Raw genomic sequence first — 41,362 nt, 5'->3', positions numbered from 1 at the left:
CGCCCTCCACGGCCGCCCGGTGGAGCCGGGCAAGCTGATCCATCACAGCGACCACGGGTGTCGGTACACGTCCATCAAGCTCACAACCCGCCTGCCCAAGGCCGGGATCGAGGCGAGCATGGGCACGGTCGGTGACTCGTTCGACAATGCTCTGGCGGAGAATTTCTGGAGCGTGCTGAAGACCGAGTGTGTGCGCCGCACGACCTTCGCGACCCGCACGGACGCCGACCTGGCGCTGTTCGCCTACGTCGACGGCTGGTACAACACCCGGCGCATCCAGAAACGTCTCGGCTGGCTCAGCCCGGACGAGTACGAGGCGAAGCACTACGCCGACCAGGCGACGGCCGAACCAGTGATCGTCGAACCACCCACACCCGCCCTGACCAGTTAATCAGCACCTCCCGCACACCAGGGGAAGCCCAGTGGGAGTAGATGATCCCAATGACCCCACCAGGCATGTAGGCACCGCAGATCTCAAACACGGCCTCAGTGGGCGTCCGATGTTGATTTCGGCGGGTAATTTTCAGGCGGTTTGCACCGTTTTATGGCCCACGGACATGACCTGAAACACCCGGGCACTCCTGGCTAATCGGATGCTTCTATCCCGTTGCTGGACCAGACGGAATCCGAGCGACACATGCGAACCAAACGGGCGACCCGCTTACCCCTTTAGAGCGCGCAAATGATCCCTAAGGCGCGAATCGTCCCAGAAGTCGTTAACCTCAATAGCGGTACATCGCCACTGAACATCCCTAGATGCCTGCTCAATCGGCGTTTCCGTAGGCATTGTTGGGTTCGCGAGTGCGGCCCTTCTGGTCATTCTACCGCGTTGGTTGCGTTGCACCTGGGCATCGCCGCTGGATTGTGATTGCCGTAGCACAGGTCGACCAAGCCCCTAACCTGGGAAGTACCGTGAATCGCATGGTGTGTGGAGCTTCATCGGCCGCTCCGGCGAGGAGATCACCCAGGCCCGCGAGGACTGGATGTCCACCGCCCGCTTCGGTGACGTCCACGGCTACGCCGGCGACCGGCTGCGGGCGCCGGAGCTCCCCGCCCTTCCGCTGAAGGCGCGGGGGCGCGTGCGCTGAGGCGGGGAGACGGGGTTCGCGGTCGCTAGCGTTCGTCGGTGAGGTCGCGTACGAGGGTGCTGCTCATCTGGGGGAGTTCGCCGTACTCGGGGTCGTCGCCGGCGACGGGGAGTTGGTGGATCACGGCCGCGAGGCGGGGGGGCAGCTTCACGTCGAGGCCGTAGTGGCACCGGGCGAGGATGTCGGTGAGCACCTGGGCCGGCAGCAGGGCGTGAGGAGTGCTCAGGACGCGCTGTGGCGGGCGGGGTTTGGTGGCCAGTGCCTCGGCCTGTTGGCGCCAGACTTCCGCGTCCAGGAACTCCCCGAGGCTGCGGTGCAGCAGGCTCAGGAACGACGCGGAGGTGTAGGAACCGCCGCCGGCCGCGAACTGCCACCAGAACTGGGCGCCGTCGCGATGGCCCGCGACGTACAGCAGCGCGCCGAGGACGAGGGCGCCCTCGGGGTGGATCTGCTCGCCGTTGACGAGGAGGCCCAGGGAGGCCGCGGCGGACGGCATCGAGAGGACCAGGGACGCGGCGAGGTCGAGTTCGTGGGCCGCCTGCTTGTGCTCGGAGGACAGCGGACTCGGGGCGGTCAGCAGCCGCTCCCAGGAGACGCCCGTGCCCCCTGGCTGCGGCCGCGGGGCCCGGGTGGGCAGGTGGATGCCGGCCATGTTCGGGTGCAGGGCCCGGTCGTGCTCGGTGCTCACCGGTTCTCCCCGCGTCGGCCGCCGAGCGCCGCGGCCAGACGGTCGAGAGCCTGGCTCGCGGTCGAACGGACGTTGGCCTCGGTCGTCCCCAGGCAGTCGGCGATCTGCTCGTCCGGCAGGTCGAGCAGGTACCGCAGCACGATCACGTCGTGCCGCCGCTCGGACAACCGCCGCAGCGCGACGTACAGTTGCTCGTGGGTGCCGCCGGTCTCCATCAGGTGCTGCGCCCGTTCGGCGGCGATCCGCACGGCGTAGACCCACCCGGGGACGCACGGCTGGGTGGGCAGCGGCTCGCCGTTCATCATCAGTTCCGCCAGGGCGGCACCGATCTCCTCCTTGAGGATCGTCCAGGCGTGGAACGGCGGGATCTTCTCGCGCAGGATGCGCGGCCACTCCTTCCACACGCGGACCTTCGCGATCTCCACCGCTCTGTGTGCGGCGTCGTCGTCGCGAAGGCGCGCGCGGGCGAACCCGCTCCACGCCCCCTCGTGCGTGTCGCAGAAGGCGTCGAACGTCAGGCGGTCCCGGTCTCCGACCACCCAGTCGCTCTCGGTCACGTCCCATTCCTCCCCTGCGGCACGCCTGTCGGCTGCCGTCCGGCGCGGGCCGCCGACCGTGGCTGAACCCCACGGCCGTACGGCGGTCACGGCGGGAACTCGCTTCCCTGGTAGGAACATTAAGGCGGATTGGATGCCGAGATGTTAAACCGCGACAAGGTGTTTCGAGATCAGACATAAGGTGCGACGGTGATGGAGATACCGTGTCGGAACATGGTCAGAGTGAGTCACTACATGCTCTGATTCGGTCGTCCTGCTGCACGGTCGCGTCGTCACCGGCGGCGGCCCTTGATTGGCCGTTCGGGCGTGTGGGCATAGTGGAAGGGGCCGCGCCAGGGTTCGCCACCGCTCGCCACGGTGGCGCGGGCGCGGATCGGTCCTGTCCTGCGCAGGGCGAGTCGATGACGTATCAGGGGGAACGCATGACGGACGGCACCGCCAGGACCGACGACGTAGAGGTCAACCTCGACATACACCTGGCCCACTCGGCACGGATGTACGACTACTACCTGGGCGGCACGACGAACTTCCCCGCCGACCGTGAGGCCGCCGGCCGGGCCCTGGCGGTCTTCCCCTACGCCCGCTCCGCCGCGCGCGCCAACCGTGCCTTCATGCGCCGGTCGACGCAGCTGCTCGCCGAGGCCGGGATCCGGCAGTTCCTCGACATCGGCACCGGGATCCCCACCTCGCCGAACCTGCACGAGGTCGCGCAGTCGGTCGCACCGGACGCCAAGGTCGTCTACGCCGACAACGACCCGATCGTGCTCCTCCACGCCCAGGCGCTCCTGCGCGGCACCGAGCAGGGCGTCACCGCCTACGTGCAGGCCGATGTGCGCGAGCCCGGAGACCTGTTGGACTCGGCCCGGTCCATCCTGGACTTCACCCAGCCGATAGCGCTCAGCATGAACGCCCTGCTGCACTTCGTGCCGTTCGACGCCCAGCGGATCACCGAAGGCCTCAAGACCCAACTGCCCAGCGGTTCCGCGCTGGTGGTCAGCCACTTCACGCAGGACTTCGCCGCCGAGGAGACCGCTCGGCTCATCCAGGTCTACACCGCCGCGGGAACCCCCGTCGCCGCCTGCACCCGCGACGAGTTCGCGCAGTTCTTCACCGGCTGGAACCTCCTGGAGCCGGGCGTCGCGGCCACTCCGCGCTGGCACCCGGCGCCCGCGGACGACACCGAGCACATCACCGACGCAGCGGCCTCCTGTTACGGGGCCGTCGCCATCCGCCCCTGAGTCGTTCTCCCAGTCTGGCAGCTCCGAAGTCCGGATGTTCAAGCCCGTACATCGGCATTCCGGGACCGGGCGGCTCACTCGCGCCCGCCGATCGCGTCGACCGGCGCCGGCCGCAGGGCGGCCCGGGTGGCCACCGCGATCGAATCCCAGGAGAGCGCGACGGTGACCGCCACGATCGCGAGGAGGCCGACGGGGGAGACGGACGGAACGGGTGACTCCGTCAGTCCGAGGCTGGAGCGCCCAGTCACCCGAACGGCCGCCCCCGCGCGGCCTTGAACGCCTCCTGGCCGCCGACCTGGACCGTCAGGTGGCGTCCGACGGCGCCGCGCAGCGCGTCGGCGAGCGCCTTCGGGCCGGTCCCGTCCGCGGACCTGACCAGCACGGCGGTCTGGTCATCGGGTTGCACACCCGGGAAAGGCACTCCCGCCGGAATCAGACGGTCCCACTCCGGGAGTGCGGACGCCACAGTCCAGTCCGATGCGTACGACATCCAGCCCCGGTGTCAGGCTCCTTGACGTGCCGTAACCCCTCGACGCCGTGGCCCAGCGGACCGACCAGCCGTCGGATGCGGCACCCCACGCAGGTTGAGACAGGCTCGGGGAGCCTGCCCGAGACCCGCCGCACCCCATCGTCGTGGCCGAGGAGCGCACGGGGTCGGCCGCCTGAAATCCCCATGAGAGAGATTGTGGCGTCGCAGCAATCACTGACAAGATTTCAGCACGGCATCCTGTTGCGGGAGATGCCGCCGGACCGACCGTGGCTCGACGCACGCCAGGAGGCCGCATGGCACGGGTGAACCTGAGGGCTGCATTCATGAGCGGCCTTTCGTCCACCGTCACGGCTCAGCAGGTCTTCACCAACCGGGTCGACGAAGTGGCCGCATTCGCCCGGTCGGTCGACGAGCTTCACCGGATGCTGGACGAGGCCGAGGTCTCGCCGGTCGTGGACCGCGGGCAGGGCCGCCGCAATGTGCTGACCTTCTACGGCGTGGGTGGCATAGGCAAGACGACGCTCTCCCACGAGTTGGAGCGCCGCCTCCTCGCCGAAGCGCGGGAGAAGGAGCGCGACGACGTGGTGACCGTGCGGATCGATCTCTCGGAGGAGGGCGCCGGCGACATCGAGAGACTGTTGCTGTGTCTGAGGGCCGCTCTGGGCCGGTTGGGGAGCCGTTGGCCGGCCTTCGACCTGGCACTGGCCGCCTACTGGGCTCGCGCCCACCCCGGCGAGGCCTTGCAGGAGTTCCTGGACGCCTCGCCGGCGCTGCGGCGCGCCTCGCGGAGCATCGCGCTGGGCGACCAGATCGCGGAGGCCGTGAAGCAGGTCGACCCGGGTGGTCTGGGAGGTCTGACCGGACTGGCCCACCGGGCCGCGCTGGTCACGTACCGCGCTGTCCGGGACCGGGTGCGGGAGGGCCGGCTGCTGGCCGACTGCGATCTGTTCGCCGAACTGGTCGAGGCGGACGCCGACTACGAGACGCTCTCGTACTTCCCGTACCTGCTGGCCTGGGACTTGGAACGGCAACCCCGGGGCGGTCGGCCGGGCCGGCGGCCCCGGGTGTGCGTCTTCCTCGATACCTTCGAGGTGGTCAACGGTCAGGCCGATCGGGCAGTGGAACGGTTCGTCCAGCGCTGCGCCTATCTGATGCCGAACGTGCTGTTCGTCATCACCGGCCGGAACCGGATCGACTGGGCCGACCCGGGTGCGGGCGGCGAGCTGGACTTCACCGGCCCGGAGTGCTGGCCCCATCTGCACTTCAGCAACGACACGGCCGAACCGCGGCAGCACCTCGTGGGGTACCTGTCGGACTCCGATGCGGACAGCTATCTCCGTGAGGCCCTCGTCCGGGACGGCGAGCCCGCGATGTCGGCGGAGATCCGGGAACGCGTCATCTCCGGCGGCCAGGGGCTTCCCCTGTACCTGGACCTGTCGGTCTCCCACTACGCCGCCCTGCTGGCACGCGGTCGGCAACCTTCCGTGGCGGACTTCGGCGGCTCGTTCACAGCCGTCGCGACCCGGTCGATCAGGGACCTCCCCCGGGAGGAACGCGACCTGGTCCGAACAGCCGCGCTCACCGACCGGGTGGGCGCAGAGCTGCTGCGCGCCGGTCAACCCGGAGTCTCCGACGGGAGCGTGGCACGGTTCCTTCGCCGACCGTTCCTGACACACGACGACGCCTATGCGTTCCCGTACGCGTTGCACATGGCGCTGCGCCAGGCCATCGGCGAGGCGGACCGGACGCTTCCGGACGGTTGGTCGGATCGTGACCGCAGTGAGGTCGCCGCCCGTCTGCTGAGCTGGCTGGGCGAACGGCTGGGCCCCTCCGGCGGGCGGGTGGCGACGGCGCAAGCCCTCGAAACCGGGCTCAAGCTCTCTGCCGAGCACGGTGTCTTCGACGACTGGATGGCGCTGGCCACGCAGCGACTCGTCGAGGCCGGCCAGTGGTCGGAGCTCGGAGCCGGTCTTACCGGCGCCCCGGTGGGCCTCCCCGAGTACCGGGCGATCCGGGCCGCCATCCGAGGAGTCCAGCTCCGCCGGACCGGCCGCGTCGAGGAGGCGATCGAGTTGCTCGGCGGCGCGGCCGGAGGCGTGCGGCACGGTGGTCGAACGGCACAGCTGGTCCGCATCCACCTCGCCCACGCCCTGCGCAACCACGGCGACTACACGCAGGCCGCGGAGATCTACCGGGGCTTGGTGGGGGGCGAGTTCGACGCGGCCGCCCGCTACTGGCTCAGCGACTTCGACTACCTCAACGGGCGGTTCGCGGCCGCTCTCGCCTCCCTGCACGAACAACCGGTCCGTGGCCCGGAGGACGAAGGCGAACGGCTCCGGCTGACCGGGCACATCTGGCGGGTCAACGCCCGCTTCGAGGAGGCGACTTCCGTCTACCACGAGGCGATCGGCCTGGCGAGGCGCGAGGGGCTGGCCGCCGCAGAGGCGAAGGCACTCGCCAACCTGGCGCAGACCGCCTGCTGGTCCGGGGACACGGCAGCCGTCGCCGACGCGGCGGGCCGGGCCCGGGAACTGCTCGACCTGGTGCCCAACCCCGTCGAACTGGTCAAGCTCCGGTCCGCCGAGGCGGTGGCCCACGCCATGGCCGGTGACGTCGGCGCCGCCCGGTCCGCAGTAGGAGACACCCGGCACCTTGCGGACGGGATCGCTTACCGGGGCGGCCACAACCTGGCGGACGTGGCCGAGATCCTCCTCGGCGTCCTCGCCGGTGACCACGAGTGTGCTCGTCGCACGCGATCCGAGCTCGATGCGCGCACCCGTACGTCCGGAGGCAACACCTACTGGGTTCCCATCGCGACCTCCTGGATCGACGGCTCCCTCGCCGCCGCGGAGCACCTGCCTGCCGTCGGCTGGGTGGACGGCCCCGTCGCGTCGTTGGGTCGCTGGGCAGCGGTGGTGACACGTCGATGACTCTCCCCGGCCCCCGCACCTCGGCCGAGTCGTCCGGAGAAAGCAGAGTTCGATGACTGACCTCGTAAGCGTCGGCCTCGTCGGCGTCGGTACCATCGCGCAGACCCATCTCGCAGTCCTGGCCGAACGGGCCGATGTGCTGGTCGAGTTCACGGTCGATCCGAACCGGCCGGAACCGCCCTCGTTCCGTGGAACCACCCCGCGTCACTACGCCGGTCTGGACGACGCGCTCGCGGAGCACCGACCCGATCTGCTCGTGCTCGCCACTCCCACGCACACGCACGCGGAGCTGGCGGCCCAGGCTCTCCGGCTCTCCACGGCCAAGGTGCTGGTCGAGAAACCCCTTGTCCACGACCTCGCCTCGCTCGGGCGGCTCCGCGCGCTGGACGAAGCGGTCGACGTGCGGGGCCGGTTGTTCACCGCGCACCACTTCGCCTTCTCGCCGGAGGTCGGCTGGGCGGCGGAACTGCTTGCCGAGCACCCCGAGTGGGGGCCCGTCACGACCGTCACCTCCGCGTTCTACGACCCCTACGTCCTCAAGGGCACCGATGCCTACGAGTCCTACGGCTCCAGCTGGATGGACTCCGGGGTGAACCAGCTCAGCATGCTCACCCGCCTGGTCGACCTCACGGCGCTCACCTCCGTCCGGCAGCTGGACGGCGGCGCCAGCGCGTGGTGCACCGCCGAGTACCTGTCCCGGGGCGAGTCTGGCACCGCACGTCTGCGCAGCAGTTGGCTCACGGGCTCCAGCAGCAAGGAGAGCAGTCTGGTCCTCGGCCGGGCGGGTGTGGAGGTGTGGATCGACCACACCTCCATGACCGGCTTCGCGGCCCGGGACGGCGACCTGCTCGCCGCCTTCGGGACGGACGGTCGGACGGCCCGGAAGGTCGCCCACTACCGGCCGCTGTACGAGAGCCTGCTCTCCGACCGCCCCGACCCGGTCCTCGGGTTCGACGCGGCCGCGAGGATCACCGAGATCCATCACGCGGCGCCCGGCGCGGAGTAGTCCCGGGGCGGGCGGGACGCTGCGACGAGCACCCGCGGGCGCTACCAGGGGGGCAACTCGCCAGCCTGGTCGGCGGCCGCCTTCCCCGGGCCGGTCGTAGCGGTTGAGGAGCCGCAAGGCCCGGCGGTTCGCCTGCAGCCACCGGACGGTCTGCGCGTGGGAGCCTGCGGGGCGCGCACGCGAGCGCACCCGCGTACGGGGGCACGGGGTGTCACGGTTCCTGAAGGTGTGCTCAGGCTTCTTCAGCGGATCTTCAGCGGGTTGGTCGGAGGCTTCTGGGGTCACTCCCCGTCCGCCCCGTCGCAAGTGAGCCCCCGTTGCCCCTGAGCCCGATCCGTGCAGCCCGCGCCACGGCCGAGACCCGGCCCGTGCCCGAACGGCGGCGGCCCGCCGCCGAGGGGGCGGGGGCGGCCCTGCTGCCCTGGGTGCTCGCCGCCGTGCTGTTCGCCGCCTACACCGCGCTGTCCGTCTCCCGTCACCTGCACCTGCGGACGAACGGCTTCGACCTGGGGATCTTCGAGCAGGCCGTGCGCGGCTACGCCGAGGGCCGCGCGCCGGTCTCCGAGTTGAAGGGGCCGGGCTTCCACCTGCTCGGGGACCACTTCCACCCGATCCTGGTCACCCTCGCACCGTTCTACCGGGTCTTCCCCTCCGCGCTCACCCTGCTCGTCGCCCAGGCGGCGCTGGTCGCCGTGTCCGCCGTCCCCGTGACCAGGGCCGCGGTGCGGGCGGTCGGCCGGTGGGCGGGCGGGGGCATCGGGGTGGCGTACGGGCTGTCGGTCGGCCTGCAACAGGCCGTCGGCTTCGACTTCCACGAAATCGCCTTCGCCGTACCACTGTTGGCGTTCTCGCTGGAGCGGCTGATACTCCGGCAGTGGCGGGCGGCGGTGGGCTTCGCCCTGCCGCTGCTGCTGGTCAAGGAGGATCTCGCGGCGACGGTCGCCGTCATCGGCTGCCACCTGTTCTGGCACGGCCGCCGCCGACTGGGCGCGAGCGTCGTCGCGCTCTCCGCCGCCACCCTGCTCCTGGTGCTGCTGGTCGTCATCCCGGCCCTCAACCCGGACGGCGCCTACACCTACCTCTCCAGCGTCGACGGCCCGGCCGGCGACCCCGTGACCAGGCTGCTCCTGCCCGGCGAGAAGTGGCACACCGTTGTCACGATCCTGGCCCCCACCGCGTTCCTGGCGCTGCGCTCCCCGCTGATCCTGCTCGCCCTGCCGACGCTGGGCTGGCGCTTCTGGTCCACCAACCCGTTCTACTGGGGGACGGGCTTCCACTACGGCGCCGTCCTGATGCCGATCGTCTTCCTCGCCTTCGTCGACGCTCTGGTCCGGCTCCGGCTCCGGTTCCGGGCCCGGCACGGACTGCGGCGGTGGACGGTCCGCGGTTCCGTGGCCGTCGGGCTCGCCGTGACGGCCGCCGCCCTGCCCGCCCAGCCCCTCGCGGAACTGGCCCGCCCCGCCACCTGGCAGCGTGACGCGACCGTCGACGCGGTGAGCGCGCTGCTGCGCCGGATCCCGGACGGTGCCGAGGTGGCCGCCGCCAACGGCTTCGCGGCCCAACTCACCGGTCGTACCCGGGTCTACCTCTTCCCCCGCTACCCGGGCGGCCCCGGCGCGCGGCCCGACTGGGTGGTGGCGGCCGACCAGCCGCGGGACGGGCTCCTCCCCGCCCGCGACGAGGTCGAAGCCCTCCGTGCTCTCCCCGCCGCCGGCTACCGCCCCGTCGCGAGCGCCGCCGGCATCACGGTCTACCGGCTCACCGACCCTGCGGGCTGACCAGGGGCGGTGGTGGGACGACGGGGGGCATGGTGACAACTCGGCGCCAACGTGCGGTGGTTGCGCCGACGCGCGCGGGGCCCGCCACGTGCGGGGTGGCCCTGCGCGCGTCGGAGGGGCGACAGGACAGCGCGTCGGAGGGACGGCAGGGCAGCGGGGCGGAGGGGCGGCAGGTCGGCCTGGTGTCAGCTGAAGGTGGCGTCGGCGGTCAGCGTCGAGTGGGCGATGTCCTGGCCGGTTCCGAGCAGGACGTCGACGCAGTTGTCCACGATCGGCTGGTCGCTGGTGACGTCCACGAGCGCGGACAGCTTCTCCCCGGCCAGGCGGGTGGAGGAGCCGGTGACGGTGCCGGTGAGGGTCCCGGCCCCGTCGACCTCGACGATGGCGATGTCGGTGATGGTGCTGCTCGCCTGCGTGCCGTTCTTCAGATTCCAGGTGAAGGTCGCCGAGGAGCCCGGCGCCAGTGCCGGGGGCGTCGCCGGGCTGCAACTGATCGCGTCGAACCTGAGCGTCGCGGTGACGGTGCCGCCCGTCACGGCCGTCGGGCCGTCCAGTGAGTCCTCGCAACCGCTCGCCGTCCCGCCGATCGCCACGGTGGTGGCCTCCGGGCCGGCCGAGAGCGGCGGGCTGAAGCTGACGGCGGCGTTCACGGTGCAGTTCAAGGTTTCCGCGGCGGCCTTCGGGGCGGCGTCGGCGACCGGTGTCACGCCGGTGCACAGGGCGGCGAGAACGGCGGACACGGTCACGGCGCTTCGGCGTACGGACACGTGGATTCCCTTTCTTTCGTCGGACCGGGGGTGAGGCCCTGGCTCTCGGAGCGCGGTGGGGCGGGCCGAAGGGTGACGGTGGCACGGCGCGAGGAATTCCGGCCGTCGCCATCCCGGGGATCCCGCCGATACGCCTCGAATGGTCCAGCACTGCGGTCCGGCCCTCCGCTGAGGGCGCGCGGCGCCCGTCAGGCCACGGGGTCGAGGGCCTGCACGGCCGCCGGCTGTGCCGTGGCCCCGGCGCCCTCGGCCTGCGCGCCCCAGCGGCGGGCCAGGACGGCGCAGACCATCAGTTGCAGTTGGTGGAAGAGCATCAGCGGCAGCACCACCAGCCCGGCCGCCGCGCCCGGGAAGAGGACGGCGGCCATCGGGACGCCGCTGGCCAGGCTCTTCTTGGAGCCGCAGAAGACGATCGCGACCACGTCGCCCCGGCCGAACCCGAGCCGGCGGCCGACCAGCAGCGTCGCGGTCAGGACCAGCCCCAGCAGCGCCGCCTCCACCCCCAGCAGTGCCGCCAGCCGGGGCAGGGAGAGGGCGCTCCACACCCCGCCCACCACGGCGGCGCTGAAGGCGCTGTAGACGACCAGCAGGATAGAGCCGCGGTCGACCAGGCCGAGGACGGCGCGGTGGCGGGCCGTCCAGGCGGCGATCCAGGGGCGCAGCACCTGGCCGGCGGCGAAGGGGAGGAGGAGCTGCTCGGCGATCTCCAGCACGGTGCCCGGCGAGACGCCGCCCTCGGTGTGCAGGAGCACGGCGGCGAGCAGCGGGGTCAGGACGATGCCGAAGAGGCTGGAGAAGGTCGCGCTGCAGACCGCCGCGGCCGTGTTGCCGCGGGCGATGGAGGTGAAGGCGATCGAGGACTGCACGGTGGCGGGCAGCAGGGTCAGGAACAGCAGGCCCTGGTAGAGCTGCGGCGACAGCACCGTCGGCACCAGCAGATGGGCGGCCACCCCGAGCAGGGGGAAGAGGCCGAAGGTGACCGCGAGCACGGTGCCGTGCAGCCGCCACTGCTTGAGCCCCTCCCAGGCCTCGCGGGCGGAGAGCCGGGCGCCGTAGAGGAAGAACAGGACGGCGACCGCGCCGGTGGCGGCGTCCGAGAAGGCCGGTGCGGCGGCGCCGCGGGCGGGGAGCAGGGCGGCCACTGCCACGGTGCCCAGCAGGGCGGCGATGAACGGGTCGACCCGGAGGCGGGCGGGGCGCCGGGGCAGGTGGGAGCGGAGCGGGCGGTTCGGGCGAGGCATGGTTCTCCGCGGTGGCGGTTCGGGTGGGACGGCCCCAGCCTGCCGCCCGCCAGGGTGATTGTGAATCCCGCTGGCGGCACTCACTGTCATCATGATCTGTGATATCAGCGGATAGAATGGCTGGATGTTCGATCCGGTGCAGTTGAGGTCCTTCCTCGCGGTGGCCCAGACCGGCGGCTTCACCCGGGCCGCCCAGCGGCTGGGGTTGCGGCAGTCGACGGTCAGCCAGCACGTGCGGCGGCTGGAGACGGCCGCCGACCGGCAGCTCTTCCTGCGCGACACCCACTCCGTACAGCTCACCAGCGAGGGCGAGGCCATGCTCGGCTTCGCCCGGACGATCCTGGAGGCGCACGAGCAGGCGCTCGGCTACTTCGCGCAGACGCAGGTGCGCGGGCGGGTGCGGTTCGGCGCCTCGGAGGACTTCGTCCACACCGAGCTGCCGCAGATCCTGCGGAGCTTCCGGCGGAGCAACCCCCAGGTCGACCTCGAACTCACCGTCGGCCTCAGCGCCGTGCTCTACGAGCAGCTGGCCGACGGACGGCTCGACCTGGTGCTCGGCAAGCGTCCTCCCGGCGGTGGCTCGCAGGGCCAACTGGTGTGGCAGGACAAGCTGGTGTGGATCGCTGCGGAGGATTTCCGGACGGACCCGGCGGAGCCGCTGCCGCTGATCGTCTACCCGCCGCCCAGCTTCATCCGGGTCCGCGCCCTGGAGGCCTGCGAGCGTGACGGGCGGCCTTGGCGGATCGCCTGCACCAGCACCAGCCTCTCCGGGGTCCGGGCCGCCGCGCTGGCCGGCCTCGGGGTGGTGCCGCACGCCCGCAGCCTGATCCCGTCGGGCCTGCGGGTGCTGCCCGACCAGCCGGGCCTGCCCAGCCTCGGCACCACCGAGTTCGCGCTCACCACGGGGCGCACCACGGCGCGCGGCCCGGCCCGGGTGCTGGCCCAGGCCGTCCTCGCGGACGCATTCCGCCTGCAACGCGCACCGGAGCGGGCGGAGCCGTGACGGGGGGCGACGGCCGGGGGTCGCCCCGGCCGTGGGCGAGCGCGCGGCAGCGGCGAGGCGGCGTGCCGGCGGGTTCCTACCGTCGATGGTGACAGAGAGTCAAGGACGGTGGCCCGAGGCTGACTTCATGCCGCCCTGCCGTTGAACCCGGCGGTTCCCCGGTCGCGTTACGAAGGCTAGAGCAGCCGGCTGACGCGGACAGGGAAAGGTCGGGAAAGATGCGATTTGGCGACATGCTGCACGGACACCGGAAGCACCGGGGCCTGACCCAGCAGCAACTGGCCGACCTCGCCACGCTGAGTGTTCGCGCGGTGCGCAACCTGGAACGGGGCGGGGCGCTGCGGCCCCGGCGGGAGACGGTGCGGCTGCTCGTGGACGTGCTGCGGCTGGACGCCGACCAGCGGGCGCAGTTCGAGTCGGCGGCGTTCTCCGAGGCGCCGGGCGGGGCGGCCCGTGATCGCGGCCCCGGCTTGCGGGTGCCCGGGGCGCGCGTTTGAGTGGGAAGGTACCGGCGGAATCGGGGGCGAGGAGGCGCCATGTCGCACCACAAGTCCAACAAGGACGTCGAAGGCGACCCGGACAGCGGGCACGGGCGCGGTCTGCCCCGGCGGCCCGACGAGGAGGAGCTCGACGAGCGCACCGAGGAGGACCGCGAGGAGGTGGGCCTGCCCCCGGACCCGGACTCGGTCGACCGGCCCGAGCAGGGCCGGCGGTAGGGGTCGGGGCTGGGGCCGAGCTCGGCCGGAGCCGCGCTACGGGCTGGTGGGGTCGCCCGCGCCCCCGGTCCTGGTCGGCCGGGTGTGGACCTTGGCGACGCAGGCCGGGAGGGCGGCGGCGTGGTCGTGGTCCCGGGCCCGGTACGCGCTGGGGGTCTCGCCCACCAGCTGGGTGAACCGCGAGCTGAACGAGCCCAGCGAGGTGCAGCCGACCGCCATGCAGACCTCCGTCACGCTCAGGTCGCCGCGCCGCAGCAGCGCCTTGGCCCGCTCGATCCGGCGGGTCATGAGGTAGCCGTAGGGGGTCTCGCCGAAGGCGGCGCGGAAGCTGCGGGAGAAGTGGCCCGGCGACATCAGTGCGGTGTGCGCCAGCGCCGGCACGTCCAGTGGCTGGGAGTAGTCGCGGTCCATCCGGTCGCGGGCCCGCCGCAGCCGGACGAGGTCGGGTAGGGGGACTCGGGACGCCTGGGGCACGTGTGCCACGCTACCCGCCCGGTCCGACAGGGGCGCGCGGAGGCGTGCGCCGGCCGCCGCCCCGGGCTGCCGCGTCCACGCCCGCGCCCCACCCGCGCTCCACCCGCTTCCGCGTGCCCGTCCCCGCCTCTGCGCCCCCGTCCCGCCCCAGCGCGCTGCGCCCCGCCTCCGCACCCCACCGCCCCGTCCGGACGAATTCAGGTCGAAGGCGGTGTTTTCGAGCAGGGTGGTTGGTATCGGATGAGCAGGCCCTGATTCGAACTGGTGATGGAGCGGGCGTGTCGCTCTTGTCACGCATGCACATGAAGTTTCGTCAATTCCCTTGCGGAGAACTTAGATTGCCGATCTGCTGATGACTCCTGATCGGCCAGGGTGTGATAACCCGTCGATGATGAGAGCGGGACATTGGGACGAACGAGTCAGCGAACAAGGTGCGCCGCGCAGGTCGCGGCGCTGACGGTGGGACTGTCCGCCACGGCGCTGGTGACGGCGCCGGCGGCCTTTCCACAGCCCGGCGACGGGACGGTGACCGTCCGGGTGATCCGGGCGGTGGACACCAGTGGAGTGTGGACACCGGCCCTGGAGCCAGGGCTCGCGGGCGTGAAAGTGACGCTCACGGATGACGCCGGGCTGGCGATCGACGGGGTGACGGCCGCCGACGGGACGGTCACCCTGGCCCCGGCGGCGGCCAAGCCGACCGGGGGCAAGTACCGGGTGCAGGTGGTGAATCCGAAGCCCGGGGTGCTGTTCCCGGCGTTCGCCTCGCGGCAGGGGCTGGACGGCGCGCCGACCCAGCTGAGCAGCAACGAGGAGTTCGTCGACCTCTCGGGCGGCAAGAACGTGGCGTACACCACCGGGCTCTGGAACCCCGGTGACTACTGCCAGAAGAACGCGCCGCTGGTCGCGGCCTGCCAGCCGATGGACCGCGAGGGCGGGGTCCAGCGCACGCTGGTCTCCTTCCCGTACAGCGCGCGCGGCCAGGACGGTGAGGGCGTGACCGCCACGAACCTCGCCACCAACGCCGATACCGGCACGCTGTACGGCATCGCCTGGAACAAGGCCGACCGGCGGTTGTTCTCCTCGGCGGTGGCCAAGCGCACCACCGACTACGGCCCGGGCGGTGCCGGGGCGGTCTACGTCACCGACATCGCGCAGAAGAAGACGACGCTGTTCACCACCGTCCCGAACGCGGGCTCGACGGCCCACGGCGGCGGCACCGACGACGCCTTCCTCGACACGCCGGGCAAGGAGAGCCTCGGCGGCATCAAGATCACCGACGACGGCAAGGACCTGTTCGTCGTCAACCTCAACGACCGCAGGCTCTACCGCTACAACGCCACCCTGCCGGCCGCCGGGAGCCCGACGGCCTCCTACCCGATCCCCGACCCGGGCTGCCCGGCGGCGGGGGACTGGCGTCCGTTCGGCCTCGGCCTCCAGGACGGCACCGGCTACCTCGGCGGAGTGTGCTCCGGCGAGTCCACCGGCAAGCTCACCGACCTGCGCGCGGTGGTCCTGCCCTTCGACCTCGCCACCGGCGTGTTCGGCAAGCCGGTGCTGGACCAGCCGCTGGACTACCCGCGCCAGTCCACCGTCGGTGGGGGGCCGTGCGACGGCGCGGGCTGGTTCCCGTGGACGAGCACCTACCCGACCACGCAGAACGGCCGCCCGTGCGGCAACGCCACCATCGCCAACCCCGAGCCCGAGCTGGGCGAGATCACGTTCGAGACCGACGGCTCGATGCTGCTGGCCTTCCGCGACCGCTTCGGCGACCGCGCGCCGGGCGCCCCGGCGCCGGGCTCCGTCGCCGTCGTCATGTCCGGCGGTGACCTGAACAAGGCCTGCCGGGCGAACGGCACGTACGTGATGGACACCAACAACGGGTGCGGGCTCGCCCCTCGGGGCACCCGGTTCTTCGACACGAGCTGGGGCGGCCACCGCAACACGGCGTTCGCCGGCATGGCGCTCTCCAAGGTCGAGAGCACCGTCGCGGTCTCCGCCTTCGACCCCAACCACACCGCCTTCGGGTACGGCACGTCGTTCCTCCAGCGGGCGAACGGCCAGCAGGACCCGCAGTTCGGCTTCCGGCTCAACCCGGCCGGGACGGTCGCGCCGTTCGGCAAGGGCGCCTCGATGGGCGACCTGGAGGTGCTCTGCGACCAGGCGCCGCTGCAGATCGGCAACCGGGTCTGGTACGACCCCGAGCGCAAGGGCATCCAGAACCCGGGCCAGCGCCCCGTCGAGGGCGCGACCGTCCACCTCTACGACGAGTCGGGCAAGCTGGTCGGCACGACGAAGACGACGAAGCGCGGCGAGTACTACTTCGACGACTCGAACGTCACCGGTGGCCTCAAGCCGAGGACCAAGTACACGATCCGGCTCGACAACCCGGCGGACTACGCCAAGGGCGGGCCGCTCTACCAGTGGGTGCCCACCGACGCGGACGTCGGCGACAACCACTTCATCGATTCCAAGGGCCTGGTGCCGCCGGGTACGAAGTTCCCCGAGCGGGCGCTGACCACCGGCGGGCCGGGCGAGAACGACCACACCTTCGACTTCGGGTTCCGGCAGCAGGAGGGCGCGCTGCGCCTGGTCAAGCACGACCAGGACGGCAAGCCGCTGGCGGGGGCGAAGTTCCAGCTGTGGCACGACACCAACGGCACCGACGGGTTGCAGACCGGCGGTGACAAGCCCGACACGGCGGTGGGCGGCCCCTGCACGACCGGCGCCGACGGCCTCTGCCAGGGTGCCGGGGTGCCGGGGACGTACTACTGGCAGGAGCTCAGCCCGCCCGACGGCTACGCGGCTCCGGACACCACCGTGTTCGGCCCGCTGGCGCTGACCTCCGACAACCTCGCGGACGGTGTCTCGGTGACGGCGGTCAACCGGCTGCTGCCCACCCCGACGCCGACGCCGACGCCGACCCCGACGCCGACCAACTCGCCGAGCCCGACGAGTTCGCCGAGCACGCCGCCGGGGCCGACGGAGTCGCCGAGCCCGTCGACGGCGAACCCGTTGCCCCCGCCCGGGGGACAGCTGCCCAGCACCGGCGCCAGCGCCATGGTGCCGCTGGGGATCGTCGGCGGCGCGGTGCTGGTGGCGTCCGGCGGTGCGCTGGTCCTCGTCGCCCGTAAGCGCAGGGCGCGGCACCAGTAGGAAGCGGTGAGGAGGGGCGGGCCCGTGGCGCGATTCATGCCACGGGCCCGCCCGCCGCTCGTTCGCACGACGGTGACGACAGGCCCGACGGCGACGACAGGCCCGACGGTGACGACAGGCACGACGGCGATGGCAAGCACGCCGGCGACGACAAGCATGACGGTGATGACAAGGAGGAGGGCTGCCAGATGGCCCGCAGGAAGATCGGGAAGAGGGCACGGCTGCGCCTGCTCGTCGGGGTGGTCGGCGCGATGGTGGTCGCCGGGGCCACGGTCCTCGGGGTGACGGCCTGGGGCGAACCGGAGGAACGGGCGGTGACCATGGACGAGGCGTCCAGGCTGGCGCTGTCCCGGCTGACGCTGTACCAGGCCAGCCCGGCGGCGGTGGCGCTCACCGCGGCGGAGGGCGGCGGCGTGCAGATCCGGGTGGAGGGGGTGGTGGACTACCGCACCCGCCGGGGAGTGGGCCGCTACCAGGTCTCCGGGGCCTCGGGCCAGCTCGACCACGGCCTGATCATCTGGGACGGCGACGGCCTCGGGCTGGCCCCGGAGCCGGCCGGCTCCGGCCCCGCCTGGGAGCAGGCGGAGCACATCCCCCGCTCCGGCTGGTCGCCGCGCTCCTATACGGCGGACCCGCTGGACGCCGGGCTCGGCCTGCTGGTCCGCCTCGGCGCCGACCGGCCGGACAACCCGCTGCTGCTCGCCCAGTCCGGGGCGCGCCTGCTCGGCCGGGACCGCATCGACGGCCGCGACTACGACCGCTTCTCGGGCCCGCGCGCCCAGGGCGCCGCCCCGGACGGCGGGCCGTCGCCGCTGACCTACTGGGTCGACGGCGCCGGCTCGCTGCGCCGGGTCACCATGCGGATGACCGGCCTGGGCACCCCGACGACCGTCGACCTCACCGGGCGGCAGGACGGCGTGCGGATGCCGGAGGCGCCGTGGGCCGCCGGGTGAGGCCCCGGGGCCGCCGTTGCCGCGGCTCGCCGGGGCCCGGGCTCACCGGGGTTGCGGCACGGCGGTGGTGTCCGTGGGCAGGGCGTAGCGGTCCGGGTCGACGGGCCCCGGCAGGTCCGTCGCCGGCCGGCCCGGCGCGGCCGGGTCGGGCAGGGAGGGCTGCGCGGCCGGGGCCCGCACCTGGTGGAACGGCACGCCGGGCGGCGCCATGACGGTGGCGGGCCGGCCGCCGGGGAGCGGGCCGCGGCCCTGCGCCCCGCACGCCGCCAGGCCCTCCAACCCGTCCGGGCTCTGGGTGTCGGGCGTGTTGCCGGCGAAGCAGTTGCCGGGGTCGGTGGAGGCCAGCACGAGGTCGACGCCGTTGCCCGTGGCGCGGTTGCCCTCGACGCGGTTGCCGCTCGCCGGGTGCCCGGGCGGGTCGGTGACGATGACCCCGGCGGCGCGGTTCCCCTGGACGAGGTTGCGCAGCACCTGGTTGGCGGTGCCGCCGCCGATCCCGAGGCCGATGCCGAAGCCGCCGTCCGCCTGCTCCGGGGTGTCGGCGGCGTTGTTGTCGGCGATCACGTTCCCGGCGATCACCGCGCCGTGCTGCGGGGCGAGGGACTCCAGGTCGTTGGAGTTCACCGTCACGCCGACCCGGTTGTCGACCACCCGGTTGCCGAGGATGCTGAGCCCGTCGGAGGCGTTGGTCAGCTCGATGCCGACCGCGTTGCGCTCCACGGTGTTGCCGTGCACGAGGGTGTCGCAGGGCTTGCACTGGCCGACGTAGATCCCGGAGTCGGCCTGCCCGGAGGCGTAGGAGTCCTCGATCACGCCGCCGCGCGCGTCGAAGGCGTAGATGCCGTACAGACCGTTGTCGTACGCCGTCACCCGGGAGGCCCGGAAGCCCTGGACGGGCGGGAAGCGGCCGGTGTCCAGCGGGTCGTACGCGGAGCCGCCGGCGCCGTGCCGTTGCAGGTGCTCGTCGGTGACGCCGGTGAACAGGACGCCGTTGGCGAGGTAGCCGTGCACGGTGAGGTTCTCCACCACCGAGCCGGCGCCGGTGACGGTGATGCCGTTGACGAGCCGCACCCCGCCGTCGAGGACGACGCCGTTGCGGTCCGTCCCGCGTAGGACGATGCGCGGCTTGGTGATCCGGACGCTCTCCGGGTACACGCCCGGGTGGACCAGCACCGTGTCGCCCTCGCGCGCGACGTCCACGGCCTGCTGCACGGTCGGGAAGTCCTCCGGGACCTGGACGACCGTACCGGCCGGATGGCGCGCCTCGTCGGAGGAGGAGCCCGATGCCGCGCAGCCGGCCAGCGCGAGGGTGGCGGCGAGCAGGGCCGCGGGCAGCCGTCGCAGCGGTCTCGTCGCTCGTGCAGGTGAGGGCCGGCGAGTGAGTTGACGCATCATCAGGATTTGCATGAGAGGTGTTCTATCGTCTCCAATGTCGCCCATGCATGCCGAAACCGGAAAAGTGCGGAAACAGACGGAAGCCGCCGGACCCGGTGTCGAGCGGAGGGCGCTGCTCGCGGCCGGAGCGGTGCTCGCCGCCGGACTCGGCGCCGGCGTCCAGGCGTTGGCGCACGGCGGCCACGAAGGCGCGGCGCCGCACCCGGCGGCCCCGCCACCCGGCCCGGCACCCCTCTTCCACGGCCCCCGCCAGGCCGGCGTGACCACACCGCCGCAACCCGCCACCCAGCTGCTGGCCTTCGACCTCGCACCCGCGACCACCGCCGGCGGCCGGGACGCCCTGCGCGGCCTGCTCGCGGACCTCACCCGGTTGCTGGCCGACGCGACCGCCGGGACCTCGCCGGACCTGCGGCTCCAGGGCGCCGAACCGGCCCGGCTCACCAGCCTGGTGGGCGTCGGCCCCGACCTCGCCGCCCGGCTCGGCCTGAACGTCCCGACCGCGCTCGCCGACCTGCCGGCCTTCGCCGGCGACCGCCTCGACCCGGCGCGCGGGGGCGGCGACGTCCTCCTCCAGCTCTGCGGCGCCGACCGCTGGACGCTGACCGTCGTCGCCGAACTCGCCACCGCCGCCGCCCGCGCCGCCGGGGCCGCGCCCCGCTGGGCCCAGTCCGGCTTCCTGCCCGCCACCGCCCCGGGCACCACCGCCCGCAACCTGTTCGGCTTCAAGGACGGCACCGCCAACCCCGACGAGCCGACCGCCCGGCAGTGGGTCTGGGGCCCGGCGGGGGCGCACGAGAACGGCACCGTCCTGGTCTACCGGCGGATCCGGATGGACGTCGCCGCCTTCGCGGCCCTCCCCGCGGACCGGCGCGACCTGGTCATCGGCCGCCGCGCGGGCGACGGCGCCCCGCTCACCGGCAGCGCCGAACACGACGAACCGGACGTCTACGCCAAGAACCCGGACGGCTCCTACGTCATCCCCGCCACCGCCCACGTCCGGCTCAGCAGCCCCCGCCTCGACGGCGGCGCACGCATGCTCCGCCGCGGCTACAGCTACGACGACGGCCCGGACGACCGCGGCCTGCTCTTCTGCGCCTTCATGCGCGACCCCGCCCAGTTCACCCGCGTCCAGACCCGCCTCGCCACCCGCGACGCCCTCAACCCGTTCCTCCAGCACCAGGCCTCCGCCGTCGCCTACGTCCTGCCCGGCGCCCCCGAGGGCGCTACCCTGGGCGAGCAGCTCTGGGGTTGACGGGGGCAGGGGGCTTGCCCGCGACGGCCCGAAGCCGTCGCGGGCTGCTCGCCGCGGGCGGCCCGGCGCCCCCGGCTACCAGGTGACCGGCAGCTGGGCGGGGCTGCGGGTGGTGGTGCCGAGTTGCCAGGTGAGCCGGTCGATGGGGGTGGTGAGGCGCAGGCCCGGGAGGGCGGTGGCGAGGCGGCGGAGGGATTCGCGCATCTCCAGGCGCATCCGCCAGGCGCCGAGGCAGTAGTGGGGGCCGGCGCTGAAGGCGAGGGTCGGGGCGGGCAGGGGGTGGTCGAGGCCCGCGTCGAGGCCGTCGGGGAAGACGGCGGTGTCGCGGTTGGCGCTGCCGAGGCTGACGGCGAGGACGGCGCCGGCGGGGATCCGGACGCCGCCGAGGTCGACCGGTTCGGTGGCGCGCCGGGTGGTGGCCTCGTCGTCGCCGAGCGGGATGAAGTGGAGGAGGCGTTCGGTGACGCGTTCGGTGGTGTCGGGATCGGCGAGGCGGGGCCAGTGCTCGGGGCGTTCGCCGAGCAGGTAGACGAGGGCGTTGCCGAGGGCGCCGGTGACGCTCTCGTTGCCGCTGGCGGTGAGCCCGCAGACCAGGTAGACGAGTGACTCCTCGGGGACGCCGCCGTCCTGGTCGGCGGCCTGGACGAGGCGGCTGACCAGGTCCTCGCCGGGGTGGTGGCGGCGGCGGGCGATCAACTCGCCGGTGTAGGCGGCGTATTCGGCGAGCGCCTCGGCCGGGTCCAGGGCGCCGTCCGCCGCGTCGCCGCTGTCGTCCGGGGTGCCGTCGGCGAGGATCGCCCTGGTCCAGCGGCGGAGCCGTTGCTCGTCGAGGCGGTCCGGGCCGTCGCCGTCGAGCCCCATCAGGCGGCCGGTGACGGCGAAGGGCACCGGCCGGGTGAAGGCGGTGACCAGATCGGCGGGGGTGCCGCCGGCCGCGAGGGCGTCGACGGCCTGCTGGACGCTCTCCGCGACCCAGGGCTGCCAGCCGGCGATGGCGCGTGCGGTGAAGGCCCGTTGGACGGTGCTGCGCAGCCGGCGGTGTTCCGGCCCGTCCTGGTTGAACATCGACGCCGGGTTGCTGGAGACGTCGGCGCCGCCGCCGGGGGTGCCGACGGCGGCCAGGTCGTCGCGGGTGAAGCGGGGGTCGGTGAGGGTCTGGCGGACGTCGTGGTAGCGGGTGACCAGCCAGGCGGGGGTGCCGTCGGGGAGGGTGGTGGGGTGGGGCGCCTGCGCGGGGGTGACGGGGAGTCGGTGCAACGGGGGGAGGGCGGGTGCGGCGGTGGACATGGGTCCCCTCGGGGTCGGTGGTCCGGCGCGGGATGAGAATCCAACTGTCTTATTTACGTAGATCGTTGGATTCCGCTGCTGCTTGTCCCGTTGGTCCCGATGGTAGCGATTTCACCTCCCCCGGTCAGGGTTTCACCGGGTGGACCGGTCCATCCCGGCGACGCGATCTCGGTGGAGCCGCCGACCGGCCCGCACCGCCCGCTCGACCGGGTCTGACCGCCCGCCCGGCCCGTATCCCGCCGGGCATACCCCCACCCCGTAAGCCGAACGCCCCCGACGGTCCCGCCGTCGGGGGCGTTCGGCCGGCAGGACCTAGCCGAGGCGGCCGACCAGGTCGTAGCCGGCCTCGTCTATGGCGGCGGCGACGGCCTCGTCGGCGAGCGACACGGTGCTGTCGACGGTGACCTTGCCGGTGGCGAGGTCCACGGCGACGTCGGTGACGCCGTCGATCTTCCGCAGCTCGGCGGTCACCGAGGTGACGCAGTGGCCGCAGGTCATGCCCTTGACCTGGAAGACGGCCCGCCCGGCGGTCCCGGTGGCGGGGGTTTCGGTGGCGCCGGTGCCGCAGGAGCCGCAGCAGGAGGCGGTGGTCTCGGCAGTGGTCCCGGTGGCGGGGGACTCGACGGTGACGGCGGTCTCGGACATGGGGGTGCTCCTGTCATCAGTGCCGGGCGCCGGCCGCGGGTGCGGTCGGCCGCTTCGCCTGGAGAACGTACCATACCCCCCAGGGGTAATTGAGGGCGTCGCCTGCGACGGCCGCGAACGGGCTCCAGCAATCGTCAACCGATCCTTGTGGCACTCTCGTTGCGCCCTTTCGGCAGGGTGGGAGCGGCCGCCCGCATCCCGGCGGCCGGCGCCGGCAGGCGGCCGACCCCAGCACCCGAGGTGACACCCCATGGACCACACCACCCGACCCGGAGCGCGCGGCCCGCGCGGACTGCGCGAGATCCTGGCGGCCGGCGAGCGGACGTACTCCTTCGAGTTCTTCCCGGCCAAGGACGATGCCGGCGAGCGCGCCCTGTGGGCCGCGATCCGGCGGGTGGAGGCGGTCGCGCCGACCTTCGTCTCCGTCACCTACGGCGCCGGCGGCTCCTCGCGCGACCGCACCATCGAGACCACCGAGCGGATCGCCGCCCAGACCACGCTGCGGCCGGTGGCCCACCTGACCGCCGTCGGCCACTCCACCGCCGAGCTCCAGGCCGTCCTGCGCCGCTACGCGGACGTCGGGATCCGCGACGTCCTCGCCCTGCGCGGCGACCCGCCCGGCAACCCGAACGGCGTCTGGCAGCCGCACCCCCGCGGCCTGCGGCACGCCGCCGAACTGGTCGAACTGGTCAAGGGCTGCGGCGCGTTCACGGTCGGGGTGGCGGCCTTCCCGGAGTGCCACCCGCGCTCGGCGGACTGGGCGGACGACATCCGGCACTTCGTCGCCAAGTGCCGGGCGGGCGCCGACTACGCCGTCACCCAGATGTTCTTCGACGTCGAGCACTACCTGCGGCTGCGCGACCGGCTCGCCGGGGCCGGCTGCGACACCCCGGTCATCCCGGAGATCATGCCGGCCACCGACGTCCGCCAGATCGCCCGCTTCGCCGAACTCAGCGGCGCCTCCTTCCCGGCGGGCCTGGCCGCACGGCTGGAGGCGGCCCGCGGCGACCGGCCGGCCGCGCACCGCATCGGCGTCGACCACGCCACCCGGATGGCCGAGCGTCTGCTCCGCGAGGGTGCGCCCGGCCTGCACTTCATCACGCTGAACCGCTCCACCGCGGCCCTGGAGATCCACCGCAACCTCGGGCTGCACCGGCCGGCACAGTCCTCGGCCCCGCCGGCGGCGGCCTGACGGGGGAGCGCCGGGCCCCCGGCGAGGTGCGAGGGGTGATACCCGGTACGGGTATATGGTGCTCGGCGCTGGCGAACCCGGGGCACCAGGGAAGGCGGACCCACCATGCACGCGATCCTGCACGCGCTGTCCATCGCCGGATCGATGACCTGGGAGATCACCTGGGCGCTGATCCTCGGCTTCCTGCTCTCCGCCGTCGTCCAGGCCGTCGTCCGCAAGTCCACCGTCGTCCGGCTGCTCGGCGACGACCGCCCCCGCACCCTCGGCGTCGCCGCGCTCCTCGGCGCGGCCTCCTCCTCCTGCTCGTACGCGGCCGTGGCCCTCGCCCGCTCGCTGTTCCGCAAGGGCGCGGACTTCACCGCCGCGATGGCCTTCGAGATCGCCTCGACCAACCTGGTCGTCGAACTCGGCATCATCCTGGCCCTGTTGCTCGGCTGGCAGTTCACGGCGGCCGAGTTCGTCGGCGGGCCGGTGATGATCCTCGTCCTCGCCCTGCTCTTCCGGCTGCTGCTGCGTGACCGGCTGCTGCGCGAGGCCCGCGCCCAGGCCGAACGCGGCCTGGCCGGCTCGATGGAGGGCCACGCGGCGATGGACATGTCCGTCGCCGGGGAGGGCTCCTTCGTCCGGCGGCTGCTGTCCCGGCAGGGCGTCACGGCCGTGTCGCACGTGTTCGTGATGGAGTGGGCGGCCATCCTCAAGGACCTCGTCCTCGGGCTGCTCATCGCCGGTGCCATCGCCGCCTGGGTGCCGGACTCCTTCTGGCAGGCCTTCTTCTTCGCCGACCACCCGCTCGCCGGGCGGCTGTGGGGTCCGCTGGTCGGCCCGGTGGTGGCGATGGCGTCCTTCGTCTGCTCGATCGGCAACGTGCCGCTCGCGGTGGTGCTGTGGAAGGGCGGGATCAGCTTCGGCGGGGTCGTCGCGTTCATCTTCGCGGACCTGCTGATCCTGCCGATCCTCAACATCTACCGGAAGTACTACGGCCGCCGGACGGCCCTGTTCCTGCTCGGCACCTTCTACGCGGCGATGGTGGTGGCCGGCTACACCGTCGAGTTCCTCTTCGGCGCGCTCGGCCTGGTCCCCGACCAGCGCGAGGCCGAGATCCCGATGGCGGGCATCGAGTGGAACTACACCACCTGGCTGAACATCGTCTTCCTGCTCCTCGCCGCCGCCCTGCTCGCCCGCTTCCTGCGCACCGGCGGCCGCGCCATGCTCCGGATGATGGGCGGCGAGCCCGCGGCCGGGGACGGGCACCGGCGCGACCTGCGCTGACGCCCGGCGGTGGGTACCTCCCGGGGGTTTCGGGCGGGGCGGATCGCCGATCCGGAAGATACCCAGTGGGGGTATCTGCTTGTTCTGGGTACCCCTGGGGGGTATAAAGGAACTCGACGCCGACCGATACCCCCCTAGGGTATGAAGGCCGGGCCGGGGACGCTCAGTACGTCCCCGGGACGACGACTGTCACGAGGAGCAACGATGACCACCCAGGCACCCGCCTCCACGGAGGTGGAACTCTCGATCGGCGGCATGACCTGCGCCTCGTGCGCGGCCCGCATCGAGAAGAAGCTGAACCGTATGGACGGCGTCTCGGCGAGCGTCAACTACGCCACCGAGAAGGCGAAGGTCGCCTTCCCCGCGGGCGTCGACGTCGCCGACCTGATCGCCACCGTCGAGGCCACCGGCTACAGCGCCGCGCTGCCGAAGCCGCCGGCCGCCGAAGGCCCGGCCGGGCAGGCCGAGTCGGCCGACGAACTCGCCCCGCTGCGCCAGCGGCTGGTCACGGCGGTGGCGCTCGCGGTGCCGGTGATCGCGATGGCGATGGTCCCGGCCCTGCAGTTCGACAACTGGCAGTGGCTGTCGCTGGTGCTGGCCGCGCCGGTGGTCACCTACGCCGCCTGGCCGTTCCACCGCGCCGCCTGGACCAACCTCAGGCACGGCGCCGCGACCATGGACACCCTGGTCTCGCTCGGCACCGGCGCCGCGTTCCTCTGGTCCCTGTGGGCGCTGTTCCTCGGCGACGCCGGGATGCCGGGCATGCGGCACGGCTTCGAGCTGACCATCGCCCGCAGCGACGGCGCGTCGAACATCTACCTGGAGGCGGCGGCCGGCGTCACCGCCTTCATCCTGGCCGGTCGCTACTTCGAGGCCCGCTCCAAGCGCACCGCGGGCGCCGCGCTCCGGGCGCTGCTGGAACTGGGCGCGAAGGACGTCACCGTGCTGCGCGGCGGGGCCGAGGTCCGGATCCCGGTCGGCGGCCTGGCCGTGGGCGACCGGTTCGTGGTCCGGCCGGGCGAGAAGATCGCCACCGACGGCACGGTGGTCGAGGGGGCCTCGGCGGTGGACGCCTCGATGCTCACCGGCGAGTCCGTACCGGTCGAGGTCGGCGTCGGCGACCAGGTCACCGGCGCCACCGTCAACGCCGGCGGCCGGCTGGTCGTCGAGGCCACCCGGATCGGCGCGGACACCCAGCTGTCCCGGATGGCCCGGCTGGTCGAGGACGCGCAGAACGGCAAGGCCGCCGCCCAGCGCCTCGCCGACCGGATCTCCGCCGTCTTCGTCCCGATCGTGATCGTCCTGGCGGTGGCCACCCTCGGCTACTGGCTGGGCACCGGCGAGGGCTGGACCGCGGCCTTCACGGCAGCGGTCGCGGTGCTGATCATCGCCTGCCCGTGCGCCCTGGGCCTGGCCACCCCGACCGCGCTGCTGGTCGGCACCGGCCGCGGCGCCCAGCTGGGCGTCCTGATCAAGGGCCCGGAGGTGCTGGAGTCCACCCGCAAGGTCGACACCATCGTCCTGGACAAGACCGGCACCGTCACCACCGGCCGGATGACCCTGCTCGCCGTACACACCGCCGAGGGCGTCGACGAGGCCGAGGCGCTGCGCCTGGCCGGCGCCCTGGAGCACGCCTCCGAGCACCCGATCGCCCGGGCGATCGCCACCGCCGCCGCCGAGGCCGGTGGACTGCCCGCGGTCGAGGGCTTCGAGAACGTGCCGGGCCTGGGCGTCCAGGGCGTGGTCGACGGCCACGCGGTGGTCGCGGGCCGGGAGGCGCTGCTGAACGACTGGTTGCAGTACCTGCCGGAGGGCCTGGCCGCGGCCAAGCGCGCCGCCGAGGCGGCCGGGCGGACCGCGATCGCGGTGGGCTGGGACGGCGAGGCCCGGGCCGTCCTGGAGGTCGCGGACGCGGTCAAGCCGACCAGCGCCGAGGCGATCGCCCGGCTGCGCGGCCTGGGCCTGACCCCCTTGCTGCTGACCGGCGACAACCGGGCGGTCGCCGAGACCGTCGCGGCCGAGGTCGGCATCGCTCCGGAACACGTCATCGCCGAGGTCATGCCGCAGGACAAGGTGGCGACCGTCAAGCGGCTCCAGGCCGAGGGCAGGGTCGTGGCGATGGTCGGCGACGGCGTCAACGACGCGGCCGCCCTCGCCCAGGCCGACCTGGGCCTGGCGATGGGCACCGGCACCGACGCCGCGATCGAGGCCGGCGACCTCACCCTGGTCCGCGGCGACCTGCTGGCGGCGGCCGACGCCATCCGGCTCTCCCGCAAGACCCTGGCCACCATCAAGAGCAACCTGTTCTGGGCCTTCGGCTACAACGTCGCCGCCCTGCCGCTGGCCGCGGCCGGGATGCTCAACCCGATGATCGCGGGGGCCGCGATGGCCTTCTCGTCGGTCTTCGTGGTCGGCAACAGCCTGCGGCTGCGCCGCTTCCGCTGAGCCCGTCCATCCTGCTGGACCCACCCGAGCCGCCGGGGCCCCGGACCGCACCAGGTTCCGGGGCCCCGGCGCGTTCCGCTCAGCCCCGCTCAGCCCCGTTCAGGCCCGCGCAGCCCCGCTCAGCCCCGTTCAGGCCCGCGCAGCCCCGCTCAGCCCTGCTCGGGCAGCGCCACCGCCTGCCACCGGTACGCCGCGTCCTCCTGCCAGCACTGCAACTCGCCCTCCACCACCGCGGCCAGGCACAGCCGCCAGTCCTCGCCCATCGCGAGCGCGACCCGGGTGGCCGGGCGCAGCGTCGGCCGCCACCAGCGCGGCCGCCGGGAGGCGCCGCCGGCCGGCAGCCGCAGCCGGACGCCGCCCGCGCCGGCCAGCGCCACCGTCGGGCCGCCCCGGTGGCCGGCCATCGCGACGCCGAGGGAGGGCTCGCCGTCGCCGATCTCGGGGGCCGGGCCGGCCGCGCCGAGGGTGTGCAGTTGCACGGAGCCGTCCGGGCGCAGCGTGGCGGCCTGCGGGCCGGCGGAGGTGCGGGCCAGCGCCCCGGCGCGCAGGGCGCCGGGCGGCCCCAGCGGGGCGGGGCCCCGCGCCGAGCCAGGTCGCCAGCTCAGCACCCGCTCCCGGTGCTCGACCAGGACCAGCCAGGATCCGGCCCGCTCCTCCAGGGCGGCGAGCACCCGGTCGGCCGGGCAGCCGGGCAGCTCCTGGCCGGTGAGGGTGCGGCCGGGCGCCCAGCGGTAGGAGCGCAGGGCGCCACCGGCCGCCGTCCAGACCGTCATCTCCCCGGCGGAGTCGACCGCACCGGCGAGCCCGCTGACGCCGCGCGCGGCCTCCCACCAGCCGGCCGAGGTGCCGACCCAGAGCGTCCCGCCGCGGTCCTCGGCGCAGACCACCAGTTCGCCCTGGCCGCCGGCCCAGCCGGCCAGCAACTCCCGGACCGGGCCGGGCCCCTGGCCGGCCGGCAGGCGCTGACCGTGGTGTCCGGGGCCGGCCAGTGCGGTGCCGTCGGCGCCGCCGGTGACCAGCAGCGGCCGGCCGGCCCGGTCGGGCAGGACGGCCAGGCCGGCGGTGCGCGTCACCGGCCGGCGCGAGCGCAGGAGTTCGCGTCCGCGGCCCACCCAGGGGCCGAGCGGGGAGGGGCGGCGGTCCGGTTCGCGGGCGAGCGGTTCGCAGGCCCAACGCGCCAGGTCCTCGCCGTAGCCGGCGGCCAGGAGTTCGGCGCGGGCCTGTTCGGCGGCGAGCCGGTGGTCGAGCCGGCCGTGGTCGGGCAGCAGCAGGGTGCGGGCGAGGGTGCCGACCGCGAACAGGTCCTTGGCGGTGGTGGGGAAGCCGCCGACCTGCTCGGCCTCCGGCGGGACGTGCCCGGGGGTGAACACCGCGACGGTGAGGGTGTGGTCGAGCGGGGCCAGGAAGGTCAGGTCGATCAGCTTGACCTGGTTCTGGGCGTCCACCAGGACGTTGGCGGGGGAGATGTCGCGGTGCACCCAGCGTTTGCGGTGCAGTTCGTCGACGATCCGGCAGAGCCGGGCCAGCACTTCGGCCACCGCCGCCGGGCCGCCGCGCTGGGTGCGGGCCCAGGTGTGCAGCGGCACGCCCTCGACCCAGGGGGAAATCTGGTAGCCGAGCAGCCCGGCGGAGGGCGCGGCGCCGGGCCGGTGCGGGGAGGGGCCGAGCAGGAAGCTGGGCACCACCAGGTCCGTCACGCCCAGGCGGTGGGCGTTGTGCGAGACGTCGTCCCAGCGGCCGAGCCAGCGCCGTACCTCGGAGGGGTCGCGCTCCAGCATGATCTTCGCGGCGACGATTTCCTTGAGCCCGCTGTGGCCGGTCCGCACCGCCCGCCACACCTCGGCCTCGCCGCCCCGGTGGTGGAATTCCAGGAGCTCGTACTGCTCGGGGTCGAACTCCGGCCCGAACCGGAGCCCGGGCACCCAACGCGACTCGGACACGCATCCCCCGACTGGTCCCTGTTGGCCTGTTCGCCCTGACCCGGCCTCGGACCGGTTCCCGCGCGGTGGTTCTCGCACCGCTTCCGCTGCGTCGCCCAGGATAGTGCTCGATTCTGTTCGTCTGTCCGGTGGAGGGCCTATTCTGATGGGCGCCCGAGCAACATCGAAACGGCGTCAAGTCATGTTCACACACCGCGTGTTGATCATCGAGTGGCGTATTTCCAAGCGCAGGGGGACGGTGCATGGTGCAGCTCGCGGTGCTGCTGGTCGTGGTGGCACTGGCCGGTGCGGCAGCCGTCGTACTGGCCCGCCGCCGACGGAGCCTGGACGCCCAGGCCGTGGCCAAGGCACTGGCCGCGGCCGCCGAACGGCTCGCCGCCGGCAAGGCCCCACAGGCCCGTCGCCGCTACGCGCGTCTCGCCCAACGGCTCGCCGCCGGCCCCGAGGAACTGCGCCCGCAACGCGGCCTCGCCCTGCTCGGCCAGGCCGAGGCCACCGTCCCCACCGGCGACCGGCAGGCCACCCTCGCCCTGCACCGCGAGGCCTTCCCGCTGCTCGCCGACCCGGCCCGGCAACTGCCCCGGTGGAGCCTGCACCGCCTCGCCGAGGAGCGGATATCCGCCCCCGAGGGCGACCTCGGGCCGCTGCTCGCCTTCCTCCAGGCCACCGCCGGCGGCGCCGAACCCGGCGAGGAGGCCGCGGCCGCCGCCCGCGCCACGGACTGGCTCCAGCGGCGCTGCCGCGAGGGCTCCCCCGAGCAGCGCGAGAGCGCCACCACCCGGTCGCTGGCCGCGCTGCCCGGCCGGGACTGGCCGGTCCTGGCCCGGGCCGCCCTGCTGCGCGGCACCGACCGCGCCGCCGAGGCCGAGACCCTGCTCGCCGCGTCCGCCCCCGGCGGCAGTGGCGAACTCTGGTTCCGCTGGGGCGCCCAGCTGTTCACCCTGCACCGGGACGAACCCGCCGTCGCCGCCTTCGACGAGGCGCTGCGCCGTGGCCCCGGCGAGCCCTCCCCGTGGGGGCGCGGCCCGGCGCTGCGCACCGAGAGCCTGCTCTTCCGGGGCCTGGCCCGGCAGCGGCTCGGCGCCACCGACGCCGCCTGGTCCGACCTCGCGGCCGCCGCCACCGAGACTCCCGGCGATCCCCGCCCCCGCTACGCCCTCGGCCGGCTCGCCCTGCTGCTCGGCGCCGACGACCAGGCCCGGGACCAGTTCACCGCCGCCCTGACCGTCCAACGCTCCTTCGCCCCGGCCCGGTTCGGCCTCGCCCTGGTGCACGAGCGGGCCGCGCGCCCCGCCGAGGCGGCCGCCGACTACCGCACCGGCCTCGGCCTCGCCCCCGACTGGCGCCCCGCCCGGGTCCGGCTCGGCGCGGCCCTGCTCGCCGCCGGGCAGGCCGCCGAGGCCGCGCCCGTGCTCGGTGCCGAGGCGGACGTCGAACCGGACTCCCGCTGGGCCCGGATCGCCGCCTTCCACCACGGTCTCGCCCTCGCCCGCACCGACGACCCGGCCGGCGCCCTGGCCCGCTGGGAGCCGCTGCACGACGAGGACCTGCGCGAACGGCAGGCCCTGGCCCGCGACCGGCTCGCCCGCACCCGGCTGGCCGGCGACCCGGTGGCCGCCCGGGAGCTCTGGCAGCAGGCCGCCGCCGACCACCCGGCCGCCCCCGGCTACCGGGCCGCGCTGCGCGAGGCCGCCCTGCGCGAGGCCGCGCACCTGCTGATCACCGGCCGCGACCGGCCCGAACCGCGCGCGCGGGCCGCCGCCGCCCTCGCCCTCGCCGACACCCTGGCCGGCTCCGTCACCCACCGGCAGGCCCGGTTGCGCGCGGCCCTCGCCCTGGCCGGGGGCTCCACCGAACCGCTGGGCACCCTGCTCGACGCCGCCACCGGGCCGCGCGACCGTTACCACCTGGCCGCTGCCGCCCTGCTGACGGGCCGTCCGGTCCAGACCATCGCCCTGCTCGCCCCGCTCGCCCCCGACCCGGCCGGCGACCCGGCTCTCGCCCGGCTGCGGGCGCTGCTCGCCGAACGGGCCGGCAACTGGGCCGCCGCACTGGACTGGTACCGCCACTTTCTGACCGCCGGCCAGACCTCCGAACCGCCGCAGCCCCCGCCCGCGACGGCCGGCTGCGCCGTCTGCCCCGCCCCCGCCACCGGTGCCTGCGCCGGCTGCGGCCGGGAGGTCTGCGCCGCCCACCTGCACGGCCCCACCGACGGCGCCTCGCCGCGCTGCGTGCGCTGCGCAGGCCCCGCGCTGCGCGCCGTCCTGGACTGCGCCCGCCGGGCCGGCGTGCCCGAGCAGGCCGAACCCGTCCTCGCGGCCTGGGCGCAGGCCCTCGGCGACAGCCCCGCCGCCGCGCCCGTACGGCTGGACCTCGCCCTGCTGCGGGCCGAACTCGGCCGACTGGATGAGGCGTTGGCCGACCTTCCGGCGGACGCCGCCGCCGCGCGCGGCGCCGTCCTGATCCGCCGGGCCGGGGCCGCCCTCGACGCCGGGGAGCCCGGACGCGCGGCCGTCGACCTGCGCCAGGCCCTCACCCTCGCCCCGGGCCGACCGCAGGCCGCCGCCGCGCTCGTCCTGCTCGCCGAGCACGAGGCCCACCAGCACGCCGTCGAGGGCCGCCACCGCGAGGCCTGGGACGGCTACCGCGCCCTGCTGCTCAAGGACCCGGCCCACCCCCGACTGCTGCACGCGCTCGGCCTGGCCGGCTACCGGCTCGCGGTCTCCCTCCAGACGGGCCCGGAAACCCCGGAAGGCCCGGACGAGCGGATCTGGACCTGGACGCTCGGCTGCCTGGTCGCCGCCCTGCACCAGCCCGACCTGTGGGCGGAGTCCGCCCGGATCACCGGCCGCCCGGCCGAACCGCAGCGGATGTCCACCGCCCGCAGCGCTCTCACCGACCGCCTCCGCGAGGACCTGCGCGCCTTGGACCGGGCCGCCGGCCGCACCGGCGACGAGGTCACCGCCTGGACCCTGCGCCTCGGGATGGAGGCGCACAGCGCCGACGCCTTCGCCCAGGAGGACGTCCGGATCACCCTGCCCGGCCGCCCCGCCCGGCGCCTCGCCCTCGGCCCCGCACTCGACCGGCTGCTCCGCCAGGAGCCCGAACTCGCCGCCTGGGCGGCCGGGTTCGACGAGGCCGTACGGGCCTGGCGGCGACCGGAAACCCCCGACGGGCACCCGCTGACCAGGGCCCTCGGCCTGTTCGGCGACCTCGGCCCGCAGCGCTACCTGCTCCTCCAGGGCCGCCAGGCCGCCGCCGTCGGCGCCCTGGACGCGGTGCCCGAGGCCGAACGCGGGACGGGCTGGCGGGACCTGCTCGGCGAGAGCCTGGTCAGCGAGGCCCGCGAGCACCACCGCAACCAGGACTGGCGCGAGGCCCTGGACTGCCTCACCCGCGCCCGGGCCGTGCCCGGCGCCGTGCTGCCCGCCGACGCGCCCGCGATCGCCGCCGAGTCCGGCGTCCGGGCCGCCCGCGCCCTGCTCAAGAGCAGCGACGACGACCAGGCGGGCGCTACCGAACTCCTGGAGAAGGCCCTCGCGCTGGCCCCCGACCACCCCGAGGTGCGCGGCGACCTCGGTGCCACCTACGCCCAGTGGGCCCGCAAGATCAACAACGAGGACAAGGACTACCCCCGCGCCCTGGTTCTGCTGCGCAAGAGCATGGAACTCGCCCCCGGCGACCCGACCGCCGTCCACTTCCTGGAGGCCGCCCTCGGCAACCGGGCCAGCCAGCTCAGCCGCCCCGACGCCCCCGAAGCGGAACTGGAGGAGGCCGCCGACGCGTGGCGGGAGCTGATCGCGCTCAACCCCGACCCGGACCACCGGCTCGGCCTCGCCTTCGTGCTGCGCCACCTCTCCCGCATCGCCGCCTTCGCGGACCACCGCGCCCTCGCCGTCGCCCGGATGGCGGAAGCCCTGCGCGCCGACCCGGAATGGGACGGCGACACCGAGGAGGAGGCCCCGCGCCGGGTCGCCGTGATGCTGGCCAACCACATGCTGGACAACCTCCAGAGCAGCCCGTTCACCACCCAGGCCGCCATGCTCCAGAAGGCCAGGTCCTACGACGACTCGGCCGAGATCCGGCGCCTGATGGTCAGCGTCTGGCGCGGCGAGGCCATCGGCCACTACGAGGCCCACCGCTACCCCGACGCGATCCGGCTGCTGTCGGAGGCGCTCGCGCTGTCCCGCGCCCCGGAGGACGTCGCCAAGCTGCACGTCGAACTCAGCGTCGTCTACAGCTCCTACGCCGTCAGCCGGGCCAACCTGCGCCAGTTCCGGGAGGCCCGCTCGCTGATCCGCCAGGCCGTCGAGTACAACCCGGACGACCGCGACCTGCGCGCCCTGCAGCGGAGGATCGGCGCACTGCGCTGACGGCAACCGCGGAGCCGCCGCCGTCGTCGTAGCCCATGCGTCCGTCCCTGATCCGCGGCCGCAGCCAAACCCCGAGCCACAACCAACTCCTGAGCAATCGTCAGCCGTGAGGAGAGAAGCCGCCCGCCATGCCACTGCACGAACCGTCGCCGTACGAGGTCCTGGGCGTTGCGCTCACGGCCGGCGTGCGCGAGATCAACCTCGCCGTCGGCCCGGCGATGAAGGCCGGCCGCTACAGCCGCCAGCAGATCCAGGACGCCGCCGCCCTGCTGCGCAACCCCGACCGGCGGCTGGAGCTGGACCTCCAGCGCCCCCTGCCGCCGGAGCCGGTCGACCAGGCCGCCGAACTGCTGGCGCCCGCCCTCGCCGAACCGCTGCTGGTCGTCGAACGCCCGCCGCTGCCGCCCGCCGCCGCCCTCCTGGTGCTGCACCGGGCCGAGGCGGCGGCCGACTTCGCCGAACCCGCCCCCGGCGGCGCCGACCCCGAACCGCCCGTCCCCGCCCGCTACGCGGCCGACCTGTCCGTGCTGCCGCAGATCGAGGTACCCGAATGACCGACACGCCGACCGCTCCCGCGCCCGACGGCCACCGGCCGCTGGACGTCCCGCAGCGCGCCCTGGAGGTCGACCTCGACCAGGCGTTCAGCCAACTGCTGTACCGGGCCTCCCTCCTGCAGCGCCTGCGGGCCGAGGAGGCGCAGACCGCCCGGGCCACCCAGCGGGACCTGCTGGGCATCCTGGTCGAGGTGGACGACGCCCTCGCCGCGCTCGGCCTGGACCGGGAACTGGTGCTGCTCGGGCGCGGCACCGGGATCGAGGCCACCCGCCGGCGGCTGCTCGGCCGCCTCGCCAAGGCCGGGGTGCGCCCGATGCGGTTGGAGGGGCTGGCGGCGGACCCTGCGCTGACCGAGATCGTCGGCACCGAGCCGCGCCCCGGGGTGGCACCGGAGACGGTCGTCCGGACGGTGGTCACCGGGTTCTTCTGGGAGGAGGAGGTGCTGCGCCGCGCCCAGGTCGTCGTGGCCACGGTGCCCGAGCCCGCCCCGGTGCCCGAGCCTGCCCCGATGCCCGCCCCGGCGGGGGAGCCGGTCCTCGCGGAGGACGTCGAGCGGGCCCTGAAGCCCGCACCGGAGCAGGCCGCGGCGCCGGGTCGTGAGACAGCGGCCGCCGGGCCCGAGGACACCGGGCCCACGGACACCGGGCCCACGGAAGCCGAAGGCGAGGACGGCGGCCCCGAAGCAGCCGCCGCGCCGGTGAACCCCGCCACCCGCGCCACGGCGGCCCCGCCCCGGGCCCGCCGGAAGGGAACGGCCGCGGGCAGCCGGCGCAAGCGGAAGAAGTAGCCAGGACCACGAGGGGCAAGACACGAGGGGCAAGAGGGGAACGACATGTACCGCACACTCGGCATCGACCTGGGCACCACCAACTCGGTGGTGGCCCACCTGCGCCGGGGCGAGCCGCAGATCATCTTCAACCGGCAGAACCAGGAGGCCACGCCCTCCGTGGTCGGCAGCGGCCGCAAGGGCGAACTGCTGGTCGGCTCCACGGCGCGCAGCCGGGTCGCCATCGACGGCGCCAACGTGATCCGCTCGGTGAAGCGCTTCATGGGCCGCAAGTTCAAGGACCCGCAGGTCCAGGCCGCCCTCAAGGAGGTCGACTACAAGGTCACGGCCGGCACCGACGGCGACGTCAACGTCTGGTTCAACGGCCGCTCCTACACCCCGATCGAGATCTCCGCGATCATCCTGCACCGCCTCAAGGAGGACGCCGAGCAGCGCTTCGGCGAGCCCTTCCACCGGGCCGTCATCACCGTCCCCGCGTACTTCGGAGAACGGCAGGTCGCCGCCACCCAGGAGGCGGGCCGGATGGCCGGCCTGCACGTGCTGCGGATCATCAACGAGCCGACCGCCGCCGCGCTCGCCTACGGGATCACCTCCGAGGCCGGCGACGAGGGCCGGACCGTCCTGGTCTACGACCTCGGCGGCGGCACCTTCGACATCTCCATCCTGCTGCTGGTGCCCGGCTCGGTCTCGGTGCTCGGCATCGAGGGCGACAACCTGCTCGGCGGCGACGACTTCGACCGGGCCATCACCACCGCGCTGCTGGAGGACATCCGCGAGGAGTACGGCGCGGACTACCAGCCGGACCTGCGGGACCGCCCCAAGATCGCCTCCACGGCCGAGACCATCAAGATCGAGCTCTCCCACCAGGAGGCCTCCGAGGTGATCCTGCCCGGCCTCGGCGCCGGCCAGCTGGTGCTGGAGACGGAGTTCGAACGGGCCCGCTTCGAGGAGCTGATCGAGGCCCGGATCGAACGCACCATCGAGCTGACCCACAAGGCCATCATGCAGGCCAACCTCACCGTCGGGGACATCGACGAGGTGGTGCTGGTCGGCGGCTCCACCGCGATCCCGCTGGTGGCCCGGCGGCTCGGCGAGGTCTTCGGGCCGCGCCGGATCCGGCGCGGCGTCAACCCGATGCAGTGCGTGGCGCTCGGCGCGGCCGTGCAGTCCGCGCTGGTCGGCGAGGTGGAGTGCCCCGAGTGCCGGGCCCCCGGCGACCTCTCCGCCTCCAACTGCGCCAACTGCGCCACCACGCTGCTCGGCGGGCCCCGGGTCTCCTGCACCGGCTGCCACCTCCCGGTCGACGCCGAGGCCACCGCCTGCCCCAAGTGCGGTCAGGATCTCGGCGGTTCGGCCGCCGGCGCGGCCATCCCGGCGCAGTCCCAGGCGGCCACCGCCGTACGCGGCGACAACTGCCCGCGCTGCGGCACCCCCGCCGCCCCCGGCGTCACCGCCTGCGAACTGTGCGGCGAGGCACTCGACTCCGCCGTACCCGGGCAGACCAAGGCCGCCTCGACCGCCGCCGAGGACGTCGGCCTGCGCTGCGCCGCCTGCGGCGTGGTCAACCCGCCCGGCAGCGAGACCTGCCAGGGCTGCGGCGAGCTGATGCAGGTCACCAACCCGTTCGACATCACCCCGAAGAACCTCGGCATCGAGCTCAACGACGGCCGGCTGGCCGTCATCATCCCCAAGAACACCAGCTACCCGACCAGTTCGCCGGTCAGCCGCGAGTTCGTGGTCTCCGGCAGCGGCCGCCAGCGGCTGGAGATCGCGGTCTACGAGGGCGAGCACGAGATCGCCCAGCAGAACGAGCTGATCGGCCACCTGACCCTGCGGCTGCCCGCCGGGCTCGGCGGCCGCACCCCGGTGGAGGTGTCCTTCGGCCTCGACCGGGACCGTACCATCACCCTGTCGGTACGGATCCAGGGCGGCGACGAGAAGACCGTCAAGCTGGAGCGCGTCACCCTCGACCCCGAGCTCAAGGTCCAGGTCGAGGAACAGCAGCGGCAGATCGAGACCTTCACCGACCGCTGGGGCGGCGAGCTCACCGAGGCCGAGATGCGCGAGGCGCAGCGCCTCATGGACAGCCTGGACGACCTGGCCGCCGGCCAGACCCGCGGCCAGTCGGTGGACGAGGCGCTGGAGCGGGCCCAGCGCCAGCTCAAGGCCCAGCGCTGGGTGCGCGGCTCGGAGGCGTACCTCAGCCTGTTCATCCACTACTGCGAGAAGCACCTCGACCCGAGCGACCTCGACCGGCTGCGGTCGGTGGCCGCCGACCTGCGGCTGCGCCGCGAGGCGGCCGACTGGGAGGGCGCCATGCGCGCCGCCCAGCGGGCCGACGAGCTGTGCGACTCGCTCGGGCACACCTTCCGGATGCTCACCATGTGCAACGTCTACGTCAACCAGAACATGGTCTCGCCGGCGCTGGCCCAGCGGATCATGGCCGAGCTGCGCGGGCTGGACGAGGCGGTGGAGTCGGCCAACATGGAGGCCGCCAACCAGCACAGCTCGGCGCTGCTGGCGCTGTACGCGCAGGCGCAGCGGGAGCTGGGCAGCGAGCCGCTCGCGGAGTCGCTCGGCCCGGTCCGCCCGGAGGAGGCCGGTCCGCGATGAGCTCCCACGTGACTCCGTCCGACCTGACTCCGTCCGAGGTACCACCGTCCGGGGTGTACCCGTCCGAGCTGTCCCCGGCCGGCGTGCACCCGATCGGCGGGAGGGCCGCCGAGGTTGCGCCGATCGAGGTGCTCTGCCCGCAGTGCGCCGTCCCGGCGGACCCGCAGGGCCTGCGCTGCCCGTCCTGCCGGGAGGATCTCGGCGTGCTGTTCCGGCTGCGTTACGCCGCCCGGATCGACTACAACCGGGCGCTGGCGGCGCTGGCGGCCGGTGACGGGGCGTTCGCGCTCGGACTGCTGCACCGCGCGGTGGCGGCCGAACCGGGGCTCGAACCGGCCCGGGACCTGCTGGAACGGGTGAGCGCGTCCGGGTCCGCGGGGCCGGAGCCGGGGGAGCGGGAGGGCGACACGCCCTCTGAGTGACCAATTCGGCCGTTCCCGGCCTGCCATCGAGTTCGATCGGTGCGAGTGTGTTCGTCACATGGATGTTCGCTGCCCTCACAAGGAGTGACGCAATGCGTATTCGTACCACCCTCGCCGCCACCGCCCTCGCCGCCGTGGCCGTTCTGGCCGGTGCCGGCACCGCCGCCGCGGGCGACGCGACCGCGAACGGTGTCGCGTTCGGTTCCCCCGGCGTGCTCTCCGGCAACCAGATCCAGATCCCGATCAACCTCGAGGCCAACGTCTGCGGCAACTCGATCGGCATCATCAGCATCCTCAACCCGGCCTTCGGCAACACCTGCATCAACGGCTGACCCGACTGCTGGGGCCGTCCGCCGAACCCCGGCGGGCGGCCCCAGCATCGTGTCCGCACCCCCGTTCGGGGGTGGCGGCGCGGGGCGCGCGGTGGAGACCATGGGGGCCGACCCGCACGCGCCCACCCAGGAGCCAGAACGTGCCGACCACGCCGACCCCGCGCAGCTACGCCTCCGGCACCTCGGACGTGCCGCTGCTCGGCGACACCATCGGGGAGAACCTTGACCGCGCCGTGCGCGCCTTCCCCGAACGGGACGCCCTGATCGACCGGGCCACCGCCCGCCGCTGGACGTACGCCGAACTCGCCGCCGACGTCGACGCGTTGGCACTCGGTCTGCTCGACCTCGGCATCGCCAAGGGCGACCGGGTCGGCATCTGGGCGCCCAACTGCGCCGAGTGGACGCTCACCCAGTACGCCACCGCCAAGCTCGGCGCGATCCTGGTCACCATCAACCCCGCGTACCGCTCGCACGAATTGGCGTACGTGCTCGATCAGGCCGGGATCCGCCTGCTGGTCGCGGCCGAGCGCTTCAAGACCTCCGACTACGCCGGAATGATCGAGGAAGTGCGGCCCCGGTGCCCCGATTTGGAGCGCAGAGTGCTGATCGGCGGCCCCGACTGGGACGCCCTGCTCGCCGCCGGGCGCCGCGCCGACCCAGGCCTTCTCGCGCAGCGGCAGCGGGAGTTGGCGCCGGACGACCCGATCAACATCCAGTACACCTCCGGGACCACCGGCTCCCCCAAGGGCGCGACCCTGTCGCACCACAACATCCTCAACAACGGCTACTTCGTCGGTGAACTGCTCAACTACACCGAGCAGGACCGGATCTGCGTCCCGGTGCCGTTCTACCACTGCTTCGGCATGGTGATGGCGAACCTGGCGGCGATCTCCCACGGCGCCTGCACGGTGATCCCCGCGCCCTCCTTCGACCCGGGCGCCACCCTGGCCGCCGTCGCCGCCGAGCGCTGCACCTCGCTGTACGGGGTGCCCACCATGTTCATCGCCGAACTCGCCGACCCGGACTTCGCGCGCCACGACCTCACCAGCCTGCGCACCGGCATCATGGCGGGCTCCCCCTGCCCGGCCGAGGTGATGAAGGACGTCATCGGCCGGATGGGCATGGCCGAGGTCGCCATCTGCTACGGCATGACCGAGACCTCGCCCGTCTCCGTCCAGACCCGTGCCGACGACACGGTCGACCGCCGGGTCTCCACCGTCGGCCGGGTCGGCCCGCACCTGGAGGTCAAGGTCGTCGACCCGGTCACCGGCCGGACCGTCCCGCGCGGCGAGCCCGGTGAACTCTGCACCCGCGGCTACTCCGTCATGCTCGGCTACTGGGGCGAGCCCGAGCGCACCGCCGAGGCCGTCGACGCCGCCCGCTGGATGCACACCGGCGATCTCGCCGTCATGGACCGGGACGGCTACCTCGCCATCACCGGCCGGATCAAGGACATGGTCATCCGCGGGGGCGAGAACCTGTACCCGCGCGAGATCGAGGAGTTCCTGTACACCCACCCCGACGTCCTCGACGTCCAGGTCGTCGGCGTGCCCGACGCCCGGTACGGCGAGGAGCTGATGGCGTGGGTCCGCATGCGCGCGGGCGCCGAGCCGCTCACCGCCGACACCGTCCGCACCTTCTGCGCCGGCCGGCTCGCCCACGTCAAGATCCCGCGGTACGTGCACGTGGTCGAGGAGTTCCCGATGACCGTCACCGGCAAGGTCCGCAAGGTCGAGATGCGCGCCGAGGCCGTGCGCCTGCTCGGCCTCTGAACCGCCCCGCAACCGGTCGCCGGACCGCCGCCGCCCGGTCCGAGCCCGCCCGCACACGCCGAACGGCCCCGGGCCGGCGGTTCCTCCGCCGGCCCGGGGCCGTTCTCTCCTGCGGCTGCCTCTCCTGCGGTTACCGGGCGCCCCAGGCCTGGTCGGTGGGGACGACCTCGCGGCCGAGCGGCATGAGGGAGATCGGGATCATCTTGAGGTTCGCCCAGCCGAACGGGATGCCGATGATCGACAGGAACAGCGGGATGCTGGTCACCAGGTGCGCGATCGCCAGCCACCAGCCCGCGAAGATCAGCCAGATGACGTTTCCGACGCAGGACGCCGCCCCGGCACCCGGCTTCTCCACGGTCGTGCGTCCGAACGGCCACAGTATGAACCCGGCGATCCGGAACGACGCGATGCCGAACGGGATGGTCACGATCAGTACGCAGCAGATGATTCCGGCGACGGTATAGGCGATAGCCATCCAGATACCGCAGAAGATCAGCCAAATGACATTGAGGACGAACTCGATCACCTTCATGGCCGACACCTTCTCACGGCTGCTGCTCGGGGTTCCACGATCCAGCCATGCCCGTCGCCGGGCGCGTCTACGCCCTTAGGGGACGTTCCTCAGGGTTTGTTCCGGGGTCGGCGCGGGTGGAGGCGGAAGGGGGCCGGGTGACCTGCCCCGGGGCGGTTGGGGGGTGTGGCTCGGGATACCCTGTGGGGGTAACTGGTGGCGGGTCGGTCGGGAGGTGGACGATGGCGGAGCCGCGTCCGGCCGTCCCCCGGGCCCTGCGCCTGCTGCTGCTCGCGGCGCTCCTGCTCGGCATCGTGACGATGCACACGCTCGGCCATCCGGCCACCGGCGGGCACGGGGTGGAGCACGGGACGGACCACGGGTCGGCACGGCACGCCGTGAGCGCCGGTCACCCGGCGGGCGCCGGGGAGACGGCGCACACCGCCGCGGCCGACGGCATGGATCCGATGACGGTGTGTCTGGCCGTGCT

34 protein-coding genes and 1 pseudogene (1 of these 35 cut by a window edge) are annotated in these 41,362 nt (G+C 73.7%); 23 read left to right on the top strand and 12 right to left on the bottom strand.

From position 1 onward, the window contains the following. Together ABT015_RS26675 and ABT015_RS26670 are read left to right on the top strand one after the other, a co-directional pair. Positions 1 to 391 (top strand): IS3 family transposase (locus ABT015_RS26675; RefSeq protein WP_350883302.1); only part of this gene is annotated, 391 nt, incomplete at its 5' end. 538 nt (positions 392 to 929) lie between these two features. Next, positions 930 to 1,088, top strand: a pseudogene (locus tag ABT015_RS26670) (pirin family protein); the annotation flags it as partial. Positions 1,089 to 1,113: 25 nt separating this feature from the next. On the opposite strand, the gene ABT015_RS26665 reads toward ABT015_RS26670, so the two are convergent. Beyond that, positions 1,114 to 1,776: a hypothetical protein gene (locus ABT015_RS26665; RefSeq protein ID WP_350883300.1), complete on the bottom strand. Its 663-nt coding sequence runs from the start codon at positions 1,774 to 1,776 to the stop codon at positions 1,114 to 1,116. Further along, positions 1,773 to 2,333 (bottom strand): sigma factor-like helix-turn-helix DNA-binding protein, encoded by a 561-nt coding sequence (locus ABT015_RS26660; RefSeq protein WP_350883298.1) that lies wholly within the window; start codon positions 2,331 to 2,333, stop codon positions 1,773 to 1,775. The genes ABT015_RS26665 and ABT015_RS26660 overlap by 4 nt, the downstream gene beginning before the upstream one ends. A 422-nt stretch (positions 2,334 to 2,755) precedes the next feature. Between ABT015_RS26660 and ABT015_RS26655 the strand changes: the two genes are divergently transcribed. Continuing rightward, positions 2,756 to 3,571 (top strand): SAM-dependent methyltransferase, encoded by an 816-nt coding sequence (locus tag ABT015_RS26655; protein ID WP_350883296.1) that lies wholly within the window; start codon positions 2,756 to 2,758, stop codon positions 3,569 to 3,571. Positions 3,572 to 3,645: 74 nt separating this feature from the next. On the opposite strand, the gene ABT015_RS26650 is transcribed toward ABT015_RS26655, so the two are convergent. Both ABT015_RS26650 and ABT015_RS26645 read right to left on the bottom strand, forming a co-directional pair. Then, positions 3,646 to 3,819, bottom strand: coding sequence for a hypothetical protein (locus tag ABT015_RS26650; protein WP_350883294.1), 174 nt, complete (start codon positions 3,817 to 3,819; stop codon positions 3,646 to 3,648). After that, positions 3,816 to 3,977, bottom strand: coding sequence for a hypothetical protein (locus tag ABT015_RS26645; protein WP_350883292.1), 162 nt, complete (start codon positions 3,975 to 3,977; stop codon positions 3,816 to 3,818). Before ABT015_RS26645 ends, ABT015_RS26650 begins: the two co-directional genes overlap by 4 nt. A gap of 407 nt (positions 3,978 to 4,384) precedes the next feature. Here ABT015_RS26645 and ABT015_RS26640 point away from each other — a divergent pair, with 407 nt between their 5' ends. From ABT015_RS26640 to ABT015_RS26630, 3 genes are all read left to right on the top strand, one after another. Further along, on the top strand, positions 4,385 to 6,991 hold the full coding sequence (locus ABT015_RS26640) for a hypothetical protein (protein ID WP_350883290.1): 2,607 nt from the start codon (positions 4,385 to 4,387) through the stop codon (positions 6,989 to 6,991). A 52-nt stretch (positions 6,992 to 7,043) separates the two neighbouring features. Continuing rightward, the gene (locus tag ABT015_RS26635) at positions 7,044 to 7,997 is read left to right on the top strand and encodes a Gfo/Idh/MocA family protein (protein WP_350883288.1); all 954 of its coding nucleotides are present in this window, start codon (positions 7,044 to 7,046) and stop codon (positions 7,995 to 7,997) included. 368 nt (positions 7,998 to 8,365) lie between these two features. Then, entirely contained in the window at positions 8,366 to 9,775 is a 1,410-nt protein-coding gene (locus tag ABT015_RS26630; RefSeq protein WP_350883286.1) for a DUF2079 domain-containing protein, read from the top strand. A 185-nt stretch (positions 9,776 to 9,960) separates the two neighbouring features. Here the strand turns inward: ABT015_RS26630 and ABT015_RS26625 are convergent, their stop codons facing one another. Together ABT015_RS26625 and ABT015_RS26620 are read right to left on the bottom strand one after the other, a co-directional pair. Then, on the bottom strand, positions 9,961 to 10,521 hold the full coding sequence (locus ABT015_RS26625; RefSeq protein WP_350883284.1) for a hypothetical protein: 561 nt from the start codon (positions 10,519 to 10,521) through the stop codon (positions 9,961 to 9,963). Between the two features lie 209 nt (positions 10,522 to 10,730). Next, on the bottom strand, positions 10,731 to 11,783 hold the full coding sequence (locus ABT015_RS26620) for a bile acid:sodium symporter family protein (protein ID WP_350883282.1): 1,053 nt from the start codon (positions 11,781 to 11,783) through the stop codon (positions 10,731 to 10,733). A gap of 124 nt (positions 11,784 to 11,907) precedes the next feature. On the opposite strand from ABT015_RS26620, the gene ABT015_RS26615 reads away from it, so the two are divergent. The 3 genes from ABT015_RS26615 (at position 11,908) to ABT015_RS26605 (ending at position 13,502) form a co-directional block, all read left to right on the top strand. Continuing rightward, the gene (locus ABT015_RS26615) at positions 11,908 to 12,786 is read left to right on the top strand and encodes a LysR substrate-binding domain-containing protein (protein WP_350883280.1); all 879 of its coding nucleotides are present in this window, start codon (positions 11,908 to 11,910) and stop codon (positions 12,784 to 12,786) included. Positions 12,787 to 13,004: 218 nt separating this feature from the next. Further along, positions 13,005 to 13,283: a helix-turn-helix domain-containing protein gene (locus ABT015_RS26610; RefSeq protein WP_350883278.1), complete on the top strand. Its 279-nt coding sequence runs from the start codon at positions 13,005 to 13,007 to the stop codon at positions 13,281 to 13,283. 39 nt (positions 13,284 to 13,322) lie between these two features. Then, on the top strand, positions 13,323 to 13,502 hold the full coding sequence (locus ABT015_RS26605; RefSeq protein WP_350883276.1) for a hypothetical protein: 180 nt from the start codon (positions 13,323 to 13,325) through the stop codon (positions 13,500 to 13,502). Positions 13,503 to 13,538: 36 nt separating this feature from the next. Here the strand turns inward: ABT015_RS26605 and ABT015_RS26600 are convergent, their stop codons facing one another. Further along, positions 13,539 to 13,913: a helix-turn-helix transcriptional regulator gene (locus tag ABT015_RS26600; RefSeq protein ID WP_350883310.1), complete on the bottom strand. Its 375-nt coding sequence runs from the start codon at positions 13,911 to 13,913 to the stop codon at positions 13,539 to 13,541. A gap of 522 nt (positions 13,914 to 14,435) precedes the next feature. Here ABT015_RS26600 and ABT015_RS26595 point away from each other — a divergent pair. Beyond that, complete coding sequence (locus ABT015_RS26595; protein ID WP_350883274.1) at positions 14,436 to 17,129, top strand: SdrD B-like domain-containing protein; 2,694 nt, start codon at positions 14,436 to 14,438, stop codon at positions 17,127 to 17,129. Positions 17,130 to 17,317: 188 nt separating this feature from the next. Then, entirely contained in the window at positions 17,318 to 18,082 is a 765-nt protein-coding gene (locus ABT015_RS26590) for a hypothetical protein (protein WP_350883271.1), read from the top strand. Between the two features lie 42 nt (positions 18,083 to 18,124). Here ABT015_RS26590 and ABT015_RS26585 read toward each other — a convergent pair whose 3' ends face one another. Next, positions 18,125 to 19,489: a right-handed parallel beta-helix repeat-containing protein gene (locus tag ABT015_RS26585; RefSeq protein ID WP_350883269.1), complete on the bottom strand. Its 1,365-nt coding sequence runs from the start codon at positions 19,487 to 19,489 to the stop codon at positions 18,125 to 18,127. 31 nt (positions 19,490 to 19,520) lie between these two features. Here ABT015_RS26585 and ABT015_RS26580 point away from each other — a divergent pair, with 31 nt between their 5' ends. Further along, the gene (locus tag ABT015_RS26580; protein ID WP_350883267.1) at positions 19,521 to 20,729 is read left to right on the top strand and encodes a Dyp-type peroxidase; all 1,209 of its coding nucleotides are present in this window, start codon (positions 19,521 to 19,523) and stop codon (positions 20,727 to 20,729) included. 75 nt (positions 20,730 to 20,804) lie between these two features. On the opposite strand, the gene ABT015_RS26575 is transcribed toward ABT015_RS26580, so the two are convergent. Together ABT015_RS26575 and ABT015_RS26570 are read right to left on the bottom strand one after the other, a co-directional pair. After that, the gene (locus ABT015_RS26575) at positions 20,805 to 22,016 is read right to left on the bottom strand and encodes a cytochrome P450 (protein ID WP_350883265.1); all 1,212 of its coding nucleotides are present in this window, start codon (positions 22,014 to 22,016) and stop codon (positions 20,805 to 20,807) included. A gap of 312 nt (positions 22,017 to 22,328) precedes the next feature. Beyond that, positions 22,329 to 22,661 carry a heavy-metal-associated domain-containing protein gene (locus tag ABT015_RS26570; protein ID WP_350883263.1) on the bottom strand — a complete coding sequence of 111 codons (333 nt, stop codon included), beginning with the start codon at positions 22,659 to 22,661 and terminating at the stop codon, positions 22,329 to 22,331. Positions 22,662 to 22,911: 250 nt separating this feature from the next. Here ABT015_RS26570 and metF point away from each other — a divergent pair, with 250 nt between their 5' ends. The 3 genes from metF to ABT015_RS26555 all read left to right on the top strand — a co-directional run bounded on the left by metF (position 22,912) and on the right by ABT015_RS26555 (position 27,567). Beyond that, the gene (metF, locus tag ABT015_RS26565) at positions 22,912 to 23,853 is read left to right on the top strand and encodes a methylenetetrahydrofolate reductase [NAD(P)H] (protein WP_350883261.1); all 942 of its coding nucleotides are present in this window, start codon (positions 22,912 to 22,914) and stop codon (positions 23,851 to 23,853) included. Between the two features lie 105 nt (positions 23,854 to 23,958). Beyond that, positions 23,959 to 25,122 carry a permease gene (locus ABT015_RS26560; protein ID WP_350883259.1) on the top strand — a complete coding sequence of 388 codons (1,164 nt, stop codon included), beginning with the start codon at positions 23,959 to 23,961 and terminating at the stop codon, positions 25,120 to 25,122. A gap of 204 nt (positions 25,123 to 25,326) precedes the next feature. Continuing rightward, positions 25,327 to 27,567: a heavy metal translocating P-type ATPase gene (locus tag ABT015_RS26555; protein WP_350883257.1), complete on the top strand. Its 2,241-nt coding sequence runs from the start codon at positions 25,327 to 25,329 to the stop codon at positions 27,565 to 27,567. Positions 27,568 to 27,716: 149 nt separating this feature from the next. On the opposite strand, the gene ABT015_RS26550 is transcribed toward ABT015_RS26555, so the two are convergent. Continuing rightward, the gene (locus tag ABT015_RS26550) at positions 27,717 to 29,507 is read right to left on the bottom strand and encodes a protein kinase domain-containing protein (protein WP_350883255.1); all 1,791 of its coding nucleotides are present in this window, start codon (positions 29,505 to 29,507) and stop codon (positions 27,717 to 27,719) included. Between the two features lie 242 nt (positions 29,508 to 29,749). Between ABT015_RS26550 and ABT015_RS26545 the strand changes: the two genes are divergently transcribed. The 7 genes from ABT015_RS26545 to ABT015_RS26515 all read left to right on the top strand — a co-directional run bounded on the left by ABT015_RS26545 (position 29,750) and on the right by ABT015_RS26515 (position 40,361). Next, entirely contained in the window at positions 29,750 to 33,880 is a 4,131-nt protein-coding gene (locus tag ABT015_RS26545) for a tetratricopeptide repeat protein (protein WP_350883253.1), read from the top strand. A 128-nt stretch (positions 33,881 to 34,008) separates the two neighbouring features. After that, positions 34,009 to 34,434 carry a hypothetical protein gene (locus ABT015_RS26540; RefSeq protein WP_350883251.1) on the top strand — a complete coding sequence of 142 codons (426 nt, stop codon included), beginning with the start codon at positions 34,009 to 34,011 and terminating at the stop codon, positions 34,432 to 34,434. Next, positions 34,431 to 35,222 carry a nucleotide exchange factor GrpE gene (gene grpE / locus ABT015_RS26535; protein ID WP_350883249.1) on the top strand — a complete coding sequence of 264 codons (792 nt, stop codon included), beginning with the start codon at positions 34,431 to 34,433 and terminating at the stop codon, positions 35,220 to 35,222. Before ABT015_RS26540 ends, grpE begins: the two co-directional genes overlap by 4 nt. Positions 35,223 to 35,267: 45 nt before the next feature. After that, positions 35,268 to 37,835: an Hsp70 family protein gene (locus ABT015_RS26530; RefSeq protein ID WP_350883247.1), complete on the top strand. Its 2,568-nt coding sequence runs from the start codon at positions 35,268 to 35,270 to the stop codon at positions 37,833 to 37,835. Beyond that, on the top strand, positions 37,832 to 38,257 hold the full coding sequence (locus ABT015_RS26525) for a hypothetical protein (protein WP_350883245.1): 426 nt from the start codon (positions 37,832 to 37,834) through the stop codon (positions 38,255 to 38,257). The genes ABT015_RS26530 and ABT015_RS26525 overlap by 4 nt, the downstream gene beginning before the upstream one ends. Before the next feature lie 92 nt (positions 38,258 to 38,349). Continuing rightward, complete coding sequence (locus tag ABT015_RS26520; protein WP_063346586.1) at positions 38,350 to 38,589, top strand: chaplin; 240 nt, start codon at positions 38,350 to 38,352, stop codon at positions 38,587 to 38,589. A 140-nt stretch (positions 38,590 to 38,729) separates the two neighbouring features. Beyond that, the gene (locus ABT015_RS26515) at positions 38,730 to 40,361 is read left to right on the top strand and encodes an AMP-binding protein (RefSeq protein WP_350883243.1); all 1,632 of its coding nucleotides are present in this window, start codon (positions 38,730 to 38,732) and stop codon (positions 40,359 to 40,361) included. A gap of 130 nt (positions 40,362 to 40,491) precedes the next feature. On the opposite strand, the gene ABT015_RS26510 is transcribed toward ABT015_RS26515, so the two are convergent. Further along, positions 40,492 to 40,893, bottom strand: a complete 402-nt coding sequence (locus ABT015_RS26510) for a YccF domain-containing protein (RefSeq protein WP_350883241.1) — start codon at positions 40,891 to 40,893, stop codon at positions 40,492 to 40,494. A gap of 221 nt (positions 40,894 to 41,114) precedes the next feature. On the opposite strand from ABT015_RS26510, the gene ABT015_RS26505 reads away from it, so the two are divergent. Next, a protein-coding gene (locus tag ABT015_RS26505) for a DUF6153 family protein (RefSeq protein ID WP_350883239.1) crosses the window boundary here: on the top strand, positions 41,115 to 41,362 show its 5' portion. It continues 163 nt past the right edge of the window; 248 of the gene's 411 nt are visible here — the first part of the coding sequence; it begins with the start codon at positions 41,115 to 41,117; its stop codon lies off the right edge, out of view.

This window comes from Kitasatospora sp. NPDC094016, assembly GCF_040304045.1.
Lineage (GTDB): Bacteria > Actinomycetota > Actinomycetes > Streptomycetales > Streptomycetaceae > Kitasatospora.
Note: the sequence above shows the minus strand (reverse complement) of the source record. Positions and strands in the feature narration are given on the sequence as shown.

Bases quoted from the DNA above. Each gene is read 5' to 3' on its own strand.
- ABT015_RS26655 (WP_350883296.1), top strand. From the start codon at position 2,756: ATGACGGACGGCACCGCCAGGACCGACGACGTAGAGGTCAACCTCGAC.
- ABT015_RS26640 (WP_350883290.1), top strand. From the start codon at position 4,385: ATGAGCGGCCTTTCGTCCACCGTCACGGCTCAGCAGGTCTTCACCAAC.
- ABT015_RS26635 (WP_350883288.1), top strand. From the start codon at position 7,044: ATGACTGACCTCGTAAGCGTCGGCCTCGTCGGCGTCGGTACCATCGCG.
- ABT015_RS26620 (WP_350883282.1), bottom strand. From the start codon at position 11,783: ATGCCTCGCCCGAACCGCCCGCTCCGCTCCCACCTGCCCCGGCGCCCC.
- ABT015_RS26615 (WP_350883280.1), top strand. From the start codon at position 11,908: ATGTTCGATCCGGTGCAGTTGAGGTCCTTCCTCGCGGTGGCCCAGACC.
- ABT015_RS26610 (WP_350883278.1), top strand. From the start codon at position 13,005: ATGCGATTTGGCGACATGCTGCACGGACACCGGAAGCACCGGGGCCTG.
- ABT015_RS26605 (WP_350883276.1), top strand. From the start codon at position 13,323: ATGTCGCACCACAAGTCCAACAAGGACGTCGAAGGCGACCCGGACAGC.
- ABT015_RS26600 (WP_350883310.1), bottom strand. From the start codon at position 13,913: ATGGACCGCGACTACTCCCAGCCACTGGACGTGCCGGCGCTGGCGCAC.
- ABT015_RS26590 (WP_350883271.1), top strand. From the start codon at position 17,318: ATGGCCCGCAGGAAGATCGGGAAGAGGGCACGGCTGCGCCTGCTCGTC.
- ABT015_RS26585 (WP_350883269.1), bottom strand. From the start codon at position 19,489: ATGCAAATCCTGATGATGCGTCAACTCACTCGCCGGCCCTCACCTGCA.
- ABT015_RS26580 (WP_350883267.1), top strand. From the start codon at position 19,521: ATGCATGCCGAAACCGGAAAAGTGCGGAAACAGACGGAAGCCGCCGGA.
- ABT015_RS26575 (WP_350883265.1), bottom strand. From the start codon at position 22,016: ATGTCCACCGCCGCACCCGCCCTCCCCCCGTTGCACCGACTCCCCGTC.
- ABT015_RS26570 (WP_350883263.1), bottom strand. From the start codon at position 22,661: ATGTCCGAGACCGCCGTCACCGTCGAGTCCCCCGCCACCGGGACCACT.
- metF (WP_350883261.1), top strand. From the start codon at position 22,912: ATGGACCACACCACCCGACCCGGAGCGCGCGGCCCGCGCGGACTGCGC.
- ABT015_RS26560 (WP_350883259.1), top strand. From the start codon at position 23,959: ATGCACGCGATCCTGCACGCGCTGTCCATCGCCGGATCGATGACCTGG.
- ABT015_RS26555 (WP_350883257.1), top strand. From the start codon at position 25,327: ATGACCACCCAGGCACCCGCCTCCACGGAGGTGGAACTCTCGATCGGC.
- ABT015_RS26545 (WP_350883253.1), top strand. From the start codon at position 29,750: ATGGTGCAGCTCGCGGTGCTGCTGGTCGTGGTGGCACTGGCCGGTGCG.
- ABT015_RS26540 (WP_350883251.1), top strand. From the start codon at position 34,009: ATGCCACTGCACGAACCGTCGCCGTACGAGGTCCTGGGCGTTGCGCTC.
- grpE (WP_350883249.1), top strand. From the start codon at position 34,431: ATGACCGACACGCCGACCGCTCCCGCGCCCGACGGCCACCGGCCGCTG.
- ABT015_RS26530 (WP_350883247.1), top strand. From the start codon at position 35,268: ATGTACCGCACACTCGGCATCGACCTGGGCACCACCAACTCGGTGGTG.
- ABT015_RS26525 (WP_350883245.1), top strand. From the start codon at position 37,832: ATGAGCTCCCACGTGACTCCGTCCGACCTGACTCCGTCCGAGGTACCA.
- ABT015_RS26520 (WP_063346586.1), top strand. From the start codon at position 38,350: ATGCGTATTCGTACCACCCTCGCCGCCACCGCCCTCGCCGCCGTGGCC.
- ABT015_RS26510 (WP_350883241.1), bottom strand. From the start codon at position 40,893: ATGAAGGTGATCGAGTTCGTCCTCAATGTCATTTGGCTGATCTTCTGC.